Here is a 56,091-nt window from a genome sequence, read left to right on the forward strand (position 1 = left end):
ATTATAAGGATCATTGGCGTGGGTGCAAGGGCTTTTTTAAAAAAAACTTTTAAGCGGCTATTTTTCACCCAAAAGCAGTCAACTGTTTACATTTAGGCAAACTTAATGTAGAAATTTTAAGCTCATCTAAGGAAAGATAATGAACTCATGATACGGTTACGTATCTTAATATATCGTAGCCACCATAATTAGAATCGATCGCTAAGCACGATTTAGACATCGGCGACATATACGATTTGCCAGAGACAGGTTTGATCATGAAAAAATTGCTGACTGCAGTAAGTGTGAGCATTATCTTAAACAGCACAGCTTTTGCGTTGCCAGATAATCACTCCACCAATGGCCAACAGCCAGAACATCAAACACCGTATCATTACCTTGATCCCGATAGCGAAAAACTGTTACCAACCTACCTACGTTTGTTTCGTGACTACGATAAAAGAAACTTTGCTATTACCCGCTCCGTTAGAATTTTGCTAAAACACTACCCGCAACATGTCGAAGCAATTTTATTATCAGCTTTTCATCAGCAGCCCGAACGCTACCGACAAATTATCAGCGCGGCCATTAACGCTGAGCCAGCCTTAACGCAAGACGTTATCGGTGTAGCGATGAATATTGGTATTTCCGATACCGCGGAAATAGTAAAGACCGCGATTTTAGCAGAACCAAGTTATGCCGACGATATCGTTCAAGTTGCTAGTCATATGCAACCGCAAGAAGTCGAGCATATCGTGCGCGTCGCTATTGATGCGGAGCCGGACCTCGCCGACGAAATTGTACGTAGCGCCGCCGACAGTCAGCCCAACAAAATTAGTGAAATATTTCTTAGCGCGTTAAAAGCAATTCCTGCAACCGCAAGCTATATTGCCGAATCGGTCAGCAGTCTATGGCAAGAAGACGATAGTGACTTAGGAGCCCTAGAGACTATTCCGTTAAATAATCCAGCGCAAACCGCAGCCATCAAGCAGCGCGAACAAGCACGTTTACGTGAAATACTCGTGGGCGCGATTAACGCGGGGATACCTCAATCTGAACTCAGCAATATCGCTTATGCGGTTGGCATCAGCGAGACAGAACTTGAGGCCATGTATGCCAGTGCCGATGACTAAGCCCTAATCATTATCGCCACAGCAGACACAAAAAAGCCGGTCTAATGACCGGCTTTTTTAATCGATACTCAACGTATCTTATTCTTCAACTGCTTCTTCAACTTCCGCAGTTTCTACTTCACGACCGACTAACTCAACGTAAGCCATAGGTGCATTGTCACCAGTACGGAAGCCACATTTCAAGATACGAGTGTAACCACCCGGACGCTCTTGGTAACGTGGACCTAAATCGTTGAACAATTTACCTACTACTTCTTTATCACGAGTACGAGCGAAAGCTAGGCGACGATTCGCCACGCTGTCTTGCTTAGCTAACGTGATTAAAGGCTCAATAACGCGACGCAGTTCTTTCGCTTTAGGCAAAGTCGTTTTGATCACCTCGTGGCGAACTAACGAACTAGCCATGTTACGAAACATCGCTTGGCGATGGCTGCTGTTACGGTTGAGTTGACGACCACTCTTACGATGGCGCATACCTATACCCTTCTCAGTAAATCTCTATCCAAGGTGACTTAGTCTTTATCAACCAAGCTCGCTGGTGGCCAGTTCTCTAAGCGCATGCCTAAAGACAAGCCGCGAGAGGCCAACACGTCTTTAATTTCAGTCAACGATTTCTTACCTAAGTTAGGAGTTTTTAACAACTCAACTTCGGTGCGTTGTACTAAATCACCAATGTACTGAATAGCTTCTGCTTTCAAACAATTCGCTGAACGAACAGTCAGTTCTAAGTCGTCTACCGGGCGCAACAGAATCGGATCAAACTCCGGCTTCTCTTCGCGCTCTTCCGGTTCACTAATATCACGAAGCTCAACGAAGGCCTCTAACTGTTCAGCAAGAATCGTTGCTGAACGGCGGATCGCTTCTTCAGGATCCAAGGTGCCGTTGGTTTCCATATCAATGACCAGTTTGTCTAGGTCAGTACGTTGCTCAACACGAGCCGACTCAACATTATATGCAATGCGAGCGACAGGGCTGAACGACGCGTCGACCAATAAACGACCGATCGGACGCTCATCATCCTCGACAGATTGACGAGCTGTCGCAGGTACGTAACCACGACCGCGCTCAATTTTGATACGCATTGACAAGTCAGTATCGCCTGTCAAGGTACAAATCAAGTGCTCCGGGTTGACGATTTCAACATCACCATCGTGCGTGATGTCGCCTGCTTTAACTGGGCCTGCTCCGGATTTATTCAAAGTCAGAGTTGCTTCGTCTTTACCCTCAAGACGCACTGCTAAGCCTTTTAGGTTTAGCAAAATCTCGATGATGTCTTCTTGCACACCCTCTTTGGTGCTGTACTCGTGCAATACACCGTCGATTTCAACTTCAGTTACTGCACAACCGGGCATAGACGACAATAAAATACGACGTAAAGCATTACCCAGCGTATGACCAAAGCCACGCTCCAGAGGTTCTAGAGTCACTTTGGCATGGGTCGGACTGATCTGCTCAATGTCGACTAACCTTGGCTTTAGGAATTCGGTAACAGAACCCTGCATTGTGTCCTCTCTTTATGCTTAAGCTTTACTTAGAGTAAAGCTCTACGATCAACTGTTCGTTAATGTCAGCAGACAAGTCGCTACGCTCTGGAAGACGTTTAAACTGGCCTTCCATGCCTTTGCTGTCTACTTCCACCCATACTGGCTTTTCGCGTTGTTCTGCGAGTTCCAGTGCGGCTGCGATACGTGCCTGCTTCTTCGCTTTTTCACGCACAGACACTACATCTTCCGGACGAACCGTGAACGATGGAATGTTTACAACTTGGCCATTAACTACCACAGCTTTGTGGCTGACCAGCTGACGCGCTTCAGCACGAGTTGATGCAAAGCCCATACGATAAACGACGTTATCCAGACGTTGCTCGAGCAGTTGCAACAGGTTTTCACCAGTATTGCCTTTCAGTCGTGCAGCTTCTTTATAGTAATTACGGAATTGCTTTTCTAAGACGCCGTACATACGACGAACTTTTTGCTTTTCACGCAACTGCAGACCGTAGTCAGACAGGCGGCTACGACGCGCACCGTGCTGACCTGGCGCAGTTTCGATTTTACATTTTGAATCGATTGCGCGAACGCCGCTTTTCAGGAACAGGTCTGTACCTTCGCGGCGGCTAAGCTTGAGTTTTGGACCCAAATATCTTGCCATGATCTTTCTCCAACTATCGATTCACGCCTTAAACGCGACGTTTCTTCGGCGGACGACAACCGTTGTGAGGAATCGGTGTCACATCAGTAATGTTTGTAATGCGGTAACCGACAGCGTTCAGTGCACGAATCGATGATTCACGACCTGGACCGGGACCTTTGACAAACACTTCCAGATTTTTCAATCCGTATTCCTTCGCCATCTCGCCCGCACGTTCCGCAGCTACCTGAGCAGCGAATGGCGTTGACTTCCGTGAACCACGGAAACCTGAACCACCGGCTGTTGCCCATGCTAGTGCGTTACCCTGACGATCAGTGATGGTAACGATAGTGTTGTTGAAAGACGCATGAATATGAGCCATGCCGTCTGCGACTTGCTTTTTAACGCGTTTCCGAGAACGAGTTGGTGTTTTAGCCATGTCTCACTCCCCCTTACTTCTTAATGGGCTTACGCGGACCTTTACGGGTACGCGCATTGGTTTTAGTGCGCTGCCCACGTAAAGGCAAGCTACGGCGATGACGAAGACCACGGAAACAACCTAGGTCCATCAAGCGTTTGATATTCATTGATACTTCACGACGTAAATCGCCTTCGACAGCGAATTTGCCTACAGCTTCACGAAGTGAATCCAGTTTTTCTTCTGACAATGAACCGATGGTAGTATTTTCAGCAATACCCACAGCTTCTAAGATGTGCTTAGAACGGGTTAAGCCGATACCATAAATTGCAGTCAAAGCAATGACCGCATGTTTATTGTCAGGAACGTTAATGCCAGCGATACGGGCCACTAACACGTCTCCTATAGTTAAAGGGCACCAGTCGAAAAGCCCGTTAGGATACTCAACCGGTTACCAGATTGCAAATTTTCAAAGTCCGCAACCGTTAACGGGTTACGGACTTTGCCTTCGAATCAACCTTGCCGCTGCTTGTGCTTAGCGTCGCTGCAGATGACTCGCACAACACCGTTGCGCTTGATCACTTTACAGTTACGGCAGATTTTCTTCACGGAAGCACGAACTTTCATTGCTACTCTCCGTACGTTTCTAACCCTAGCGGCCGTAGCCTTTCAGATTAGCTTTCTTCAGAACAGAATCATATTGATGAGACATCAAATGAGTCTGCACCTGCGCCATAAAGTCCATAATGACTACAACAATAATTAGCAAAGATGTACCACCAAAATAGAAAGGTACGTTCCAGCCGATCATCATGAACTCAGGAATCAGACAGACAAAGGTAATGTATAAGGCACCAGCCAATGTCAATCGGGTCATAACTTTGTCAATATAACGCGAGGTCTGTTCACCTGGGCGGATGCCCGGAATGAACGCGCCAGACTTTTTCAAGTTATCAGCTGTATCACGCGGATTAAATACCAGCGCGGTATAGAAGAAGCAGAAAAAGATAATTGCAGCTGCATAGAGTAATGCATACAACGGCTGACCCGGTGACACAGTCATCGAAATCTGCTGCAGTATATCAGCAAACATACCGTCACCGGAACCCACTGATGATGCAATGGTGCTCGGGAACAGAATGATACTCGACGCAAAGATGGGTGGAATAACACCCGCCATATTAACTTTTAACGGTAAATGCGTGCTTTGCGCAGCGAACACCTTACGGCCTTGCTGACGCTTAGCATAGTTAACGACGATACGACGTTGACCACGCTCGACGAACACTACGAAATAAGTGACCGCCACCACGATTACACCGATTAATAACAGTAACAGGACATTCAAGTCGCCCTGACGAGCCTGTTCTGCTGTTTGCCCGATTGCCGACGGTAAGCCCGCGACAATACCCACAAAGATAAGGATAGAGATACCGTTACCAATCCCACGTTCGGTAATTTGCTCACCTAACCACATTAAGAACATGGTTCCGGTAACCAAACTCACCACAGCCGTGAAATAAAAGCCAAAGCCTGGGTCAATGACCAAGCCTGGCATAAAGTTCGGTAGGCCTGTGGCAATACCAATAGATTGGAAGGTTGCGAGTATTAACGTACCCCAACGCGTATATTGGCTTATCTTACGTCGACCAGCCTCACCTTCTTTCTTCAATTCAGCCAAGCTAGGTACAACGACACTAGCCAACTGCATAATAATTGAAGCAGAAATATAAGGCATGATACCTAACGCAAGAATCGATGCGCGCTCAAGCGCACCACCGCTGAACATGTTAAACATGGCAACGATGGTGTCTTTTTGCTGCTCGAATAATTGTGCCAATACAGCGGTATCTACACCAGGAACTGGCACAAAGGAGCCAGCGCGGAATACGATAATCGCACCCAACACGAATAGCAGGCGACGTTTCAATTCCGACAAGCCACCTTGTGCTCTTTTTGATTCCAATCCTGGTTTAGCCATTTGCACTATCCTTCGATTTTGCCGCCAGCGGCTTCAATTGCTTCGCGAGCGCCTTTAGTAACCTTGATGCCTTGAACGCTAACTTTACGTGATAATTCGCCAGATTTGACGACTTTCACGTTAAGTACGTTTTTACGTACCAGGCCGGCTGCTTTAAGCGCTGCCAAATCAACGACATCACCGTCTACTTTAGCGATTTCATTCAACGTAACTTCGGCTGTTACCAGCGACTTACGTGAACTGAAACCAAACTTAGGCAGACGACGTTGAATCGGCATTTGACCGCCTTCGAAACCTGGCTTAACGGTACCGCCAGAACGAGACTTCTGACCTTTATGACCGCGACCACCAGTTTTACCCAGACCAGAGCCAATACCGCGTCCGAGACGTTTTTTACTGCTTTTAGCACCAGGTGCAGGCGCGAGTGTGTTTAGATACATAGTCTTAACCCTCTACCTTTACCATGTAGTTCACTTGGTTAACCATTCCGCGGACGGCTGCAGTATCTTCCAACTCAACCGTGTGACCAATGCGGCGGAGACCCAAGCCACGCAGTGTCGCTTTATGCTTCGGTAAACGACCGATTGAGCTACGCGTCTGTGTTACTTTGATTGTCTTGTTCGCCATTGCTCACTACCCCAAAATGTCTTCAACGCGCAATCCACGCTTAGCCGCCACTTGTTCTGGCGACTTCATGTTGTTTAGCGCCTTAATGGTGGCACGAACAACGTTGATTGGGTTGGTTGAACCATATGCTTTAGACAGCACGTTGTGTACGCCTGCGACTTCCAGTACTGCACGCATCGCACCACCGGCGATGATACCTGTACCTTCTGAAGCGGGCTTCATGAATACCTGTGAACCTGAATGACGGCCTTTAACAGGATGCTGCAGGGTTTCGCCCTTCAGCTCAACGCTAACCATGTTACGGCGTGCTTTTTCCATTGCTTTTTGAATCGCAGCTGGAACTTCACGAGCTTTACCATAACCAAAGCCAACTTTACCTTTGCCATCGCCAACCACAGTAAGAGCCGTGAAGCTAAAGATACGACCACCTTTAACAACTTTGGCTACACGATTAACCGTGATCAACTTCTCAATCAGTTCACCGTTTTGAGCTTCTACATTTGCCATGTTCGTCTCCTAGAACTGAAGTCCTGCTTCACGGGCTGCGTCAGCCAATGCGGCAACACGACCGTGGTACTTAAAACCACTACGATCAAAAGAAACGTCTTTGACGCCTTTTTCCATCGCGCGTTCAGCAATTGCTTTACCGACTGCTTTAGCGGCTTCGATGTTGCCGGTTTTACTAACCTGCTCACGAATCACTTTTTCTGCAGTCGAAGCGGCTGCTAGTACTTCAGAACCATTCGGTGCGATGAGTTGTGCATAAATATGCCGTGGTGTACGGTGAACAACCAGGCGGTTTGCACCCAACGCTTGAATCTTTTTACGTGCGCGAGTAGCACGACGTAAGCGAGCTGCTTTCTTGTCCATCGTATTACCCTACTTTTTCTTCGCTTCTTTACGGCGCACTTGCTCATCGGCATAACGAACACCTTTACCTTTATAAGGTTCAGGCTTACGGTATGCGCGAATATTAGCGGCTACTTGGCCAACTAACTGCTTGCTTGCGCCCTTGACAACGACTTCAGTCTGGCTAGGAGTTTCGATCGTGATACCTTCTGGAATCTCGAACTCAACCGGATGCGAGAAGCCCAACGTTAAATTGAGTTTTTTACCTTGTGCTTGCGCACGGTAACCAACACCAATTAACTGCAGCTTACGCTCAAAACCTTGACTGACACCCAATACCATGTTGTTCAACAAAGCTCGCGCCGTACCCGCTTGAGCGGTTGCATTAGCAACGCCTTCGCGAGCAATGGTACGCAGTTCTTGATCTTCTTGAACTACTTCAACAGCTTCGTGGACAACCTGACTCAATGAGCCTTGGGCACCTTTAATTGTCACTTCCTGACCGTTTAACGTAACGTCAACACCAGCAGGAATCGTGATAGGTGCTTTAGCAACACGTGACATATCCGTCCTCCTGTTTACGCTACGAAACCGATAACTTCACCGCCAAGGCCGGCTTTACGCGCGGCGCGGTCAGTCATCAGACCTTTAGAAGTTGAGACAACTGCGATACCCAATCCGCCCATTACCGTTGGCAATTCGTTGCGTTTTTTGTAGATACGCAGACCAGGGCGACTCACGCGCTCAATCGACTCAATAACAGGCTTACCTTCAAAGTACTTCAGGACAACTTCTAACTCAGGTTTTACTGAATCTTCAGCGCTGAAGTCAGTGATGTAACCTTCTTCTTTAAGCACTTGGGCAATTGCCACTTTTTGCTTAGAAGCAGGCATTTTCACAGACACTTTGTTGGCACCCTGACCGTTGCGGATGCGTGTAAACATATCCGCAATAGGATCTTGCATGCTCATATTCTTTCTCCCGTGACTCTCGTGGCTTACCAGCTAGCTTTTTTCAAGCCAGGAATTTCACCGCGCATCGCCATCTCACGGACCTTGATTCGGCTCATGCCGAATTTACGAAGGAAACCATGAGGACGACCAGTAATACGACAACGATTACGTTGACGCGAAGTACTGGAATCACGTGGAAGCTTCTGCAATTGTAACACGGCTTCCCAACGCTCTTCGTCAGATGCGTTCGGGTCACTAATGACCGCTTTCAGTGCGTGACGTTTCTCAGCGTACTTAGCAGCAAGCTTTTGACGCTTGAGTTCACGCATTTTCATTGACTCTTTTGCCATAACTCTACACCTTACTTTTTGAACGGGAAGTTAAAGGCAGCCAGCAAAGCACGAGCTTCGTCATCAGTGCCAGCATTGGTGGTGATAGTAATATCAAGACCACGGACTCGGTCGACTTTATCAAAGTCAATTTCCGGGAAGATAATCTGCTCACGAACACCCATGCTGTAGTTACCACGACCATCGAACGATTTAGGGTTCAGGCCGCGGAAGTCACGAATACGTGGGATTGCAATCGAAATAAGACGTTGCAAGAAGTCCCACATACGCTCGCCGCGCAGAGTTACTTTACAGCCAATCGGGAAGCCTTCACGGATTTTGAAGCCAGCGACAGATTTACGAGCTACAGTTTTAATCGGCTTTTGACCAGAAATTGCTTCCAGGTCCGCCACTGCGTTGTCGAGAATCTTTTTGTCTGCCAGAGCTTCACCCACACCCATATTGAGGGTGATTTTCTCAATCCGAGGGACTTGCATGACGCTGTTGTAGCCGAACTCTTTAACAAGTTCAGGAACTACTGATTCTTTGTAAAAATCATGCAGTTTCGCCATCGTAAAACTCCAATGTTAATTAAATGATTGCGTTGTTCGATTTGAAGAAACGGACTTTTTTGCCGTCTTCAAAGCGGAAACCAACACGATCTGCTTTATTCGTCTCTGGATTCAGGATCGCCACGTTAGAAACGTGGATAGAAGCTTCTTGCTCAACGATGCCGCCAGATACACCCATTGCCGGATTTGGCTTCTGGTGTTTCTTGACAACGTTTACGCCTTCAACAACTACGCGATTCTGTTCAGGTAAAACTTTCAGCACTTTACCGCGCTTACCTTTGTCTTTACCTGCCAGGACAACGATTTCGTCATCACGTCTAATTTTTGCCGCCATAATTGACTCCTTATAGTACTTCTGGTGCCAATGAGATGATCTTCATGAATTGCTCAGAGCGCAATTCACGAGTCACTGGCCCAAAGATACGAGTGCCAATAGGCTGTTGGTTGTTGTTTAACAACACAGCCGCGTTGCGGTCAAAACGAATGACCGATCCGTCTTGACGACGGACGCCTTTCTTGGTGCGAACGACCACCGCGTTGACAACATCACCTTTTTTCACTTTACCGCGTGGAATTGCTTCCTTGACAGTAACTTTGATGATGTCGCCGATATTTGCGTAACGGCGGTGCGAACCACCTAGAACCTTAATACATTGTACGCTGCGCGCGCCGGAGTTATCGGCCACGTCCAGGGTAGTTTGCATTTGGATCATTTCAGTGCCCCGCTTGGTTAAAAAAACAGACCCTCTCGGGTCGTGCTGCCTTTATAGATTTTCCCCTTTTAAAAAGGGCGGCGAATTGTAACAGATAAAAAAAGCAGGTGGTAGGGCTAATTTGAAATAAATGAAGCTGTTGCGGCCACGCGGTAACTATTGCGGTGGTCTAACTTAATGTGGGCTTAAGCTCGCAACCTGTGTTGCCCACAAAAGTAAGCGTAATCGAACACTCAAAGATGGTATCGGAGTTTATCTTATTATCCAAGGAATTCATCGTAGTAGTTGGCAAACTGTTAAGGCTAATGATAGATTCAAGTTGAATTATCGAATATCGAGGTGGTTATGGCGCTGCACAACTTAGTTGCACAGCAGGCTGTCCCAAACAATACGCTCCAACATGTCGTCGCACAACGCTTAGCCTGCTGTTTATTAGCGGCGGTACGTGCGGTGGCGCCACTATGGACGTTATCACCACGCTATTCTCGTCGGCCTTATTGGACCGATCCTCCCGTTGTATCCTAATTGAGGGCAAATCTGCCCGGCACTTACGTTAATGTAAGTATCGCTAAGTTCGACAATACATCTCTGTTGCAATGTAAACGCGGCTCACTCCGTTAGCGTCTGGAGTGCCATGACAGAAGGACTGCCATGAGTTTATTGCTAATTTTACTGTTACCCCTGGTGGGAACAGCCTTGCCGTTATTAATGCGGCAAACATCGCGGGCGGCTATCACTTGGTCGGCACTGTTACCCACGTTGGCAGCATTATCGTTACTGCTATATAGCGCACCGCAAACGCTAGCTGGGCAAACTCCACAGTTTTTATTTCCGTGGTTAAGCAATTTAGGCTTGGACATCGCATTGCGCTTGGACGGCTTATCATTATTGTTTGCCGGATTAATTTTAGGTATCGGCGTGCTGATTATTGCTTACGCCCACTATTATTTATCAAGCAAAGATGATGTTCCGCGCTTCTATACCTCGCTGCTGTTATTCATGGCTGCCATGCTTGGCATCGCCATGGCCGATAATCTGTTGTTTATGTGGGTGTTCTGGGAACTCACCAGTTTATCGTCATTTTTGCTGATTGGTTATTGGTACCATAGTAGCGATGCACGACGTGGCGCCCGCATGGCCTTAGCCGTTACCGGCGGTGGCGGTCTGGCACTATTAGCTGGCATTTTATTATTAGGCCACATCGTCGGAAGCTACCAAGTTGACGACGTCATTTCGGCCGCGGCCGAAATTCGTGAGCACGCGCTGTATGTACCTATTTTATTGTTAGTGTTACTCGGTGCTTTTACCAAGTCGGCACAGTTCCCTTTTCAGTTTTGGTTACCGCACGCCATGGCCGCACCAACACCCGTGAGCGCTTACTTGCACTCCGCCACCATGGTTAAAGCGGGCATCTTCTTAATGGCGCGCTTACATCCGGTATTAGCTGGCAGCGAGTGGTGGTTCTACATAGTGACACTAACCGGGCTGGTTACACTACTGGTTGGCGCTTACTTTGCCATTTTGAAACACGACTTAAAGGGCTTGCTAGCGTTTTCAACCATTAGCCATTTAGGTTTGATCACTATGCTATTGGGGATAGGCTCGCAAGTCGCAGTGGTTACCGCGCTGTTCCACATTATTAACCATGCTACCTTTAAAGCCTCGTTGTTCATGATCGCCGGCATTATCGACCATGAATCCGGTACCCGCGATATGCGTAAGCTGAATGGCTTATTGAGCTACATGCCGATTACTGCCACGGTAGCCATGGTTGCCGCAGCATCGATGGCCGGTATTCCACCGTTTAACGGCTTCCTATCCAAAGAAATGTTCTTTGATGCCTCGGTGCAGCAACATCTATTTGGCGGACTGTCATGGGCACTACCCGCTTTGGCAACCTTAGGCGCCATGCTATCGGTGGCCTATTCAATTCGCTTTATTCACGATGTATTTTTTAACGGCGAACCGAAAGACTTGCCGAAAACACCACACGACCCGCCACGCATGATGTTGCTGCCGGTATTTATCTTGGTGTTGCTCTGTATTGCTATCGGACTGTTACCGATGACCTTAGTTCAGGGCGTGCTGATGCAAGCTGTAGCTGCAGTCACTTTACGCCTACCTGAACTAGATATTGCGCTTTGGCATGGCTTTAACATGCCATTATTAATGAGTGCGATAGCGTTAGTCGGAGGCGCGGTCATTTACCTATCTCGACATCACTTATTCAGCTTTAACCGCCAATTCGATGCGATTGACGCAAAGCAGCTGTTCGAACATGCCGTGCAACGTAGTACCGACCGCGCCAGTGCCTTTTTTGAACGCTTTGACACCGGTTCATTACAACGCTATCTCGCGTTAATTTTTGTTACCGTATTGCTAATGCTGATACCGGCTGTGGCTGAAATTAACTTTCTCGGCGGCAGCCGGCCACAATTGCCGATAGACATGGTCAGTATGGTCGGCGCTATTTTACTGGTGGTCGGCGCTATGGGCGTTGCCATCTTCCATCGGCAGCGACTAACCGCGCTGTTAATGCTGTCGGTAGTAGGCCTGATGGTATCACTAGCGTTCGCACACTTCTCGGCACCAGACTTGGCGATGACCCAGTTAATTGTTGAAGTAGTCAGCATTTTATTAATGATTTTGGCCTTGTTTTTTATGCCGCAACGCACTGCTCGGGCGTCCAGTGGGCACCGCGTGGCACGTGATGTCATTATTGCCAGTGGCATCGGTGGTTTGGTCGCGTCATTGAACTACGCCATCCTCACACGGCCGTTCGAATCAATTTCAGATTTCTTTTTAGCCAATGCCAAAACCGGTGGCGGCGGCACCAATGTTGTTAACGTCATACTGGTTGACTTTCGTGGCTTCGATACGCTCGGTGAAATCACCGTGTTAGCGATTGCCGCAGCAGGTATTCATAAACTGTTGAACAAATTGCGTCCATTTATGCCGTCCAGCGACGTCGACGGACGTCCTTGGCATCGTATTCGTCACCCACTGATGCTCACTACCGTGGCACGTATGCTGCTGCCAATGGCGCTGATTGTTGGTGTCTACATCTTCATGCGCGGCCACAACTTACCCGGCGGCGGTTTTATCGCCGGACTCATTACTGCCAGCGCGATGATCTTGCAATACATGGCTAGCGGGGTTGATTGGGTTAAGGCTCGCTTTGACCTCAACTACCAATCATTAATGTCGGTGGGTGTACTTATCGCGACCTTAACCGGCTTAGGCTCTTGGGTCTTTGATAAGCCCTTCCTGACCTCGTGGTTTACCTATTTGGAATGGCCATTAGTGGGTAAATTCGAATTTGCCACCGCCTTGCTGTTTGACCTTGGCGTTTATTTAACCGTCATTGGCGCCACCATGATGATTTTGGCTAACTTTGGCAAGATGACTACGCGTCACCGCCCAACGCAGGAGGGCAACTAATATGGAAGCGCTATACGCGATCACTGTTGGTATCTTGACCGCATGCAGTGTGTTTCTGATTTTACGAGGACGCTCTTTTCCTATCGTTATCGGTATTACTATGCTGTCCTATGCCGTCAACTTATTCTTATTCTCTACCGGCCGTCTAGTCATCGGTGAGAATCCGATTTTAGGTAGTGGCGACAGTTATACCGATCCGTTACCACAAGCATTGGTACTGACCGCTATTGTTATCGGTTTCGCTATGACCGCCTACTCAATTATCTTAGCGGTTCGCGCTCGCGGTGAAATAGGCACCGATGAAGTCAATGATTTAGACACTCACAACGACACGGAGGGTCGATAATCATGTGGCCGATGCATTTAGCCATTTTACCCATTTTAATTCCGCTGTTCGCCGGCTTGCTGCAGCTCTTGCAGTGGGGCGAAAATCCGCAACCAATACGCCGTACCATTGGTATTATCGCCTGTTTGCTACAATTAGTGGTCAGTATTGCCTTACTGCTGCAAGTGCAACAGCACAACATTATCGTTTATGCGCTTGGTAATTGGCAGGCACCCTTTGGCATTGTGCTCAGCGTCGATCGCTTAAGCAGTTTAATGGTATTGCTAACAGCGGTATTAGCCTTGCCAGTCTTGCTTTATGCGTGCTTTGGCATTGATAACCTGGGGTCTCACTTTCAGGCGCTATTTCAATTTCAATTGATGGGTATTTACGGCGCTTTTTTAACCGGCGACTTATTTAACCTATTTGTATTTTTCGAAGTGCTACTCATTTCAAGTTATGCGTTACTCATGCACGGTGGCGGTAAATTCCGTATCCGCGCCTGCTTACATTACGTACTCATTAACTTGGCCGGTTCGGCATTATTCCTCATCGCTTTAGGCATTCTTTATGGTAGCACCGGCACTCTAAATATCGCCGACATGGCACAAAAAGTAGCGCTGCTACAAGGCGACGACGCCGCGATCGCAAAAGCGGGTGCGCTGCTGCTGTTGGTCGTATTTGGTATAAAAGCGGCGATTTTGCCCCTACACTTTTGGCTACCGCAAGCCTATTCAACCACTTCTGGGGTAGTGGCAGCGCTGTTTGCCATCATGACTAAGGTCGGTATTTATGCAATAGCTCGCGTATATACATTGATTTTTGGCGCTAACGCCGGTGTCTTAGCGATGGTCGGTAACGACTGGATCTGGGTGCTCGGTTTGCTCACCTTAGTCGTTGGTGCTATCGGCGTCATGTCAAGCCGCGACCTACGCATGTTGGTTGCTTATCTGGTGGTCATTTCCGTCGGTACCATGATGGCAACGCTGAGCTTCGCAAACGAGCGAGCAATAAGCGCCGTATTCTTTTATCTGGTGCACTCAACACTAATAACCGGCGCGTTATTCCTGCTCGCCGATGTGATGTCGGCACAACGCGGTAAAACGGCATCGCGTATTGTCTCAGGACGACGCATGGCGCAGCACAGTCTGCTAGCAGTCATGTTCTTTGTCGCCGCTATTGCGGTCATCGGTATTCCACCGTTGAGTGGCTTTATTGGCAAGCTGTTTATCTTAGAAGCCGCACGTATGGGTAATGAAACCGCGCTGCTGTGGCCAATAATACTAGTCAGTAGCTTAGTCGTGATTATCACCATGGCCCGCGCTGGTAGTAAAATGTTTTGGCACACGCTATCAGGCAAGCCTGGCGATAGTAAATCGCCAACTGGGCAATTAGTCGCCATCTCATTACTATTATCCGGCTCGGTTTTAATGACGGTGTTTGCGCAACCCATCAGTGAGTTCACTACGCAATTAGCGACCGACTTAGTCGATGGTAGTTATTATATGCAAGCCGTTTTACCAACAACGGAGGTTGCGACTCATGGTTATTAGCAGACAGTTCGGTAAACTATTCCCAGCACCGGTGTTGTCACTGATCCTGCTGGTTATCTGGGCATTACTCTTTAACTCATTGGATGCTGGCGTATTAGTGCTGGGTGCGGTGTTTGCATTATTGGTACCGATACTTTTGCAACCCGCTAAAACCGACCATCCAACGATAAAAAAGCCGTTTAAGGCCTTTCTTTACGTGCTGCAGCTTTTTTATGACATCGTTATCGCCAACTTCAAGATTTCAGTTGTTATCATTGGCTACCGACACCGCATCAAGCCAGCGTTAATTGAGTTCCCATTAACGTTAAAAGACGAGTTACCGGTCACCATATTAGCGAGCACTATCAGCCTCACGCCAGGTACTATTTCTGCTGAAATCACTCGAGGTCGTAAGGCATTGTTGATTCATTCTCTCAATGTGAAAGACCCGGAAGCCATGATCAAAGAGATTCGTGAACGCTACGAAGTTAAGTTACAGGAGATCTTCGGATGTTAGTTTACGCAGTACAGTTCGCTTTTTTGCTATTTAGCTTGTCGTTATTGCTAAATATGTGGCGACTGGTCAAAGGGCCACATTTACCCGACCGCATATTAGCTCTGGATACTATCTATATTAACTCGTTAGCGCTGTTGTTGTTATTTGGCATTCAAGAAGGCACCTCCGCTTATTTTGAAGCCGCGTTGATGATTGCCATGCTGGGCTTTGTAGGAACCGTCGCCGCTGCCAAATTCTTAATGCGCGGCGATATTATTGAGTAATAGACGAGGCTTTTATGATTTCTAATTTATCCATGCAATTGCCACAATGGGCAGACTGGTTAGCGTCGTTTTTTATCTGCCTCGGTGCCTTATTTGCTTTCATCGGTTCTTTGGGTCTGGCAATACTGCCAGACTTTTTGACCCGTTTACACGCACCAACAAAAAATACCACGGTCGGCTTGGGCGGCGTGGTATTAGGTTCAATCATTTTCTTTAGTGTGGCGGAAGGAGCCTTTCGTATTCACTTTATTTTGATTGCGTTATTCTTGTTACTCACAGCCCCGATTAGCGCCCACTTGTTAGCTAAAGCGGCTTTACACTTAGATTTACCGCGCTACAAGAAAACCACTGATTATCGCACCCAGTCCTATAACGACGAGCTAGACAAAAAAAACGGCGCTTAACTCAGCGCCGTTTTAATAAGTTTACTTGAGTTATTCAAGCGTTAGAAATAATACCCGAAGTTAATATTAAAGCGGGTATTCACCTCACCTTGATCACTGGCCATCGTACCGCCGATAAACGGCTGATTTTTCGCCCGCACTAAATCAAAGTAGGTGTAGAGGCCTCCTGACGATACCGCCATACCTAATACGTTCATCCACGTGTCTTCGCGATAGCCGCGCTTGTCGACGACTTGGCTATGATCGTTGTAAAACGTCACGTTGGTAATTGGCCCCCACTCGACAGGCATACTATAAGCTAAGTTAGCGGTATAAATCTTAGCTTCACTAGCGATGGTATCGGCATAGGCATAAGCACCAACAACAATGCCACGGTTCTCCATATCGATATCATATTGGTAATCCGCGTATTGCAGCATCACTTCCCAAGGACCATTCGTGTATACCGCGTGACCGGCCCAAGCTTTACGGTTGCCAAGGTTCTCATCGGCGCTATAAAGATTGCCGTACTGGCCTGACAGCCCCAGCTCTAAATCATGCTCATCACCAAAGGTGATGGTGCGGGCGCCCCGCAGCGCCCAGCTATTACCCTCGCCGATAGGCTGCGTAACATCGTCATAGGGTCCCTCGCCTGGTAAACGAATACCGATTGGGTCATAAGAATAGCTGTGTGTACGGTCGCTACTAGAGCCGTCTGCGCCACCCTGCTCGTCTGATTTAAAGAAGGCAATGTCGAAGTCCCACTGGTCACCACGATAAATCATCTTAGCACCAGCATCATATTCATCTTCTAAGCCAACATAAAAAGTCGAGTTAAAAAAGTAGCTGTGAGAGTTATACGGCATAATACCGAACGGCACTTTAGTTATGCCTAACTGTCCTTGCCACTCTGGCGTAAAGTTATAACCGACCCAGGCATGGTGTAACACGTCCTGATATTGGAACCAGCGATATTGTGCCGACAGGATCACGTCACCAATTTCACCATCCAGATCGAGCCTGAAGATATCGAAATCAAGGTCTCCGCCGCGCTCTTGATTGCCTTCGTTATAATCTTCATAGCTATATTGAAAGCGCACCGCACCGCCAACTCGAATTGGCCAGTTCTGTGCTTTCTCAACGTCAGTCTCTAATTGCTCTAAACGTGCCTGTACACCGCTATCACTTTGATCTAACGAACGCTGACGGTTCGCTGCGACGCTAGTCGTGGTGTTATCCGAGCTTTGCGCTTGATTGTTTGCACTATCATTGGCGCTACTGGCGACCTGTTGTTGTTGCTGCAGTTGCTTCTGCTGCTCTAACTCAGCCAAACGTGCTTGCAGGACATTTAACTGCTGCTGTAATTGCGATAGCTGCGCTTTTAACGCCGCTTGCTCGCTCTGCTGGCCTTCCATTGGCTGGCTTTGTTGCGACCAGGTAGCGCCGGGAAACGACGCTACCGCCAAGCCTACGGCAAGTGCCAAACTGCTTGGTTTATACATGGGGAGAGTCCTCTTGTAGTTTCGGATGACTATGCTTGGTGCTGTAATCTTGCTTCAAGGCGATGTACAAACAAATACCGCCGATCAGTACCACCAAAGTGAACGGTAAGCCGGTTGAAATTGCAGCCGCTTGCAGTGCTTTCAAGCCACCCCCGACCATCAAGGTTGCTGCCACCACACCTTCTAAGACAGCCCAAAATACGCGTTGTGCTTTAGGTGGGTTCAAGTTACCGCCAGAAGTCAGCATATCGATCACTAAAGAACCAGAGTCTGACGAAGTGACAAAGAAGATAACCACCAAGAATACCGCTAAGAAACTGGTTATCGTCGACCACGGTAAACTCTCTAGCATAGCAAACAGACTCATGGCATAGTCATTGCCGACTATTTCAATAAGCCCTCCGTCACCGTTAATGGCTTGCCACAAACCGTTACCGCCAAAGCCGCTCATCCACAGGAAGGTCATCGCTGACGGTACCAGCAATACGCCTAATACGAACTCTTTAATGGTACGACCTTTCGAAATGCGAGCGATGAACACGCCGACAAACGGTGACCAACCAATCCACCATGCCCAATAGAATACGGTCCACGTAGACTGCCAATCGGTCGTTTGTGCGTATGCTTGCGACCAACTCGATAGCGAGATGATATTTTGTAGATAGTGACCAGTACTTTGTACAAAGCTCTTCATGATGAACAACGTCGGACCTAAAGCGATAACAAACATCAGTAATATCGCAGCGGCGAGTAAGTTAAGCTCACTTAGACGCTTGATGCCTTTATCTAAGCCACTGACGACAGATGCTGTCGCAGCTGCTGTGATCAGCGCAATTAAGATAATTTTCATCATCGGTGATTGCGGCAGGCCTACCACGTGATGCAAGCCAGCGTTGACTTGGTCGACACCTAAACCTAACGACGTAGCGACACCAAATAACGTGGCAACGACGGCGATAATATCGACCAAATTACCCCAGAATCCATGAATACGCTCTTTTAAAATGGGATAAAACAACGAGCGCATAGATAATGGTAACCCGCGGTTAAAGGTGAAGTAGGCTAGCGACAAACCAACTAACGCATAAATGCCCCATGCGTGTAACCCCCAGTGAAGGAAGGTAATGTCCATCGCTTGCGACGCGGCTTCTAAGGTTTGTGCCTCACCTCGTGGCGGTTTAGCAAAGTGAGTGACTGGTTCGGCGACCGCCCAGAACATCAAACCGATGCCCATACCCGCGCTGAACAACATGGCCAACCAGCTTAAAAATGAGTGCGCCGGCTTCGCATCTTTACCGCCGATGCGAACATAGCGAAATCGTGATAACGCTAAATAGACAGAAAACAATAAGAAAATTTGGACACATAGAATTAAAAACCAACCGAAGTAATGAGTGACGCCGTTTCTTGCCGCATCAAATACTGACTTTGCTTGGTCTAGGTTGGTTAAGGTGCCAATAATAAAAATAAAGATGAGCGCGACGGAAACAAAAAATACCGCCTTATGCACTTCCATATGCTTATCGATGAAAGACTTGATAGACACTGAACTCTCCCGTGATTTGTTGTAGTTATTACTGCAACCGCTCAGCTAACAGTTCGAATGAGTTGAATAGTTTTACGAATTTTATCCCGTCTGTTTACGGAGTGTTAACGAAATTAGATCAAAAAAAAGGCTCCCGGGGGAGCCTTTTACGTACACGTTTAAGTGCAGCGATTCGTGTTAGATAACGACCGCGCGCTCAACAACTTCAACCAATGCCCAAGACTTAGTCTTAGAAACTGGACGAGTTTCACGAATGATAACGGTATCGCCCGCTTTGCATTCGTTGTTCTCGTCGTGAGCGTGCAGCTTAGTGGTACGGGTAATGTATTTACCGTATACCGGGTGCTTAACACGGCGAGTTACCGCGACAGTAATGGACTTGTCCATTTTGTCACTAACAACACGACCCTGCAGAGTACGAACACGTTTTTCTTCAGCCATTACGCACCTGCCTTCTGGTTTAAGATGGTTTTCACACGTGCGATATCGCGACGTACTTGTTTCATCATATGAGTTTGATTCAACTGACCAGTCGCAGCTTGCATGCGCAGGTTAAACTGCTCACGACGCAAACCTAACAACTCTTCTTGCAGTTGCTCAACGCTTTTTTCTTTCAGTTCGCTCGCTTTCATCACATCACCGTCCGAGTAACAAACGTAGTTTTGAAAGGCAGTTTACGTGCCGCTAAGCGGAACGCTTCACGTGCCAGTTCTTCTGGTACGCCGTCAATTTCGTACAGAACGCGACCAGGTTGAATCTGTGCTACCCAGTATTCAACGTTACCTTTACCTTTACCCATACGAACTTCTAAGGGTTTTTCAGTAATTGGCTTGTCTGGGAATACGCGGATCCAGATTTTACCTTGACGCTTAACGTGACGAGTCATCGCACGACGAGCCGCTTCGATTTGACGCGCAGTCATACGACCACGGTCAACTGCTTTCAAGCCGAAAGTACCGAAGCTGACTTTGTTACCTGACTGCGCCAAGCCACGGTTGCGGCCTTTGTGAACCTTACGGAATTTTGTACGCTTTGGTTGTAACATCTAGCTTCTCCTTACTTACGACCTTTGCCGCGTTTTGCTGGAGCTGGCTTCTCTTCGGTAGTGGTTGGCAAGCCGCCAAGCACTTCACCGCGGAAGATCCAGACCTTAACGCCGATAATACCGTAAGTGGTGTTGGCTTCAGCAGTCGAGTAATCGATATCTGCACGCAAAGTGTGAAGTGGTACACGGCCTTCGCGGTACCATTCGGTACGAGCGATTTCAGCGCCGCCTAAACGACCACTCACTTCCACTTTAATACCTTTCGCGCCAAGGCGAATGGCATTTTGCACGGCACGTTTCATCGCGCGACGGAACATAACACGACGCTCTAACTGACCAGCGATGTTGTCGGCGACCAGCTGAGAATCAAGCTCCGGCTTACGTACTTCTGAAATGTTGATTTGCGCAGGTGCGCCAGTCAGCTTAGAAACTTGCTGACGTAACTTCTCAACATCTTCACCTTTTTTACCGATCACCACGCCTGGACGGGCGGTGTGAATGGTAACGCGTACGCTTTTTGCAGGACGCTCAATCACGATACGAGATACAGAAGCGTTGCGCAGTTCTTTTGTCAGGAACTTACGTACCTGAAAATCACTGTGCAGGTTATCTGCAAACTCGTTTGTATTCGCATACCAGGTTGCATTCCATGGTCTGGAGATACCTAGGCGAATACCATTAGGATGTACTTTCTGACCCATAATTTATCTCCTAGCTATCCGACACGACCACAGTAATGTGGCTGGTGCGCTTAAAGATACGATCGGCACGGCCTTTCGCACGAGGCTTGATGCGCTTCATAGTTGGACCTTCGTCAACGAAGACTTTGGCAACTTTCAGCTCATCGATATCCGCACCTTCGTTGTGCTCTGCATTAGCGATTGCAGATTCCAACACTTTCTTCACCAAAGTAGCAGCCGCTTTCGGGCTGTACGCCAGTACGTCCAGTGCTTTAGCAACCGGCAGACCACGGATCTGGTCAGCAACCAGACGGCCCTTCTGCGCTGAAACGCGGGCAAATTGGTGTTTAGCAATAGCTTCCATCACTTTCTACCTCTTACCGTTTCTTCGCTTTCTTATCAGCGGCGTGGCCACGATAAGTACGGGTTGGTGCAAATTCGCCCAGCTTATGACCGATCATTTCGTCAGAAACGAAAACCGGAACATGTTGACGACCGTTGTGAACAGCGATAGTCAAACCAATCATATCTGGAATGATCATTGAACGACGGGACCAAGTTTTAATTGGCTTCTTATCCCCGGCTTCCAACGCTTTCTCCACCTTCTTTAACAGGTGAAGGTCAATAAATGGACCTTTTTTAAGAGAACGTGGCATGGTAAATCCTCTTACTTGTTGCGACGACGTACGATGAATTTATCAGTACGTTTGTTCTTACGGGTTTTGTAGCCTTTGGTCGGTGTACCCCAAGGAGTAACCGGATGACGACCACCTGAAGTACGACCTTCACCACCACCGTGCGGGTGATCAACCGGGTTCATGGCAACACCACGAACGGTTGGACGAACACCACGCCAGCGTTTGGCACCGGCTTTACCCAATTGACGAAGCATGTGTTCTGCGTTGCCGACTTCACCGATAGTCGCACGACCATCAGATTGGACTTTACGCATTTCACCTGAACGCAAACGCAAAGTTACGTACGCGCCATCACGTGCCAACAACTGGCAATAAGCACCAGCAGAGCGTGCCATTTGCGCACCTTTGCCTGGCTTCAATTCAACAGCGTGAACCACCGAACCTACCGGGATGTTGCGAAGTGGTAACGTGTTACCTGGCTTGATAGGTGCGTCAGAACCTGACTGCACTTTATCACCAACTTTTAAGTTTTTAGGTGCCAAAATGTAACGACGTTCACCATCTGCATATAACACCAAAGCGATGTTTGCTGAACGGTTAGGATCGTATTCGATACGCTCAACTTTCGCCGCAATACCGTCTTTGTCACGTTTGAAATCGATCATACGGTAATGATGTTTATGACCACCACCGATGTGACGCACAGTAATACGACCATTGTTGTTACGACCACCAGATTTGCTGTTCTTTTCCAGCAACGGTGCGTAAGGCTTACCTTTATACAGGTCTTGACCAACCACTTTAACGACGTGGCGGCGACCCGGAGATGTAGGCTTACACTTAACTACAGCCATGTTCAATTCCTCCTGTTACTCAGCGCCGCCAACGAAGTCGATGTCAGCACCTTCTTTAAGAGAGACATACGCTTTTTTCCAGTCGCTACGTTTACCGAAGCGGAAACCAGTGCGCTTTGTCTTACCCTTAACCTTAACGGTACGGACTTTCTCAACTTCAACTTCAAACAGCTTTTCAACCGCAGCCTTGATTTGCTCTTTGGTTGCGTTTAAAGCGACTTTGAATACAACGGTGTTTTGCTCTTCCGCTGAAGTCGTCGATTTTTCTGAAACGTGAGGTGCCAAAATGATATTTAGCAAACGTTCTTCGCGCATCATGACAACACCTCCTCAAGCTGTTTCACGGCATCAGCAGTCATCATAACTTTTTCAAAAGCAATCAAACTAACTGGGTCGATACCTTGAACGTCACGAACATCAACCTTGTACAGGTTACGAGAAGCCAAGAACAAGTTCTCATCAACCTCTTTGGTGACGATCAGCACGTCGTTCAGCTCTAATTCTTTCAGTTTCGCTGCCAGTTGTTTGGTCTTAGGCGCATCAACACCAAAGCTTTCAACAACAATCAGACGGTCCTGACGAATCAGTTCAGACAGGATGCTTTTGATCGCACCGCGATACATTTTTTTGTTTACTTTTTGGCTGTGATTTTGCGGCTTAGCTGCAAAAGTCACACCACCGCTGCGCCAGATTGGGCTGCGGATAGTACCAGCACGCGCACGGCCAGTACCTTTTTGACGCCATGGTTTCTTACCGCCACCAGACACTTCAGAGCGAGTCTTCTGAGCACGGCTACCTTGACGAGCACCTGCGGCATACGCCACAACTACCTGGTGAACAAGTGCTTCGTTAAACTCACGTCCAAAGGTAGCTTCGGAAACTTCAAGAGCGCCTTTTGCGTCTTTTAATGTTAATTCCATCACTAATCTCCTCAGACGTTACGCTTTGACCGCCGGCTTGATGATCACATCACCGCCGGTAGCGCCTGGGACGGCACCTTTGACCAAAAGCAAGTTACGCTCAGCGTCAACACGAACCACATCCAGTGATTGCACAGTTACACGCTCATTACCCATCTGACCAGCCATCTTCTTACCTTTGAAGACGCGACCTGGAGATTGGTTCTGACCGATTGAACCTGGTGCACGGTGTGATAACGAGTTACCGTGAGTAGCGTCCTGAGTACGGAAGTTCCAGCGCTTAACGGCACCCGCAAAGCCTTTACCTTTTGAAGTACCAACGACGTCAACTTTCTTAGTTTCTGCAAATACATCAACAGTCAGTTCAGAACCAACAGTGATATCTTCGCCTTCACCTGTTTCCAGGCGGAATTCCCAAAGTCCACGACCCGCTTCGCTGCCCGCTTTAGCAAAGTGACCTGCTAAAGGTTTGCTGACGCGATTCGCTTTCTTTTCGCCAGTAGTTACCTGAAGCGCACGATAACCATCAGTGTCTTCAGTTTTAACCTGAGTCACCCGGTTAGCCAGCACTTCGATCACAGTAACAGGAACCGATACGCCGTCTTCTTGAAAGACGCGGGTCATTCCTACTTTACGACCGACTAGACCTATAGCCATTGTTAAAACCTCTCGTGTGTCTTCCTATTACTGCCACTTAGCCCAAGCTGATTTGTACATCAACGCCCGCTGCCAAGTCCAAACGCATCAATGCGTCAACGGTTTTGTCAGTTGGGTCCATGATGTCAATCAAGCGCTTGTGAGTGCGGATTTCATATTGATCACGTGCATCTTTATTCACGTGAGGTGAAATCAACACGGTGAAGCGTTCTTTCCGAGTTGGCAGTGGAATAGGGCCACGTACCTGAGCACCAGTGCGCTTTGCTGTCTCAACGATTTCCGCTGTAGACTGGTCGATCAAACGGTGATCGAACGCTTTCAGACGAATCCGAATTCTTTGATTAGCCATAAAAAATCAAAGCCTCAAATAAAAAGAGCATTTAAAAAAGAGCACAGAAAAATACCTACACCCTGGCGCATACCGCGGGGAGGTACCTTCTACTACTTACCGTTCAATCCCCTATCGGGATTGTTGTAGAAGCTTGAAAATCAACACATTACACACTCGTAACGAATTGGCATCCAAACTTTTTACGAACTGAAAACTTATTTAAATCGCTTTAGATAAGACAGTTCGTGGGCGCGAATTATACGCACCCACCAGCAAAAGTCAACGTTTTAGGCGTCGTTTGTGTGAGCGGCGGCATAGTCTTCAACCGCTTTCCAGACTCGCATCAAGTTGCCACCCAAAATCATTTTTATCTGTTCGTCATGGTAACCACGATCAAGCAGGCCTTGCACTAAATTAGGATAGCTTGAGACATCTTTTAAACCCACGGGTAACGAATCGCCAACACCATCATAATCTGAACCAATACCCACGTGTTCAATACCAATCGTTTTGACTACATGGTCAATATGGTCTAGCACTTGTTCTAAAGTCGCATAAGGATATGGGTTATTGGCATTAATCTCAGCAATGCGCTTTTTAGCCTCGGCCGAATCTTTGCCAAATTGTTTTTCGACCGCTTGTACACGCTTTTTGATCATATCGTTGTAGCGGTTAGCTTGCTGAGCCACAAACGACGAGCCGAAGTTAATCTGAATTACGCCACCGTTCTCGGCGAGTTTTTTCAGCATATCATCGCTCATATTGCGCTCGAAGCCGGGGGTATAACTACGTAATGAGGAGTGCGAAGCAATCACCGGTGCTTTGCTGACGGCTATTGCATCATAAAACGCTTCATCACTGATGTGTGACACATCGACCATCATGCCAATGTTATTCATGGCCACCACCAGTTCTTTACCAAAGTCGCTCAAACCGTTCCATTGACGACGAATATCGTAGGACGAATCAGCAATATGGTTAGATTGCGAATGCGCTAAGGTAATGTATCGTATACCACGATCATAAAATAGTTTGAGGTTGGCTAAATCACCAGCGATTGGCGTGCCGTTTTCCATCCCCATCGCAATCGACATTAAGCCTTGTTGCTGTTGTGCATAGATATCATCGGTGTTATACGCCAAAGCAAATTTATCCGGCGCGCGCCCGACTAACGCTTCCATACTATCGATCATGCGATGAGCTAATTCACCACCGCCGCCAGACTCTTCATAAGACGCGGGAATATAAATCGACATAAACGGTGCATTCAAACCGCCTTGTTGTGCACGAGGATAATCAAAATCGCCATCTGCGGTGGCTTGAGAAACATCTTCCCAGCCATTAATGAGGCGATAAGGTACATCGATATGGGTGTCAATCAATAATGCATCGTGGGCAAGCTGCTTGGCTTTTTCGCTAGGGTTATAATCAGCCGCTGCCACGTGAAAACTTGTTGCTGCGAGTAATGTCGCAACCAGTGTTTTGGTAAACATGCCCTTTCCTTATATAACTTATAACAAGCTTTTGGGAACAAGCAGACTACCACAAACCTCACTGGCTGCGCACTACGTTAGAAACCACCACAGTCAATAGTGTTGTTAATATTGCGGCGAACACAACGCCAACCACCGGTGCAGCCAGTAACAACGCCAATACACTACTGGACAGCAAACTCATCGGCACTTACTCCGAACGCGGTTTTGCTGGTTGTGCTGATGCGGCGCTATCAACTTTGTGATCAGCAGTCGCCGCTTCGGTCGCTGAGGCTTTGGCTAATTCAGCGCTGCTGGTGCTAAACAGCTCGTCAGCCCATGCAGCAATATTGGCTTTGACTTCTGACTTGATAGCGTTGGCAAAGTGTGTCGTTAAGTTAGCAGCTTCCGCGGCGATACTTGAACTGACCTGTTGTTGAATGTCATCTTGCGCACTGGCTTGATAACTAACGGTTAATACTAAAGCGGCGCATGCAGTTAAGGTTAAAGCTTTCATGATGTTCTCCTTTAAATGAATCGATAATGACAGAGCGTTTTTGTTGTACTGCTTTCGTTTCTGTCGCTATGACTAATTCAAAGGTTGTGCCAACATCAAAATAAAAATTCAAACCATTGATTTAAAAGAAATAATTAAAATAAAAAAGACATCAAATAAAACCTTCGGATGATGCCGTTAGTGCAATCCAGCACCTCCTTTCGCCAATTTGACTAAAAAATAGTGAAATACTAACTGAGGTTAAAGCGTCGCAGATAGATGTTCGGGTAAACGGTATTGCAACGCTCCCTCAATCAATGCCTCTGCGTCGTTCAAATGCGGTCCCTGTTGGCTCAAAAACTGCCGCCAGCGACGTCCACCAGGCTGCTGCTGGAACAACCCCAACATATGCCTTACCACATGCCAAGCACGGCCACCTTGCTCAATATGCCGCTGAATATAGGGGATCATCGCTCGCGCAACAGACTCGCGGTCAAGTTGCCGTGCATCGTCGCCAGCAATGAAAGCATCGACTTGTGCCAGCAGCCATGGATTTTGATAAAACTCGCGACCAATCATGACACCATCGACGTGTGCCAAATGTTGGCGCGCCTCAGCTAAGCTTTTAATACCACCATTAATGCTGATAGTGAGTTCAGGAAAGCGTTGTTTGGCTAAATACACGCGTTCATATTGTAGCGGCGGAATATCGCGGTTCTGCTTCGGGCTCAAGCCTTGTAACCACGCTTTGCGCGCATGCAGAATGACGTGCTGACACCCGGCACTGGCGATGCTGTCGATAAAATGGTGTAAATGTTCATCGTTATCTAGGTCGTCAATGCCCAGACGCGTTTTCACGGTCACCGGAATATCAACCGCGGCGCTCATTGCCTTCACGCACGCCGCCACGGTTTCCGGTTGCGCCAGCAAACAGGCGCCAAAACTTCCATTTTTGACTCGGTCGGAGGGACAGCCGACGTTAATATTGACCTCGTCATAGCCGCGCTCTTGCGCCTGCTCTGCCGACCATGCCATAGCCTCGGCATCGCTGCCGCCAAGCTGCAGGACCAATGGGTGCTCTTGCTCGTTGTAGGCAAGAAAATCGTGCTTACCAAAACGCAAAGCCCCAGTAGTGACCATTTCGGTATAAAGCACGGCGCGCTGACTCATCAAGCGATAGAAATAGCGGCAATGACGATCGGTCCAATCTAACATCGGTGCTACTGAGATTGAGTGATCACTGCCGCTACTATTGTGTTCCTTAGACAACGCTAAAAACCCCTAAATCCATAAATTTTCTTGACAATATTATACATGATTTATTAGCGCGATTTACAGCTGCGTCACTGATCAAAAGCCTGAATATTAAAAGTTTACTCACAACAAAAATTAACATAATGTATACATTCAAATATTACCTATAACCATAAAGGCGATCAGTTATGCTAAGAAAAATGCTCATTGTATCCGGACTACTATTAACTAGTGGCTCGTCATTCGCTAATAACTATGACTTACCTAGTAGCTGCGAGTACGGTCGGGTCAAACCATACGATGTTAGCGTGAGCGATTTAGCCAGTGCGATTAAGGCTGGATATAACGTTTACACGAACCCCTCTTTTACCAATTATGAAGGATGGGCTTCTCTTATTGATAACCTCAGCAATTTAATCGACAGTTTCGACTACTTACGTGTCGAAGTACCTAAGCATGTCATCAAGGGGCAGAACTTCCGGGCAAAAGGTAATTTGTTTGATACCTACGCAAATATCCGTTTTCATAATTCTGAAAAGGGTTATGTTGGAACCGATAAGTCAAATCTAGAAGCCAACGCATACCATGACATGCGCTTCGACTATACTCATGGCTACGGCTTAGTGTGGGTTGATAGACAAAACGGTATTTGTTCAGCCGAGGGTGTCTGGGTGCAAAATGCGCCTAAACTAACCTCATTAACCCCCGACTATCAACGTCAAGGAAATCGCGTGATTGGCGAGTTTGTTGCGCAAGGTACCATTGATCCATACTCCGTTAATGGTAGAGAAGGACGACAAGCCGAATATCTATGGGAAATCAAACGTACTGCCGTTGTACGCCTGCGTTCCAACGGCACGAAATGGTGTGACATCACCGATGGTGATTACGCATCATGGGAGATCGCAAAGTCAGGAACTAGCAATAGATTCGGTTTCGACTACTATGCTTGTCCATTCCATGTCCGGGTCAGTATTCGCGACGGCAAGTTCACCTCGCCAGTAATGGCGCGGGTCATCACCGATACCATTAATAATGGTGGTGGTTCTGGCGGCGGCACTGGCGGCGGTGGCGGAAGCTGTAACGGCCCAATTTGTGATATTGAGCCTTAGTCTCTGCTCTCAATCCAATATAGCCGTGCTAACGCACTTAATGAGTTAGCGCGGCTAAAATCATATTAGAGAATAATTGTTATGGTGTGAGCAACCATTTCACCATCGCTTGCGGTAACGACCTCAACTCAGGTATGTTAAACTCCAATAAAATATGTCAGTCCGGTGATAGTCGGTTGACTTTGATGACCAAGATGGAAAACGCTCAATGACGAATCAAGACAACAAGCGCTTGATGCAAAAAGCTGAACGCCTGTGTGAACAACGCGGCGCACGTTTGACACCTGCACGCCGGGAAGTATTTTCAATTCTGGCTGAGCAAGAAGGCGCGATTGGCGCGTATGATTTATTAGATAAGCTAAAAGTAGCGGTGCCAAATGCTAAGCCACCAACCATTTATCGAGCGCTAGACTTCTTACAAGAGCAAGGTTTCGTACACAAGATCACGAGTTCCAACAGCTATGTCTTGTGTAGTCATTTTGACCATCAACACCCAGTACAAATGTTGATTTGTGAAAGCTGCGGCAACGTGCAAGAAATTCAGTCAGAGGGAGTCTACGAAGCACTGCGTCGACAAGCCGAAGATCAGGGCTTTGTAGTCAAGTCACAAGTTATCGAAGCACACGGCCTGTGCCAGCAATGTCATTAATCTGAAAGGTTTAGCATTATGAATGTAGAGTTCATCAACCCCTTTTTAAACGCCCTGCAAAATGTCTTGAAAACCATGGCGCAAATGGAGTTGAAACCCGGTAAACCGCAATTAAAAAAAGACGAAGTAGCGCGCGGTGATGTATCAGGTTTGATTGGCATGGTGGGTCCGCAAGTGAAAGGCTCGTTCTCGATCAGCTTTGACGAATCACTGGCAGGCGAAATTATGTTTAAAATGCTGGGCGAAAGACCAGAAAAAATCAATGACGAGGTTTGCGATTTGGTTGGCGAAATCACCAACATGGTGACCGGTGGAGCCAAACGCGAGTTGGGTGAACGCGGCTTTGAGTTTGACATGGCGACGCCAATTGTCGTGTCAGGCCAAAACCACACAATTTCACACCGAGCCGACGGTCCCAAACTGATCATGCCTTTCAGCCATATGGCCGGTAAAGCCTGTATTGAAATATGCTTTGATAAGGTGCCGAGTTGAGTCATCGCTATTGGCAGCAACAGCGCATTCAATTGCCTCCTAAAGCGCAAGGCTTTCATCTCATCAGTGACGATATTGAGCGCCAGTTGACGCGTCTAGCCGAATTTGAAGTGGGTTTACTGCATCTGCAATTACTGCACACCTCGGCATCGCTGAGTCTTAACGAAAATGCGGATGCTGATGTTCGTCGTGACTTACATTGGTTCTTACAACAGCAAATTGGCCAATTTGCAGATGGCTTTTTGCATACCTGCGAGGGGCCTGATGATATGCCGGCGCACGTTTGTGCAAGTTTATTAGGCACCAGTTTGACCATTGCCATAGAAGACGGACGTTTAGCATTAGGGACTTGGCAAGGTATTTATTTGGGCGAACACCGTTTACAGGCAGGCAGTCGTCAAATAATTGCAACTCTGCATGGCGAGCCGCGCTGATTAAAGGCGTTTATTCGACGTATTCGTAATCGACGCGCTGGGCAATGTTGCACAAAAGTTCGTAGGCTATGGTGTCGGCAAACGCAGCGACCTCTTCCACATGCAACACTGCGCGGCTGTCAGAGTGTTCGCTAGTTTCATCGCGCGAGGTATCCAGCCCCCTATCCAGTCCCCATAGCACCGCGGTAGCACCAGCCTCAATATCGTCGTCGCCTAAATCAACCGTTAACATATCCATCGATACCCGTCCTACGATGGGATAGCGCTTACCGTTAATCAATACCGGCGTTCCAGTACGCGCGTGACGCGGATAACCATCACCATAACCAATCGCCACCACACCTAACCGCGTTGCCTGCCGAGAGACCCAATGCGCGCCGTAGCCAACCGCTTCTCCCGCCTTAATATCCCGTGTTGCTATAACACTGGCACAGAGAGTCATCACCGGTTTTAAGTCAAGCTCAGCAGCATTTTTCTCAGCTACCGGCGAAGCCCCATAGAGCATTAATCCAGGCCTCACCCAGTCAGCTTGCAACTCTGGGAATTGAATAAGAGTCGCCGAATTAGCAAAGCTAGCCAATGATGATGGCGGTGTTAACGCCCGGATGCTAGCGATAACGGCTTGCTGATGGGTGTTCTGAGCATGACCTCGCTCATCGGCACAAGCCATGTGACTCATCAGTATCGGTTCGCCAGCGACGTTATCACATGCCCTTAAACGCTGTTGAAAGGCTGCCAACTGTTGTGGCGCTATACCCAAACGATGCATACCCGAGTCGACTTTCAACCACACCTTAAGTGGCGCCGATAAGCCGCTAGCACGTTCCAGCATTTGTAATTGTTGCTCAGTATGAATAACCGGCTGTAATTGGCTGGCAGCTAGCAGCGGCAGCTCATGGGCATCGAAAAAACCTTCTAATAAAACAATCGGGCAGCTAATGCCAGCCTGACGCAAGCGCAGCGCTTCGTTAATTCGCGCCAAACCCAGCGCCGCCACACTATCATGTTCGGTCAACGCACGTGCGATCTCGACCAAACCATGACCATAAGCATTGGCTTTAACAATCCCCAAAATACGACTGTGCGGCGCTAACTGCTTGACTCGCGCCATGTTGTGGCGCAACCCACCTAAATCAATACGAGCCCAAGCCGAGCGCATTAGTAGTGCTCACCATCGTCGGCACGAACAAAGTTATCAAAGCGCGATAATTGGCCGTGGAATTTCAGTTCGATACTACCGATAGGACCGTTCCGCTGTTTACCAATAATGATTTCGGCGATGCCTTTGTTAGCACTGTCTTGGTGGTAGACTTCATCGCGATAGATAAACATGATGACGTCCGCATCTTGCTCAATCGAGCCCGACTCACGTAAATCGGAGTTAACCGGACGCTTATCGGCACGCTGCTCTAACGAGCGGTTAAGCTGCGACAAGGCGACCACGGGTACTTGCAATTCTTTCGCTAATGACTTCAATGAGCGCGATATTTCGGCGATTTCTAAGGTACGGTTTTCAGACATGCCGGGCACTGTCATCAACTGCAAGTAGTCGATCATGATCATCGATAAACCACCGTGCTCACGGGCAATACGACGCGCACGCGAACGCACTTCGGTGGGCGTCAGACCAGAAGCGTCATCAATGTACATGTTGTTCTTGTCGTTCAACATGCCCATCACCGATGCAATTCGTGCCCAGTCTTCCTCTTCCAGTTGACCGGTTCGAATACGCGTTTGGTCGACCCGACTTAACGACGCCAGCATCCGCATCATTAACTGTTCGGCAGGCATCTCTAAACTGAATACCAGCACCGGTTTATCGCTACCCAAAGCGACATTTTCGGCTAAGTTCATGGCAAATGTGGTTTTACCCATCGACGGTCGTGCGGCGACAATAATCAAATCCGAAGGCTGCAAGCCCGCAGTCTTTTTATCAAGATCTTTGAAGCCGGTCGAAACACCGGTCACACCATTATTGTTTTTGGTGTTACTGAGTACCTCAATACGCTCAATGGTGCGTTGTAAAATCTGCTCTATACCCTGCGGCCCATCGCTGCCAGAGACACGCTTTTCGGCGATCTTAAACACTTTACTTTCTGCAATATCAAGCAGTTCGGCGCTATTTCGGCCTTGCGTATCAAAGCCAGATTCGGCAATCTCATTCGCCACTGCGATCATCTCGCGCACCACCGCGCGCTCCCGCACGATGTCGGCGTACGCAAGAATATTGGCGGCACTGGGCGTGTTTTTCGCAATTTCGCCTAAATAAGCAAAGCCACCACTGCTATCTAAATCGCCTGACGCTTCCAACGCCTCTGATACCGTGACCAAATCGATCGGTTGGCTACGTTCAGCCAAATGACTCATAGCCCGGAAAATCTGACGATGCGCACGATGATAAAAATCGTCGCTGATGACACGACCGGCAACATTATCCCAAGCCTCGTTGTCCAGCATCAAGCCACCCAGTACCGATTGCTCAGCTTCAATAGAATGGGGTGGTGTTTTTATTGCGTCGAGTTTTGCGTCTCGCTTTTTTGCTTCTGCCATGCGCTCTCAGATGGGGGGTTAAGATAAATCGATAAGATGCACATACTATACAAAAGGACGCCATTGGAGGGAAGCGTTGCGGCGGCTAACGCGCATAAACAACTGCTACGTCGCCACCGCCCTGCTAATTACTTTTTCTGTAAACGTATATCACCGCTGACCGTGGTTAAGCTAGCACTGGCGCTACCGTTACCCACGCTAAAGTTTAACGTACTCGATGGTCCGTACTTGGCCTTAGTCGGTTTGTCGTCGCTTAACTCATTAATTAAATCGCCACCAGCACTGGCATTAAGCTCGAACTGGGCATCGACATCGCCACGAAAACTGAGCTTCACATCACCGCTCACCGACGAGACTTTTAGGTTACCATCGGCCGCCAAGCCAAAATCGACAGCCGCTTCGCCACTGACGGTGGTCACACTTAAGGTTTTCACTCGCTGTAGTGTTAAACCAATATCACCAGACACGCTTTGTGCGCGCACGCTGTCGGCATCCGACGAGGCCTCTAAATCACCACTAACGACTTGATAGTAGAGGTTACGAGCCTTTGAACCACGGTCGTAGATATCGCCGCTAACGCTTTCTAAGCGAATGTCATCGCTGCCCGCATTTAATTCCGCCGTTTCAATGTCACCGCTAACTGTCGTTAAGCGAATGCTTTTACTTAACTGGCGTGCATCGATATCACCACTAACCAAATCAATCGCGGTGCCACCACTAATGCCACTGACATCGACATCCATGGACACCCCTTTAACATGCAGATCCGCCTGTGCAGGCACATGAATGGTCAATTTCGAGCCACCATCGTCATCGCGATAACTCATATGACGCGGCGTTTTCACTTGCACATAAACACTGTTGCCACGCTGTTCAAAGACAAACGACTCAGTGTCTTCGTCCAGTTGCCCTTGCACATGAACCTGCGCTTTATCCCACGCTTTAATCGTAACTTCACCACGCGTATTATCGATATTAATACGTGCATTGCTGCTGACATCCAAATGCTGGTCGACTTTCTCGGCCGCAGTGACCGAGGTTGCGGCAAGCGATAGCAACCCAGCTACAGCATAAAATAATGGTCTCATCTCTACTCTCCTATTATCACAATTGCCGCCACGGCGTTTGTTGTTCATACGCGGTATCCATCAACGCGATCTCTTGCTGATGAACCCATTGTAATAAGCGTATCAGTTCGGGATTTGCTGGCTCATTAGCTAGCGCCTCCGTAATCGAACGACTTGCCTGTCTTAACGTTTGTAAATCGTTGCTAGCACCGCTATTCAGCGTTTGATAACCAGCCTGCATAAATTTCGTTTGCAGTAATTCGGTTTGTTGCTGATGTTGTTGATTCATCAGTTGCACCAACTGCCAGCTTGCCGACGCTTGTTGCTGCGCTGGTTGCGTCGCATTTTGCCAATCGGCTTTCTGCCAAATCACCACCGTCAGCATTAACATCGCCGCACTAGCCAATAACATTGGCCAGGATGCACGCCACGAAGATCCCGACCGCGGCTGCCGTCGTTGCTGACTCAGGGTACGCTCAATACCCGGCCATAAATCGCGTTTCGGCTCTAGCGGCTGTTGATGCTGTTGCAACAACTGTTCTACTGTTGGTCGGTTAGATTGTTTCATTACCCACCCACTCCTCTAATAGTTGTCTTGCTCGATGTAACTGAGCCTTGCTAGAGCCAACCGCGATGCCCAATGTGTTAGCGATATCCTCATGCCGTAATCCCTCCAGCTGATGTAATACAAAGACCCAGCGGGCGCGCTCCGGTAAGCGCATGATCAGGCGGTCGAGCAAGACTAAATCAGCGCTACTTTCAGCGACTTGCTGCGGGACCTCATCATCATCACTAAACCAACGCTGATACCATCGCTTATGCTTACGTAAGGCCGATATAGTCACTCGTGTCGCCAAGGTATGTAACCACGTACTAAAACGGCTTTCGCCGCGAAAGCTAGCCAGCTTGCGCCACACCTGTACAAACACCTCTTGGGTAATATCCTCGGCTTGATGGCGGTCGACAGATAATCGCAAAACCAAGCCATAAACGCGTCGTAAATGGCGTTGATACAGCGCTTCAAAGGCATCCATATCACCCACTTGTGCACGTTGCACTAACGCCGCATCGGCATCGCTTTGAGTTGCTGCTACTGTTGTAAATTCGGCTGCGTTAGTCACCGCGTCACCTAATTAATGGTTATTATTTTTTTGATGAATTACTACGGTTAGACGTATGACTTTATACGAGGGTTTAAAGCAGGTAAAAAAAAAAGCTGCCATCAAGGCAGCTTTTTTTGATTAGCTGATTACGCGTGGCGTAATTATGCCGCAGCAACAACGCTGATGGTTACTGTTGCATGTACATCAGCGTGAACTTGCAGTTCAATTTCGAATTCGCCAACTTCACGAATCGTGCCGTGTGGCATCAAGACTTCGCTCTTTTGCACGTCAACACCGGCCGCGGTGATCGCATCGGCGATATCGCGAGTACCGATTGAACCGAACAGTTTACCTTCATCACCAGCTTTTGACTCGATGGTGACCGCGTCTAACGCGTTCAGTTTTTCAGCACGGGCTTCAGCAGCGGCTAACGCATCAGCAACTTTTTGCTCATACTCAGCACGACGCTGTTCAAAGACTTTTACGTTTTCTGCTGTCGCAGGAACCGCTTTACCTTGTGGGAACAAGAAATTACGTGCGTAACCTGGACGCACAGATACTTGCTCACCCAAGCTGCCTAAGTTGGCAATTTTGTCTAACAGAATGATTTCCATTGTTCGCTACCTTTACTCAATTACGTTTGTCTGAAACTGACCAATTACTGATGTGAATCAGTGTATGGCAGCAGTGACAAATAACGTGCACGTTTGATGGCACGCGCTAGCTGACGCTGATACTTCGCTGAAGTGCCAGTGATACGGCTAGGAACGATTTTGCCGCTCTCAGTGATGTAGTTTTTCAGAGTAGCGATATCTTTGTAATCAATTTCTTTGACGCCTTCTGCCTTAAAACGGCAGAACTTACGGCGACGGAAAAAACGAGCCATGATGGTCTCCTTAAATCTTTGTCAAATACTGGGCGTGTAATACCAGCCGGGACAAACCGTTACTATCTTCGTGACGGTGTAAAAAGCCCTTTGCTAATACCTGACACCCCATCGTCAATTGTGCGCTTAACTGACTCACATCGTCGGCACTGTAAACCACTTGAATACGTACATAACTGCGACGTTTCAAACCGGCTTCAAGTTGCTCCGACTGATGCTCGATAACGCCATGAAAATGAGCGATACCGGCTGGGCTGCGACTAATACGGGGTGGTTTACATAAAACCCCGGCAATTTCAAAACAATTACTTGCCGTAGCCTGAGTCGACATTACGCCGCTTCGCTTTCGCCTTTACGCTCTTCTTTCTTGGTCAGAGGAGACGGCTCGGTGATAGCTTCTTTTTTACGCATGATCATATTACGTAAAACGGCATCGTTGTAACGGAACGCAGTTTCCAGCTCTTCAACCACTTCTGCCGACGCTTCGATGTTTAATAACACGTAGTGCGCTTTGTGCAGCTTATTGATTGGGTAAGCCAATTGACGACGACCCCAGTCTTCCAAACGATGGATTTGACCACCGCCCTGCTTGATGGTCTCGCTGTAACGCTCGATCATACCAGGGACTTGCTCGCTCTGGTCCGGGTGGACCATGAATACGATTTCATATTGACGCATTGCTGCTCCTTTTGGTTCATCAGCCTCTGCTCAGCTCAGCCGCACTGACAGAAGCAAGGAACTCTGTTTTATCGATAATTAAGCGGTCAGCGCTAGGCTGACCGAAACGATTTGGCTGATTTAAGCGGCGGGAGTGTAGCCGATCTGGCTCAACTGTTCAAGGTTTAAACGGTGTCTGGCGTGACTTTTTGCGCTTGCAAGCGTTGCTGATGAAAATTGATTACCTGATCTCGAATAGCGGCGACAAAACGTTGATGCAACTCACTGATGACGGCCCGATCGCCTTCTACCTCGATACGTTCTAGGCGCTGTTGCGGCGCCTCGGTAGCGCTAATGTCGGCGCTCAAATACAGTTTGTTATCGTGTTGCGCAATACTAACGCGTATCAGCCATTGCGCCCGCTCTTCGCTAACCACTCGCCATTCGTGCCGCTCATGAAAACGGTTGTTAATATCGTTAGCATGCTCACGTAACGCACGTTGTTCGCTACTCGCCTGGTCATAAAGTACCGCGACTTGCGGCTTATAATCGGCGACTTGCTGAGAGGTCTGTTGACCCGGCCACCATGCCAACACTAATAACGCCACCACTATCAACGTCAACCAAAGCGGTCGCCACCGTCCTGCTACTGTCATTTTAGCCCTCGTCAACCATTAGTTTACACGGCTAGCCTGACGCTGCCTGACCACTTCAAATAGACAAACGCCGGTGGCTACCGACACGTTCAAGCTGCTCACGCTGCCTTGCAACGGAATGGCGACCAATTGATCACAGGTTTCGCGCGTTAAACGTCGCATACCATCGCCCTCTGCGCCCATGACAATCGCGGTATGCTGTTGATAATCAACATCATAAAGGCCATCGTTGGCTTCACCAGCAGTACCGACCACCCACACTTGCAAACTCTGTAATTCGCGCAAAGCACGGGCCAAATTGGTCACTACCACAAACGGTACCGTCTCGGCTGCACCGCAAGCGACTTTACGCACAGTGGCGTTAAGCTGGGCCGACTTATCTTTGGGCACAATCACCGCCGTCACACCGGCGGCATCGGCACTGCGTAAACAGGCGCCTAAGTTGTGCGGGTCGGTGACGCCATCTAACACCAAAAACAACGCCGCGCCGTTCTGCTGTTCAATCAGCGCTGCCAAGTCATTCTCGTTCAGTGCCGGTGCGGTTAATACGGTCGCCACGACACCTTGATGATTACCGCCGTCCGCACGTTTGTCTAGCGCTTGGCGAGGCACAAACTGGGGTCTGACACCAAGTTTCTGTGCTTGATTCAGCAAGGCATTGAGCGCGTCATCGGAGCGTTCTTTTGCGGCATACAGCTCGACCAGACGCTCCGGGTGTTTTTGTACCACTGCACGAACTGCGTGCAAACCAAATACCGTTGTCTTTTTGCTCATTAGCGTTTTTTCTTGTTGGATTGAGTTCGAGATGACTTGGCCTTGCCTTTACCCGTTTTCGACTTACCCTTGTCCGCCGACCGGCCTTTTGCTTTGCCTAGCTTACCACGCGCCAGCTTTTCCCGCTGACTCATTTTCTTACCCGGACGCGCCGGAATATCAGTACTGTCGGCTTTGCGAACCTTGCCATCTGGACTTTCCGCAGCCAACAAATTTAAATCGATTTTACGATCATCTAGGTTCACCGCGCGTACGTTAACTCGCACTTTATCGCCTAAACGATAAACTGTGCGGCTGTTTTCACCGATCAGCAACTGGCGCTTTTCGTCGTAATGGTAATAGTCATTATCGAGATTACTGATATGCGCTAAACCATCAATGTGCAAATCGTCCAGACGAATAAATAAACCAAAGCTGGTGACCGATGCAATCACGCCGCTAAATTCATCACCAACATGGTCTTGCATGTACTCGCATTTCAGCCATTCATCGACTTGCCGGGTCGCGTCATCAGCTCGACGCTCGGTCATCGAGGTATGCACACCCAACTCATCTAGTTGCTCGTCACTATACATCCACGCGCCCTCAAGTGCCTGACTTGGCCCCTGTTGCTTTTTCAGTAGTGCTTTAATCGCGCGGTGTAAAATCAAGTCCGGATAACGCCGAATAGGTGAGGTAAAATGAGCATAAGATGCCAGCGCCAGGCCGAAGTGACCAACATTATCCGGGCTATAAACGGCCTGCTGCATGGAGCGCAGTAGCATGGTTTGAATCAGTTCGTGGTCAGGGCGCTCGCCGATTTCGCTTAACAGCGCCGCATAATCAGCGGGAGACGGTTCATCGCCGCCAGCTAGTTGCAACCCTAACTCGGCTAAGAATGCACGGAATCCGGTTAAACGTTCTTCGTTAGGCGGCTCGTGCACACGAAATAGCGCGCCAGCTTCCTCGTGTTGCTCAATAAAGCGTGCGGTCGCGACATTGGCCATGATCATGCATTCTTCAATAAGCATGTGAGCCTGATTGCGATGCACCGGCTCAATGCGTTCAATCTTGCGCTGTGCGTTAAAAATAAAACGTGTTTCTAAGGTCTCAAATTCAATCGCCGAACGTCGTTGCCGCGCCGCTTTTAATCGCTTAAATAATGCCTGTAAATGCTCAATATTGGTCAATACTGACTGATATTCCTGTCGCAGCTTGCTATCACCATCCAAGATGGCAGCGACCTTGGTATAAGTCAGGCGCGCGTGACTATTCATCACCGCCGGATAAAATGACGATTGCTCTAGCTTACCGCGACTAGTTATTCTCATCTCGGCGACCATACACAGGCGATCGACGTGCGGGTTCAATGAGCATAAACCATTAGACAGCTTCTCTGGCAACATCGGCACCACTTGCTGTGGAAAATAAACCGAGTTGCCACGTTCTAGCGCTTCCTTATCTAATGCCGTATTAGGTCGCACGTAATAACTAACGTCGGCAATCGCCACCCACAAGCGCCAACCGTCACCGTCGGGTTCGGCATAAACCGCGTCATCAAAGTCTCGCGAGTCATCACCATCAATGGTGATCAACGGTAATTGCCGCAAGTCAGTGCGATCCTTATAGGCCTCCGCGGGCACCTCATCAGCCAGTTGCTGCATCGCACTATCAACCGCTTGCGACCATTCGTGGGGAATGTCATGCTCGCGAATCGCGACCTCGATTTCCATGCCCGGCGCCATATGTTCGCCCAAGATTTCGGTGACTTCACCAATCGGACTGGTACGCCGGTTCGGCCGCTGAGTAATACGCACCACGACCATTTGTCCTTCTCGAACACCATGCTTAGCTTCGTCGGGTATCAAAATATCCTGCGCGATACGTTGGTCGTCGGGTACCACAATACCGAGTCCGTGATCGATAAAAAATCGGCCAACAATTTCTTCGTCGCGCGGTTTTGTCACCCGCACGATGCGCCCCTCTTTACGACCTTTACTATCGCTACCGTTAGGTTTGACTAACACTTCATCGCCATGCAGCACCGCATACATTTGATGATGTGGAATAAAAATATCATCACCACCCTGCTCAGGCCGGCAAAAACCGAAACCATCACGATGACCAATCACTCGCCCTTTAATTAACGCCATGCGCTCAGGTAAGCCATAAGCATTGGCTTTGGTATAAATGAGCTGCCCGTCTCTTTCCATGGCTCGTAAACGCCGCTTAAGACCCACATGTTGACGTTCATCTTGCAACTCAAAATGCGCAATAAGCTGTTCAAATGCAACGGGTTTCAACTGCGAGGTGATGACCGCTAACAGGTCATCTCGGGAAGGAATGGTCACTTCATATTGTGGTTGGTTATCGGGTTCCTGTACGCTCATAGTATCTCGTCGTTAATGTGATACCTGTCAGTATACGCCTTGCACAACGCGCTGCAACGTTGTTAACTAGGCTTAATCTCCGGTTGGCATGATATGAAATGATTTTACCTGCGCTAACTTCTGCATGCTAAGTGCTAATTTAGCAAACTGCCGCTGATGGTCGGTGCGAATAACCATGGCATACTCAAACAGCTCACCGTCAGCGACGATACGATAACTCATGTTGGCAACACTAAAGCCCTGTTCTTGCAACAACTGCCGCAGGGCCGCTTCGCTCATCACTTGGTCGCGCGCAAAACCGACGCAATAGTTGGCATATAGCTGCCCAGGCAAACGCGCCTCTATCCAGCGAAATAACGATAATGTGCCAAGAATAAACAGCGTCGAAATAGCGGCCACCCAGTACATACCCGCACCAATCAAAATGCCCAATGCCGCGGTGCTCCAGACAGACGCCGCAGTTGTCAGGCCACGTACCGAACCGCCCTCTTTAAAAATAACGCCGGCACCTAAAAAGCCAATCCCTGTCATGATACCTTGCGCCATGCGAGTTGGGTCGGTGCGAATGGTTTCTAACGGCACATTGGGTAACCACTGCCATTGATAGTAAGTTAACAACATCAAAGCGGTTGACGCTAGGCACACCAAGGCATGCGTGCGAAAGCCCGCAGGACGACCATGAAAGCCTCGTTCGGCACCAATCAAACCGCCGGCAATCAGCGCCGAAAACAAATGCAAAGCGATGGAAACTATCGAATCACTCGTCATCACAATCCCTGATGTTTATCGTTGCTCACGAACAGCAACGTACAGCTTAGTTTATGTAGCTAGCGACGGCGAAACAACACTAAGAGCGGCATCGACAGTAACGCCATCCAAGCCATCAGTTTAAAATCATTTAAATAGCCGATGGCTGCCGCCTGCCGGGTTAATTCTTGATTAAGCTGCGCCAGCGCCACACCGGCGCCATCATTCAAGGCAATACGGGTAACTTCTTGCTTAACCGGATCACGGAATAAATTCAGCGATTCACCCAATACCGCATGGTTAGTCTGCGCCGCTCGACTGGCCAACATCACCATCACAGAAATACCAATACTACTACCGATGTTACGAATCAAGCTAAACATGGCGGTCGCTTCGGTACGCAAGCGCGGCTCTAAGGTGGAAAATGAAACCGTGCTTAATGGCACAAATACAAAGCCTAACCCCAAGCCCTGAACAATACCGGTTCTAACCACATCACTGGGGCTGATATAGAGGTTAAAGCTGGCCATGTCGAACAGTGATATGGCCGTCAACAATAAACCAAAACCAATCAAATAACGCACATCGACACGATTGATCAAGCGCCCCACAATCAGCATTGAAAACATACTACCAATACCCCGAGGCGCCAGAATTTCGCCAGTGGTAATAACCGGAAAGCCCATCAGGTTCTGTAAAAATGGAGGCAACAACGCCAGCGTCGCCAGCAAAATCACGCCAACAATGAAAATAAAGATCAAGCCAACCACTAAATTTCGATCTTTAAATAACTGTGGTTCGATAAATGGATTTTTAGCGGTTAACATATGTGCAATAAACAGATATAAAAATAGTGCCGCTAATACGCACTCAATAACGATTTCAGTAGAGGCAAACCAGTCCTCACCCTGACCCCGATCGAGCATCAACTGCAAAGCACCAATCGCTAACGACAATAGCGCAAAACCAAATAAGTCAAAACGCCGTTTTTCTAGTGTCGTCTCTTTCACAAACACGGCAATACCCGCCAGCGCTAAAATACCCACCGGCACGTTAATCAAAAACACCCAACGCCAATTGTAGTATTCGGTTAAGTAACCGCCCAAGGTCGGCCCTAAAATTGGACCCACCATCACCCCCACGCCCCAAATTGCCATCGCCGAACCGTGCTTCTCTTTCGGATAGGTGTCTAATAAAACTGCCTGCGATAGCGGCACTAACCCGGCACCAAAAACCCCCTGAAGTAAACGAAAAAACACCAACTGTTCCAATGTCACAGCAACGCCGCAAAGTATCGAGGCAACCGTAAAGCCAATCACCGATACCATAAACAAACGCTTACGACCGATGATCGCGGATAAAAAGCCGGTCATCGGCGTCATCACCGCCGCAGCGACGATATAAGAGGTAAGTACCCAGGCAATTTGTTCAGATGTGGCCGACATGCTGCCTTGCATGTGCGGTAAGGCAACGTTTGCAATGGTGGTATCGACCGCCTGCATGATGGTCGCCAGCATGATGGAAATAGTGATCAGACCGCGATGGCTACTCTGACTATCGCGGCTAGCGGCAACTTCTCCGCCCGTAGTCGCTTGGCTCACGCTTAACCACCTTGCTGTACAGTTAACGCCGCCGTACGACCACCTTCATCCGCTGCCGATTTCTGCGAGACATCGGTTAAGCGTACCGGCTTATCGTTGACACTTTGTTGCAGCAACGCCACTAATGGCTGTAAAAAGTCAGGACCACGTTGATGCCAACCGGTATCAATACTGATCTCGACACTCATACCGGCACGTAATTCAGGCGCATCCGCACGAGCCTCAACGGCAATACGCACGGGCACCCGTTGTACCACTTTAACCCAGTTACCAGTGGCATTTTGCGCCGGAAGTATGGCGTACTCTGAGCCAGTTGCCGGAGCAATACTCTTAACATATCCCTGCCACACCTGATCAGGGTACGCGTCAACATGCAGCGCAACCGGCTGCCCCACTCGAACGAAGGTTAACTGGGTTTCTTTTAAGTTAGCTTCCACCCATGCCTGTTTATCCGCAACCAGCATCATCGCCGGATTACGCGGGTCAATATACTGTCCAGCGGTTGGCGTTTTACTGGCACTGCCGGCGAACTCAGCAACCACCCGCGTTTGCGCTAAATCGCGTTGTGCTTGCGCTAGGCTCGCCTGCGCTTGTTGATATAGTGGATGCTGGCTAACTTGGATGTTTGGGTCGCCAGCCAAACTGGCTTTGATACGACGCAGACCCTGCTCTACCGCATGTACGTCCTCTTTTGCCACCGCTAATTGGTGCTGATATTTATCCAGCACCGACGCCGACACCGATTGACTGTTGGCTAACTCTTGCTGGCGTTGGTATTCGCGGGCGGCGTAGTCACGATTAGCATGCGCGAGCACCAATTTTTGCTGTTGCTCGGCATAGCTCGCTTTTAGGGTTTCAATGTCGGTGCTAACTTTAGCTAATGCCGACCGCGCTTGCGCCACTTTTAGTTCATAAGGTGTCGCCTCGATTTGAAACAGCACCTCACCACGCTGCACGTGTTGGTTCTCATTGACATATACCGTGGCAACGTTACCCGAAACCTCAGGAATAATAGAGACTTTATCGTTATGTACGTAGGCATTTTCGGTTTCCACATAACGCCCACCCGTGACATAAATAAATCCCGAGACTAACACCACTAATAGCGGTACTAACACTAACAACAGTAACCGCAACGACAACTTACCTTGTTGAGTTTTTGCACCACTACCGTTAGCTATTTGCTTGTTCATCATCTGTTGCTCTTCCACACCGTTTCCGTCACTTAATATTTTGCTTTTCAGATCGTCTAAGCTGACTTAGCTCATGCCGTCAGATTACGCTTCATGGTTCTTAGCGCTTGCAACAATAACTGTCGCGAAGACTCGTCAATGTCGCGCAGTGTTCGCTGTTGAGTTTCTTTACCTAACGCTTGTAACTGGTCTAACACCGGCTTTGCTTGTTCGGTTAAATAAAGCCGCCACACGCGCCGGTCATTAACGTCCGCGCGGCGCTCCACCCAGCCCCCGGATTGCAGGCGATCAATATGGCGCGCCAAAGTGATCGGCTTTAGCTCTAGCAAATCGGCTAACTCTGACTGTTTAACTCCCTGACAGCGGGTTAAACGAGCCAAAATAGACCATTGCGCGCGGGTCAAAGACAGCGCCTTGGCGCGTTCATCAAAGTCCCGTTTAGCCAGTCGCGATACGTCAGCCATTAGCAACATCAACTCGCGTTCAGGCGAAAAGTCGCTCATTCAGCTCTCCTCCATAAATTAACCTGACTTATTATAAGCTAGCTTATTTTAACGACGCAAAAGTGCGATTCATAATGATTCCATCGGCATAGTAAAGAAATCGCAACAGCTGAATTGTTAAGCAAGCTATTTAGTACTGCTTAACAGTCTTGTTACGGCAAGCTGCTATGCCTGCGGCCTCCAGCGCTATACCATATTTCGCTATTTTATCTTGTTAATCAGCCTAGACTTTGCAGGAGGACGTTTATGATAGGTGATTCAAGTCGTCGCTATGGCGCGGTCACAAAGTTATTTCATTGGGGTATGGCGGTACTGTTATTGTGGCAGTTCATGAAATTCTTTGACCGCATCAACGATGGCGAACACTGGGTTGGGCAAACGTTAGTACCATGGCACATTAGTATCGGCGTGCTGCTTGCGAGTTTCGCCATACTGCGTATTGTCTGGACAGTTAGCCAACGGCAGCGACGTCCCCAGCCAACACAATATCCGGCATTAGTTAAAAGTGGTCACTTACTACTTTACTTTTTGTTGGTTGCTACCCCTCTCAGCGGCATGCTGTTAATGGTGGGCAACGGTTATGGTTTATCCGCGTTTGGCTTCACCCTGCTCGAACGCGGTGCCGAGATTCACTGGGCTGCCGCTATCGGCCAATGGCATTCACCTTTAGCTTGGTTATTTGCGGTCATCATCGGTGGCCATGTCATCATGGCGATATGGCATCAGTTACGCTTACGCGACGGCACATTGAAGCGTATGTGGTAAAACGCTTTTGATTTAAGTCGCGATACATATTATGGCGGCTATTGACAGCGATGACATGATTAACTTGACGAGTACCGTCGGTCGTCCAGCCAAGTTGGGAAGTGTAAAAAATTTGGCTGGTCTGACCGCTATGTTACCATGACGGTTGTTAACACAGGATCAGGGGTGTTTGTTTGTTTGATTTCGACTTGTTTGTGCGTACCTTTTTAGGTCTTTATTTCTTGCTTATCGGTATTCAATACACGAGCACCGGCTTAGGCATTTATCAACGTACCGGTGAAAGCGCCATCAGTTATGGCGATAAAGGCAGCGCCACTTGGTGGGTTCGACAGGTTTTTAATGGCTTTCGAGCGGCTATTCTAGTCGTTTGTATCGGTCGTATTTTTTGGCCTATCGACGCTTATCTAGGCGTCTTTGATGCACTCTATCAACCCGCCGTTTTAGGCGCAGGTATCACATTATTACTGGTCTCCTTTGCACGCATCAGTTATGTGCATGCATTCATGCGTCAACATTGGCGTTCAGGTATTGGCAGTCATAGCAAAACAGCGCCAGAACTACTGACTCATGGCCCTTTTTCTCGTTCACGCAATCCGATGTTCATTGCCATTATGATCGGCCAGCTTGGCTTATTTTTAGCGCTGCCCAGCGTCTTTACACTACTTTGTTTAATGGTTGGGGCAGCCATGATTGTATTCCAAGCTAGCCATGAAGAGCATGATCTCAATGGCCGCTTTGGCGATAGCTATCGTCAGTATCAGCAACAAGTTAAGCGTTGGTTATAGCAACACACGTTTAGCAGATATTAAAAAGCCGCAGCTTAATTAAGCACTGCGGCTTTTTTGTTATAGCTCACACATCAGAATTCGTATTTATAGCTAACACTGAAAATACGACCCACTTCTTTGCTACGCACTAATACACCAGACTGCTCGACTTCCTGATCTTCATCTAACAGATTTTTCACCTTGAAGCTGATCTGCGAGTTAAAGTTAGGATAATAGTTATAAATCAAATCCAGTGAGTGGAATGGCTGTTCGTAGGCATCACCACGGCCACCAACACCCGCAGCCAAAATACGCTCACCAAACACGTTATAAACTAATGACGAGGAGTGTTCACCATTCGCTGAATCGTAGTTCAATTGGAAGTTGGCCACGTATTTTGAATGGCCAGTCATACGCTTAGTTGGATTGGTTAAGTTACCCGCAAAAGCCGGATCAATGACAGCTTCGGAGTCACTATAAGTTAAGTTACCCGAGGTAAAAAAGCCGCTCGCTAAATAACTCAAGTCATGCAACCACTCAAACTCTACGCCATAAACCTCGGCGCTCTCACCGTTAACGTAAGTCAGTGTATACTCTTCATCACCAACGCTGAGGACCGACTCAATCGGGCGCTCAATGTCCTTATAAAAAGCGGCTACCGAGTAGTTATCGCCGTTATCTGCGTAATATTCAAAACGCGCGTCGTAGTTTTTAATCGGGCTGCTTTGCAAACCCGCACGACCGACCGTACGAATGTCGGTAATGGGGTCAAAATAGGCCACCGGTACAGTTTCGCGCAAATCAGGACGTACCACCGTCTCCCCATATCCCAAACGGAACTGATAATTATCGCTTGCAATATAAGTCATCGATAACGATAAAAAGGTATCATCCTCGGCAATTGAGCTATTGGCAACGATCTCCGGATCAAAGAAGTTATTCAGATCAGTTTCGTCGAATATGAGGCTAGATGACGCTAACGATACCTGTTTAAAGTCTTCGTAACGCACACCACCACTTAAACGCCAAACTTGATTGAAGAACGCATCAAATTCACCATAATAAGCATCCACCTTCTGAGCCGCTAAATAGTCATCGGCATCCGGAGGCGTGGGCTCGTTGAAACCCAATTGAAAGTTGTTAGCGTCAATAAAATCATCGTTGATATATCGAGTAACACCTAAGATTTGATCAAAATCGTCTTCCACAAATTGGGTAATACCAGAACGGTTGTTCAAGACAAAACGACTGGTACCGTAATAACGGGCTTTATCGCTAAAGTCATAACCGGCACGTAGCTCTAATTCGGTTGACCCCAATGTCAGTGGTAACGAAAAGTTACCGCCATAAGACTTGACTCGATCTTCCATACCCACATAAGAGAAAACAGCACGGTTATCATCGCCGGTCACGCGGGTGCCAATATAATTCTGGTCACCGTCATAAACATCATCAAAACGATAAGAAATTTCAGTAGGAATATCGGTGGTGGCTTTGGACTCTGTGTATTGCCAGTCAAAACCCAGCATCCAGTAATCCATAAAAGTATGCTGACCACGGAACTGGTCGACATTCAGAGTCCGTTCTTCGTAACTGAATTCGTGTTCACGGTTTGCTAATCCGGTACCGGCAATAGTTTTTAAGTTACTACCGTTAGGGCTTTGCATAATACCGAACTCGGATTCGTCTTCTGAGTCACGCAGATAAATTTTGTTATAACTGACGCTGTGCGTATCCAGCTCATAACCTATTGTCAGAAAGCCATTTTTACGCTCATTTTCGATGGTTTCTGTGGTTTCTGAGAGGGTGTTATAGCATGAATTAGACACGTCAGAAGCGGTTGCTAACGAGGTCGAACAACCCGCACTGGCATTCTCACTCAATACCGCAGAGCGTCGTTCGGCAACCTGCCAATCACGATCATAAGAAACAGCAGCCAAAAAGCCGATGGAACCGCCGAACCAATTTTCACTGAAGCGATTACCCAAGCTAGCTTTAAAATCATAGTTAGGTGATAGCGACTCTTTTTGTAAACCAATATCGCGTGGTAACTGTTTTGCTAACGCTAAATTGACCTGTTGCGCTTGGTCGCCATTAATACCGTCCGTTAACGCGATATTTCGTACACTAAAGTCGCCTTTGTAACGGCCTATTGCGTACCAAATATCGTCTGGGATACCGCTATCATCATGGTCGTAGGTGTAACCATCGCGGGCATCCTGATTTAAACCAACACCGGCCTCAAGACTGAATAAAAAGTCGTCAGGAATCGATTTAGTACGAATATCGATGTTACCGCCGCCAAAAGCCGCTGGCATCGATGGCGAAAACACTTTTTGTACCGCCATACTTTCGATGATGGTCGACGGTATAATATCCAGCGGTACCACGTTTCGGGTTAAATCAGGGCTGGGAATATTAGCACCATTAATACGTGCACTTGAATAGCGCTCACCCAGGCCTCGCACATAAACAAACTTACCGTCGACCAGCGTCAAACCGGTGACTCGACGTAACGCCGCAGCAGCGTCGCTATCGCCGGTGCGTGACAACTGCTCGGCGCCCAGAATATCAGCAACAAACGCTTGATCTTTGCGCTCTTGCACGACTGCCGCCGCAGATCCCTGTAATCGTGTGCCGGTGGTAACCACCTCTTCGATAGTTTCACGCTCGACACTTTCTTGTTCGACACTTTGCTGCTGGTTGCTTGCCGTTTCAGCCTGCTGCGCCAGCACCGTTGCCGATGTCGACATCAGGCCCAAGCTAACGGCTAACGCAACCGGTTTGAGTTTTAATCGATAACTCATGGTTAACTCCTGAATGATAATCAGCACTTAGGCGCAACCCATTACGGGTTACGCCTAGCAAAGGTGGGAATGACTTAGTCTTGGTCAGCGAATGCTACTGCCGTTTGTACCCATTGATACCATTCCGAGCTGGTGTCGCTGTTTGACAAAGCACCAATGAAATCGACGCTATCGAAGAAATCATCGTTTAAGCTGCTTAAGTCATTAGCCGTAATAGTAATGTCAGCCGAACTCATGTCGGTCGAGATACCGTCATCATTCAATACCGTGGCGTTGCCACCGATACGAATGTTAGCGCCGCCATTATCGAACCATTGTGCGTAGCTCTCGCCATCGGCAAAGGTATTGCCATCGTTATCGACGAACTCGTTAACACACGCCATCACCGAGTTATAAAACTCTAATTCACCGTTATCGACACCCAATTCACCATCGTTGGTAAACAAGATACAGCCATCGTTAGCGCGACCGGCGGTTTTTACTTCCAAGAAGTTATACAATTTGCCTTGGAAGTTATCGTCGAATTTAGTCGCGATAGACGGGTCACCGTCACGCGTCGATTCGCCATCGGTAGTAATAATGGTAACGTTAGCGATGCGCGGTGCAGAAGCCGGTGCGCCAGCATATTCAGCGCCAGAGTTCTTCTCACCATCAGCTTCAAAGCCACCGTTCCCCATGAACACATCCTGACCGTCAACATTCACGGTGCCGTGTTTGATGAATAAGAACTGCGCTTTACCCTGCCAACCGGCGTCGATATCCATTGAGTCGTCTTGGTTATCAGTAAAGACAATGTGCTTAACATTGGCAGCGCCACCAAAGAATTCGATGCCGTCGTCGTAACCTTGGTGAATGTGCAGATATTCGTAGCTTGAGCCGCTACCCACCGCATTTAATGTCAACGAGTTCAAGTCGTCGCCGTCACCACCGTCGCGCGGGCCTGAACCGGCATACCAAATTTGCGCATAACGCATTGAGCCACTATCGTCGGCATTGTCATTACCACCGTAATAGCTAACGATCCCCTCTGACTCAACGTTACAAGTACCCGCATCACGCTGGGCATCGGTACATTGGTTAGTAATGCCGTTACCATTGATGATAATGCCGCCCCAGTCTGAAAAACGCGGGCCATTGCCGGCTACGTCAAAGCGCGCAAATTCGTTCGCCGAGGTGAACTTGATGGGCTTGTCGAAAGTCCCTTCAGCAACCAATTTCGCGCCGCGCGCCACTTGGATAATCGCTTCACCCGAGGTGAATGCTAAGGTAGCACCAGGCTCAACGGTCATGACCGGGCCATCTTGGTTGATTTCGCAGCCGGTGGTGGTGTTACAATCGCGACCAATTTGCAGCGCGCCGTCAAAAATATGAACGCCGCCGTCTGGTAATTCAGCAAAGGTCAGGTCTTGTTCAATCTCGACATTCTTGCTGGCAAAGGTCGCGTTGTAAGAGCAGTCTTGACCGTCGTATGAACCCTGTAAGTCGTCGTAGCTCGCACAAGGGTTATCGCTACCGCCATTGTCACCACCGTTGTTACCGCCGTTACCACCATTGCCGCCTGAGCCGCCGTCGTTAACGGTAGGTGTGACATTAATATCGCCGCCACAACCGGCCAGTGCTAGTGCTGCGGTTACTGCAGAGATTTTAAAAAACGTGCTGAGTTTCATTGAATGCTCCCGACAAGGATGTTGTTGAGTTGTTATCTAAGTCGGAAGCAGCCTAAGACGATTCTGTGACAAGATTGTGACATCTTCAAAACGCCATAAAAGATTCACAGTTCTGTCATGTACGCTTGCAGTTGGACACAAAAAAAGGAGCGATAATCGCTCCTTTTTTATTGCTTAAGTACTGATTCAGTACTTGGCATCATTTCACTGGCTTACAGTGCAACGATGTTCTCAGCCTGAGGACCTTTAGGACCTTGGGTGATTGAGAAAGAAACTTGTTGGCCTTCGGTCAGCGTTTTGAAGCCGTTACCGCTGATAGCGCTGAAGTGAGCAAATACGTCTGCGCCACCTTGCTGCTCGATAAAACCAAAACCTTTTGCTTCGTTAAACCACTTAACGGTACCAGTTACTGTATTAGACATAATAATATCCTGAAAATAAATCTATAAATGTCCGTCATCGCTATCGCGCTGAACGGGATGGTGCGGGTAAAAATGGAAATTTAAAACTACAGGACGAAGATTGACTTTAATACGAGTAATGCAACGTAGAGGAGGTTTAACTATCTATTTCTTATCCAACGCCGCCTACAATACGCCCCTTGCAAATATAGTCAAGCGTTATTTTCGCCCGTGCGCAATGATTTTCACAACACGGGCGACGAACACAAGATGGGTACGATTAACGTAAAATCAGTATCGGGCTTTTACTGGCTGCCAGCATAGCGGTGGTGGTACTACCGACAAAAAACTGTCGTAACTTACTGTGACCGTAGGCGCCCATCACCATCAAGTCGATGCCATGCTGATGCTGGTACTGATGTAACATGGGTTCGACTTCGCCCTCAATCACCGTGGTACTGACCTCGTGCCCAGCCTTTACCAGCAACTGTGCGGCGTCATCCAACTTAGCTTCGATATCAGCAGCGGCAGCACCAACGTACACGATATGTACCGCTAATCCCTGACACAGTGGACTCGCCGCTAGCAGCTCGCAAGCCTTTTGCGCTACGCGACTACCGTCAAAGGCCAGCATCACCGAGCATGGGGCTTTAAAGCTATCAGGAGTCAGTAAAATGGGCTTTTTCACGCGCCGTAAGACGGTTTCCAATTGACTGCCAATATGACCGTCAACGCCATGTTGTTCGCCGTGCATGCCTATCACAACTAGGCGCGTGTCGACTTCTTGTTCGGCGAGCGAATCAGCTAACTGACCGTGCCGTTGACGTAACAACACGTCACTCTCGCTGACTTGCGCAAGCGCTTGTTGTTTGGCCTGTTGCAGGAGTTGTTGGCCTTGCTCCAATAACAACCGGCTTTTTTGTTCATCCAATGCGGCTAACTCGGCCAACAGTCGTTCTCGGCTACCCAAGCCAATGTTACCGGTCATATCTTGCTGTATTGCAGCATGACCATGTTCGATCAGGTGCAACAAGGTCAACGGCGAGCGCAACCGCTCCGCCGCCCAACTCGCGGCGCTCACTACTGCCGACATTGCGGATGATGCGTCGATACAAGCAATTACTTGACTCATTGTTTTTTCCTCGCAATTATCATCAGTTAGTGACTATTTAAGATGTCATCGGCGTTGTCTTTATCATGCACACCAAAGCGGTCAACGATGGTCGCGCTGGCCTGATTCAAACCGACGACTTGCACGTCTGCACCTTCCCGACGAAACTTCAACACCACGCGATCAAGCGCGTCGACAGCGGTAATATCCCAAAAATGCGCTTGCGACAAATCGATAATCACCTTATCGACGGCCTCCTTCACGTCAAAAGCGGCCATAAACTTCTCTGACGAGCTAAAAAACACCTGACCCATAACTTGATAATGACGCTCGCGTCCTTGATTGTCGATACGCGATTGAATGTGCAAGTAATGACCCACTTTATTAGCAAAGAATAGCGATGCCAACAACACACCGACAGCGACGCCGATAGCTAGGTTATGGGTAGCGACTACCACCACTACGGTAGTCACCATAACAATGTTGGTCGACAGCGGATGCTTCTTCAAATCACGAATCGATTGCCAACTAAAGGTACCAATAGACACCATGATCATCACTGCCACCAATGCCGCCATGGGTATCATGCGCAACCAATCATCAAGCACCAAGATCATCACCAGTAAAAATACGCCCGCGGTCAGCGTCGATAACCGCCCGCGACCACCTGATTTAACATTAATAATCGACTGACCGATCATGGCGCAGCCCGCCATACCACCGAATAAGCCAGCACCGATATTCGCGATTCCTTGTCCGCGACACTCGCGATTACGGTCACTACTGGTATCGGTCAGGTCATCAACAATGGTCGCAGTCATCATGGATTCCAATAGACCCACCACTGCCAAACCAATTGAATATGGTAAAATGATCCACAATGTTTCTAAATTAAACGGCACCTGTGGTAATAAAAACACGGGTAAAGTATCGGGCAACTCGCCCATATCACCGACGGTACGGATATCAATTTCTAAACTTACCGCAACCACCGTCAGCAGCGTAATGCAGATTAGCGGCGACGGGATTAATTTGCCGATAACCGGCAAATATGGAAAACCATAAATAATAGCTAAGCCAGCAGCGGTCATCGCATAGACATGCCAGGTAACACCGGTTAATTCCGGTAGCTGTGCGGTAAAGATTAGAATCGCTAGAGCATTAACGAAACCAGTCACCACCGAGCGCGACACAAAGCGCATCAACTGTCCCAACTTTAAGTAACCGGCAATAATCTGCAACACACCGGTTAACAAGGTCGCCGCTAATAGATACTGTAAACCATGCTCTTTGACCAACGACACCATCACCAGCGCCATGGCGCCGGTAGCGGCACTGATCATGCCTGGCCGTCCGCCGGTAAAAGCAATAATGACAGCGATACAGAACGATGCATACAACCCAACTTTAGGGTCTACTCCGGCCAGAATAGAGAACGCGATAGCCTCTGGGATCAGGGCCAAGGCCACGACAATTCCAGACAACAAATCACCACGTAGATTAAAAAACCAATGACGTTTTAAATAAGTCAGCATAACTAGGTTTCCATTAAAACAGTACCGCTGACGTCGTTACGGATAAACAAAACGACAACCAGTGCGGCCATCAACACCGCGTCATGCGCTAGGTATTGATGATACTTTCAATTAAACAAGCAGTATTCGCGATAGATGTATCGCGCAACAAGGTACGCGCGTAAGAGCGCGTGAAATCAGCAGAGGGGATGTGCGGCTAGGGCGGCGTAAGCAAATTGTTATTCACAATCTGTTGTTCCTACTGGTTAGGTGAATTTGATTTGCCATTAGCAGGCTCGCTAATGAGCGCGGGATTTTATAGTAAAGCCAAGGCAAAGTAAAATCACCACATTTATCCTTGCTGCTGACCCGCCCTCCTCAGTATTTACCCCAAGCATGGCCTCACTCAGTCGCTGATGATACTGATAACCCCAGCCGTACGATTAACTGGAAAACTGCGCTAAATACTCGTCGTAACTGCCGGCAAAATCACGTAAACCATTGTCAGTCAGCTCAATGATACGAGTCGCCAATGACGAAACAAACTCACGGTCATGACTGACAAATAGCAAGGTGCCTTCGAACAGCTCTAACGACATATTGAGCGATTCGATCGACTCCATATCCAAGTGGTTGGTCGGCTCATCCATGACCAAAATATTAGGTCGTTGCAGCATCAGTTTGCCGAAAATCATGCGACCTTTTTCGCCACCCGATAAAATCGATACCGGTTTTTGAATATCGTCTTGTGAGAACAGTAGCCGCCCCAGTACGCCACGAATTGCCTGTTCATCGTCAGCGGGTTGCTTCCATTGGTACATCCACTCATAAACCGTCATCGGTTGCTTAAACCAATGAGCGTGATCCTGGGCGTAGTAACCAATATTGGCATTCTCCGACCACTTAACCGTGCCCGATTGCGGCTTATAATCGCCCATTAAACATTTCAAAAAGGTCGTTTTACCGATACCGTTAGCACCGATAATGGCCACTTTTTCACCCACTTCAATGGTACTGCTTAAGCCCTTTAACACATCATGATCGGCAAACGATTTATGTAACTGCTCGACCTCTAACGCTAAGCGATATAGCTTCTTATCTTGCGTGAAGCGAATATAAGGGTTAACACGACTGGACGCTTTAACCTCATCCAGTTGAATTTTCTCCATTTGCTTTTGCCGTGAGGTGGCCTGCTTGGCTTTCGAAGCATTGGCCGAAAAGCGACTGACGAAGCTTTGCAATTCAGCAATCTTCTCTTTCTTTTTCGCGTTTTCGTTCAGTAGTTGCTCGCGAGCCTGTGTCGCGGCAAACATAAAGTCATCATAGTTGCCGGGATAAACGCGTAGTTCACCGTAATCGATATCGGCAATGTGGGTACAAACGGTGTTAAGAAAATGGCGATCATGCGAAATAATGATCATGGTACTTTGCCGCTCAGCCAGTACGTCTTCTAACCAGCGGATAGTATTGATATCGAGGTTGTTGGTCGGTTCGTCGAGCAACATAATATCGGGGTCAGAGAACAGTACCTGCGCTAATAACACGCGGATCTTCACGCCCGGAGCTAACGCCGACATCAAGCCAAAATGCTGTTCGACCGGGATCCCCAATCCCAGCAATAGCTCGCCTGCTCGCGCCTCGGCGGTATAACCGTCCATCTCGGCAAATTCGGTTTCTAAATCAGCGACCCGCATGCCGTCTTCTTCACTCATCTCGGCACTGCCATATATGCGATCACGTTCGGCCTTTACCGCCCACAATTCTTCGTGTCCCATAATGACGGCGTCGACTACGCTGTATTCTTCATAGGCAAACTGGTCTTGGCGTAGCTTACCAATACGCATGTTAGGTTCGGTCGAAATGTTGCCGGTCGATGGCTCTTGTTCACCACTTAAGATGCGCATAAATGTCGATTTACCGCAGCCATTAGCGCCAATCAGGCCATAGCGATTACCATTCCCGAATTTTACCGAGATATTTTCGAATAAGGGCTTGGCAGCAAATTGCATGGTGACGTTGGCAGCAGAAATCACGTGAGTTACATCCGAATCAGAGGGTGAAATTTGAGCGCGCAATGTACGCGCTTTTAGCTGATTTTACAAACTCAATTGAATCGATTCGGCTGCTCAACCAATGATCGGCACATTAAAAGCCCAGTGCATAAGTTGCGGCTAAACAGAGGCCGATGACGCCTATATTAGCAGCGGCTCTTAGTAGCCACGGCAAACGCGGATAGCGCACGTTATTTAACTGTAGGCTAATGAGCGCTACGCTCATCAAGAAAAACCAAGGGGTAAAGAAAAACACCGGGCGCCATTTGACGATACTAACGGCAACATCATGTAATGCACCACTGACGACGAAAGTCAGCAGTATCGCCAGCGTTAACGGCAACCAAGCGCGTAGTGGTCGCATCACGTATTGCGACAAATAATACCCCCAAATTGGGTTCCAATAATGCCAAAACTGTTGAAACGAGGCTGCACCCAGCGATCGCGTCAACATATTTCGCATCGAGCCCTTAGCGCCTAAGGCCACACCGTTACGTTTTTTCCAGCGATCGCGTCAGCATATTTCGCATCGAGCCTTTAGCGCCTAAGGCCACACCGTTACGTTTTTTTACATAATCCGTCAGGGATATTGTGCTTTTCATACATTTTTTTCCAGCAGCGAGCTGACTGACAATAACATCGTTAACGCTAACAGCGTTATGCCGCCACACGGTCCGA

Annotated in this window: 70 protein-coding genes; 13 read left to right on the plus strand and 57 right to left on the minus strand. The window is 48.3% G+C overall.

Going from position 1 to position 56,091, the window contains the following annotated elements; translation table 11 throughout:
* Nucleotides 1-257: 257 nt before the first annotated feature.
* Nucleotides 258-1,112, plus strand: coding sequence for a hypothetical protein (locus A10D4_RS13640; protein WP_008488633.1), 855 nt, complete (start codon nt 258-260; stop codon nt 1,110-1,112).
* A 78-nt stretch (nt 1,113-1,190) separates the two neighbouring features.
* Here A10D4_RS13640 and rplQ read toward each other — a convergent pair whose 3' ends face one another.
* The 17 genes from rplQ to rplN form a co-directional block, all read right to left on the minus strand.
* The gene (gene rplQ, locus A10D4_RS07075) at nt 1,191-1,586 is read right to left on the minus strand and encodes a 50S ribosomal protein L17 (protein WP_008488634.1); all 396 of its coding nucleotides are present in this window, start codon (nt 1,584-1,586) and stop codon (nt 1,191-1,193) included.
* 38 nt (nt 1,587-1,624) lie between these two features.
* Nucleotides 1,625-2,614 carry a DNA-directed RNA polymerase subunit alpha gene (locus A10D4_RS07080; protein WP_008488636.1) on the minus strand — a complete coding sequence of 330 codons (990 nt, stop codon included), beginning with the start codon at nt 2,612-2,614 and terminating at the stop codon, nt 1,625-1,627.
* A gap of 25 nt (nt 2,615-2,639) precedes the next feature.
* A complete protein-coding gene (gene rpsD, locus A10D4_RS07085) occupies nt 2,640-3,260 on the minus strand; it encodes a 30S ribosomal protein S4 (protein ID WP_008488637.1) in 621 nt (206 codons plus the stop codon).
* Between the two features lie 28 nt (nt 3,261-3,288).
* Nucleotides 3,289-3,678, minus strand: coding sequence for a 30S ribosomal protein S11 (gene rpsK, locus A10D4_RS07090; protein WP_008488638.1), 390 nt, complete (start codon nt 3,676-3,678; stop codon nt 3,289-3,291).
* Nucleotides 3,679-3,691: 13 nt separating this feature from the next.
* Nucleotides 3,692-4,048, minus strand: a complete 357-nt coding sequence (gene rpsM, locus A10D4_RS07095) for a 30S ribosomal protein S13 (protein ID WP_008488639.1) — start codon at nt 4,046-4,048, stop codon at nt 3,692-3,694.
* 122 nt (nt 4,049-4,170) lie between these two features.
* Nucleotides 4,171-4,284, minus strand: coding sequence for a 50S ribosomal protein L36 (rpmJ, locus tag A10D4_RS13860; RefSeq protein WP_008488641.1), 114 nt, complete (start codon nt 4,282-4,284; stop codon nt 4,171-4,173).
* 25 nt (nt 4,285-4,309) lie between these two features.
* Entirely contained in the window at nt 4,310-5,638 is a 1,329-nt protein-coding gene (secY, locus tag A10D4_RS07100; protein ID WP_008488642.1) for a preprotein translocase subunit SecY, read from the minus strand.
* Nucleotides 5,639-5,643: 5 nt separating this feature from the next.
* The gene (gene rplO, locus A10D4_RS07105) at nt 5,644-6,078 is read right to left on the minus strand and encodes a 50S ribosomal protein L15 (protein WP_008488643.1); all 435 of its coding nucleotides are present in this window, start codon (nt 6,076-6,078) and stop codon (nt 5,644-5,646) included.
* A gap of 4 nt (nt 6,079-6,082) precedes the next feature.
* Entirely contained in the window at nt 6,083-6,265 is a 183-nt protein-coding gene (gene rpmD, locus A10D4_RS07110) for a 50S ribosomal protein L30 (protein ID WP_008488644.1), read from the minus strand.
* 6 nt (nt 6,266-6,271) lie between these two features.
* Nucleotides 6,272-6,772, minus strand: a complete 501-nt coding sequence (rpsE, locus tag A10D4_RS07115; RefSeq protein WP_008488645.1) for a 30S ribosomal protein S5 — start codon at nt 6,770-6,772, stop codon at nt 6,272-6,274.
* Nucleotides 6,773-6,781: 9 nt separating this feature from the next.
* Nucleotides 6,782-7,135 carry a 50S ribosomal protein L18 gene (rplR, locus tag A10D4_RS07120; RefSeq protein WP_008488646.1) on the minus strand — a complete coding sequence of 118 codons (354 nt, stop codon included), beginning with the start codon at nt 7,133-7,135 and terminating at the stop codon, nt 6,782-6,784.
* Between the two features lie 9 nt (nt 7,136-7,144).
* Nucleotides 7,145-7,678, minus strand: a complete 534-nt coding sequence (rplF, locus tag A10D4_RS07125) for a 50S ribosomal protein L6 (protein ID WP_008488647.1) — start codon at nt 7,676-7,678, stop codon at nt 7,145-7,147.
* A gap of 14 nt (nt 7,679-7,692) precedes the next feature.
* A complete protein-coding gene (gene rpsH, locus A10D4_RS07130; RefSeq protein WP_008488648.1) occupies nt 7,693-8,085 on the minus strand; it encodes a 30S ribosomal protein S8 in 393 nt (130 codons plus the stop codon).
* 26 nt (nt 8,086-8,111) lie between these two features.
* Entirely contained in the window at nt 8,112-8,417 is a 306-nt protein-coding gene (gene rpsN / locus A10D4_RS07135; RefSeq protein WP_008488649.1) for a 30S ribosomal protein S14, read from the minus strand.
* 11 nt (nt 8,418-8,428) lie between these two features.
* On the minus strand, nt 8,429-8,968 hold the full coding sequence (gene rplE, locus A10D4_RS07140) for a 50S ribosomal protein L5 (protein WP_008488650.1): 540 nt from the start codon (nt 8,966-8,968) through the stop codon (nt 8,429-8,431).
* 19 nt (nt 8,969-8,987) lie between these two features.
* On the minus strand, nt 8,988-9,302 hold the full coding sequence (gene rplX / locus A10D4_RS07145; protein WP_008488651.1) for a 50S ribosomal protein L24: 315 nt from the start codon (nt 9,300-9,302) through the stop codon (nt 8,988-8,990).
* Between the two features lie 10 nt (nt 9,303-9,312).
* The gene (gene rplN / locus A10D4_RS07150) at nt 9,313-9,681 is read right to left on the minus strand and encodes a 50S ribosomal protein L14 (RefSeq protein WP_008488652.1); all 369 of its coding nucleotides are present in this window, start codon (nt 9,679-9,681) and stop codon (nt 9,313-9,315) included.
* A gap of 651 nt (nt 9,682-10,332) precedes the next feature.
* Here rplN and A10D4_RS07160 point away from each other — a divergent pair.
* From A10D4_RS07160 to A10D4_RS07185, 6 genes are read left to right on the plus strand one after another with little or no spacing between them, the layout of a single operon-like run.
* Complete coding sequence (locus A10D4_RS07160) at nt 10,333-13,122, plus strand: monovalent cation/H+ antiporter subunit A (RefSeq protein WP_008488653.1); 2,790 nt, start codon at nt 10,333-10,335, stop codon at nt 13,120-13,122.
* 1 nt (nt 13,123) lies between these two features.
* Nucleotides 13,124-13,468 carry a Na+/H+ antiporter subunit C gene (locus A10D4_RS07165; protein ID WP_008488654.1) on the plus strand — a complete coding sequence of 115 codons (345 nt, stop codon included), beginning with the start codon at nt 13,124-13,126 and terminating at the stop codon, nt 13,466-13,468.
* 2 nt (nt 13,469-13,470) lie between these two features.
* Entirely contained in the window at nt 13,471-15,000 is a 1,530-nt protein-coding gene (locus tag A10D4_RS07170) for a monovalent cation/H+ antiporter subunit D (RefSeq protein ID WP_008488655.1), read from the plus strand.
* The gene (locus A10D4_RS07175) at nt 14,990-15,496 is read left to right on the plus strand and encodes a Na+/H+ antiporter subunit E (RefSeq protein ID WP_008488658.1); all 507 of its coding nucleotides are present in this window, start codon (nt 14,990-14,992) and stop codon (nt 15,494-15,496) included. Before A10D4_RS07170 ends, A10D4_RS07175 begins: the two co-directional genes overlap by 11 nt.
* A complete protein-coding gene (locus tag A10D4_RS07180; RefSeq protein ID WP_008488659.1) occupies nt 15,490-15,759 on the plus strand; it encodes a K+/H+ antiporter subunit F in 270 nt (89 codons plus the stop codon). The genes A10D4_RS07175 and A10D4_RS07180 overlap by 7 nt, the downstream gene beginning before the upstream one ends.
* Before the next feature lie 14 nt (nt 15,760-15,773).
* Nucleotides 15,774-16,163 carry a Na+/H+ antiporter subunit G gene (locus tag A10D4_RS07185; protein ID WP_008488660.1) on the plus strand — a complete coding sequence of 130 codons (390 nt, stop codon included), beginning with the start codon at nt 15,774-15,776 and terminating at the stop codon, nt 16,161-16,163.
* 41 nt (nt 16,164-16,204) lie between these two features.
* Here the strand turns inward: A10D4_RS07185 and A10D4_RS07190 are convergent, their stop codons facing one another.
* The 17 genes from A10D4_RS07190 to dusA all read right to left on the minus strand — a co-directional run bounded on the left by A10D4_RS07190 (nt 16,205) and on the right by dusA (nt 27,552).
* The gene (locus A10D4_RS07190; RefSeq protein ID WP_008488661.1) at nt 16,205-17,644 is read right to left on the minus strand and encodes a porin family protein; all 1,440 of its coding nucleotides are present in this window, start codon (nt 17,642-17,644) and stop codon (nt 16,205-16,207) included.
* Nucleotides 17,637-19,190, minus strand: coding sequence for a BCCT family transporter (locus A10D4_RS07195; protein ID WP_008488662.1), 1,554 nt, complete (start codon nt 19,188-19,190; stop codon nt 17,637-17,639). The genes A10D4_RS07190 and A10D4_RS07195 overlap by 8 nt, the downstream gene beginning before the upstream one ends.
* Nucleotides 19,191-19,367: 177 nt before the next feature.
* The gene (rpsQ, locus tag A10D4_RS07200) at nt 19,368-19,631 is read right to left on the minus strand and encodes a 30S ribosomal protein S17 (protein ID WP_008488663.1); all 264 of its coding nucleotides are present in this window, start codon (nt 19,629-19,631) and stop codon (nt 19,368-19,370) included.
* A complete protein-coding gene (gene rpmC, locus A10D4_RS07205; RefSeq protein WP_008488664.1) occupies nt 19,631-19,822 on the minus strand; it encodes a 50S ribosomal protein L29 in 192 nt (63 codons plus the stop codon). The genes rpsQ and rpmC overlap by 1 nt, the downstream gene beginning before the upstream one ends.
* The gene (rplP, locus tag A10D4_RS07210; protein WP_008488666.1) at nt 19,822-20,235 is read right to left on the minus strand and encodes a 50S ribosomal protein L16; all 414 of its coding nucleotides are present in this window, start codon (nt 20,233-20,235) and stop codon (nt 19,822-19,824) included. Before rplP ends, rpmC begins: the two co-directional genes overlap by 1 nt.
* 11 nt (nt 20,236-20,246) lie before the next feature.
* Complete coding sequence (gene rpsC, locus A10D4_RS07215) at nt 20,247-20,936, minus strand: 30S ribosomal protein S3 (protein WP_008488667.1); 690 nt, start codon at nt 20,934-20,936, stop codon at nt 20,247-20,249.
* A 10-nt stretch (nt 20,937-20,946) separates the two neighbouring features.
* Nucleotides 20,947-21,279 carry a 50S ribosomal protein L22 gene (gene rplV, locus A10D4_RS07220; RefSeq protein ID WP_008488669.1) on the minus strand — a complete coding sequence of 111 codons (333 nt, stop codon included), beginning with the start codon at nt 21,277-21,279 and terminating at the stop codon, nt 20,947-20,949.
* A gap of 13 nt (nt 21,280-21,292) precedes the next feature.
* Nucleotides 21,293-21,571 (minus strand): 30S ribosomal protein S19, encoded by a 279-nt coding sequence (gene rpsS / locus A10D4_RS07225; protein ID WP_008488670.1) that lies wholly within the window; start codon nt 21,569-21,571, stop codon nt 21,293-21,295.
* A gap of 11 nt (nt 21,572-21,582) precedes the next feature.
* Nucleotides 21,583-22,407 carry a 50S ribosomal protein L2 gene (gene rplB / locus A10D4_RS07230; protein WP_008488671.1) on the minus strand — a complete coding sequence of 275 codons (825 nt, stop codon included), beginning with the start codon at nt 22,405-22,407 and terminating at the stop codon, nt 21,583-21,585.
* A gap of 15 nt (nt 22,408-22,422) precedes the next feature.
* Nucleotides 22,423-22,725 (minus strand): 50S ribosomal protein L23, encoded by a 303-nt coding sequence (gene rplW / locus A10D4_RS07235; protein ID WP_008488672.1) that lies wholly within the window; start codon nt 22,723-22,725, stop codon nt 22,423-22,425.
* Nucleotides 22,722-23,327, minus strand: coding sequence for a 50S ribosomal protein L4 (gene rplD / locus A10D4_RS07240; RefSeq protein WP_008488673.1), 606 nt, complete (start codon nt 23,325-23,327; stop codon nt 22,722-22,724). The genes rplW and rplD overlap by 4 nt, the downstream gene beginning before the upstream one ends.
* Before the next feature lie 18 nt (nt 23,328-23,345).
* Nucleotides 23,346-23,984 (minus strand): 50S ribosomal protein L3, encoded by a 639-nt coding sequence (rplC, locus tag A10D4_RS07245; RefSeq protein ID WP_008488674.1) that lies wholly within the window; start codon nt 23,982-23,984, stop codon nt 23,346-23,348.
* 37 nt (nt 23,985-24,021) lie between these two features.
* Nucleotides 24,022-24,333 carry a 30S ribosomal protein S10 gene (gene rpsJ / locus A10D4_RS07250; RefSeq protein ID WP_008488677.1) on the minus strand — a complete coding sequence of 104 codons (312 nt, stop codon included), beginning with the start codon at nt 24,331-24,333 and terminating at the stop codon, nt 24,022-24,024.
* Between the two features lie 269 nt (nt 24,334-24,602).
* Complete coding sequence (locus tag A10D4_RS07255; RefSeq protein ID WP_008488679.1) at nt 24,603-25,808, minus strand: dipeptidase; 1,206 nt, start codon at nt 25,806-25,808, stop codon at nt 24,603-24,605.
* 58 nt (nt 25,809-25,866) lie between these two features.
* Nucleotides 25,867-25,992, minus strand: a complete 126-nt coding sequence (locus A10D4_RS14470; RefSeq protein ID WP_272942931.1) for a hypothetical protein — start codon at nt 25,990-25,992, stop codon at nt 25,867-25,869.
* A 6-nt stretch (nt 25,993-25,998) separates the two neighbouring features.
* Nucleotides 25,999-26,304, minus strand: coding sequence for a hypothetical protein (locus tag A10D4_RS07260; protein ID WP_008488680.1), 306 nt, complete (start codon nt 26,302-26,304; stop codon nt 25,999-26,001).
* A gap of 240 nt (nt 26,305-26,544) precedes the next feature.
* Nucleotides 26,545-27,552, minus strand: coding sequence for a tRNA dihydrouridine(20/20a) synthase DusA (gene dusA / locus A10D4_RS07265; protein WP_040502744.1), 1,008 nt, complete (start codon nt 27,550-27,552; stop codon nt 26,545-26,547).
* Between the two features lie 293 nt (nt 27,553-27,845).
* Between dusA and A10D4_RS07270 the strand changes: the two genes are divergently transcribed.
* From A10D4_RS07270 to A10D4_RS07285, 4 genes are all read left to right on the plus strand, one after another.
* A complete protein-coding gene (locus A10D4_RS07270) occupies nt 27,846-28,649 on the plus strand; it encodes a hypothetical protein (RefSeq protein WP_156812098.1) in 804 nt (267 codons plus the stop codon).
* A gap of 208 nt (nt 28,650-28,857) precedes the next feature.
* A complete protein-coding gene (gene zur, locus A10D4_RS07275) occupies nt 28,858-29,298 on the plus strand; it encodes a zinc uptake transcriptional repressor Zur (protein ID WP_008488683.1) in 441 nt (146 codons plus the stop codon).
* An 18-nt stretch (nt 29,299-29,316) separates the two neighbouring features.
* Nucleotides 29,317-29,790 carry a chemotaxis protein CheX gene (locus tag A10D4_RS07280; RefSeq protein WP_008488684.1) on the plus strand — a complete coding sequence of 158 codons (474 nt, stop codon included), beginning with the start codon at nt 29,317-29,319 and terminating at the stop codon, nt 29,788-29,790.
* Nucleotides 29,787-30,224 (plus strand): secondary thiamine-phosphate synthase enzyme YjbQ, encoded by a 438-nt coding sequence (locus A10D4_RS07285; protein WP_008488685.1) that lies wholly within the window; start codon nt 29,787-29,789, stop codon nt 30,222-30,224. Before A10D4_RS07280 ends, A10D4_RS07285 begins: the two co-directional genes overlap by 4 nt.
* Before the next feature lie 10 nt (nt 30,225-30,234).
* Here A10D4_RS07285 and alr read toward each other — a convergent pair whose 3' ends face one another.
* The 16 genes from alr to A10D4_RS07365 form a co-directional block, all read right to left on the minus strand.
* Entirely contained in the window at nt 30,235-31,383 is a 1,149-nt protein-coding gene (alr, locus tag A10D4_RS07290) for an alanine racemase (protein ID WP_008488687.1), read from the minus strand.
* On the minus strand, nt 31,383-32,774 hold the full coding sequence (gene dnaB, locus A10D4_RS07295) for a replicative DNA helicase (protein ID WP_008488688.1): 1,392 nt from the start codon (nt 32,772-32,774) through the stop codon (nt 31,383-31,385). Before dnaB ends, alr begins: the two co-directional genes overlap by 1 nt.
* A 128-nt stretch (nt 32,775-32,902) precedes the next feature.
* Nucleotides 32,903-33,862 (minus strand): DUF4097 family beta strand repeat-containing protein, encoded by a 960-nt coding sequence (locus tag A10D4_RS07300; protein ID WP_008488689.1) that lies wholly within the window; start codon nt 33,860-33,862, stop codon nt 32,903-32,905.
* A gap of 16 nt (nt 33,863-33,878) precedes the next feature.
* Nucleotides 33,879-34,409, minus strand: coding sequence for an anti-sigma factor (locus A10D4_RS07305; protein ID WP_008488690.1), 531 nt, complete (start codon nt 34,407-34,409; stop codon nt 33,879-33,881).
* Nucleotides 34,396-34,962: an RNA polymerase sigma factor gene (locus A10D4_RS07310; RefSeq protein WP_008488691.1), complete on the minus strand. Its 567-nt coding sequence runs from the start codon at nt 34,960-34,962 to the stop codon at nt 34,396-34,398. The genes A10D4_RS07305 and A10D4_RS07310 overlap by 14 nt, the downstream gene beginning before the upstream one ends.
* Nucleotides 34,963-35,105: 143 nt before the next feature.
* Entirely contained in the window at nt 35,106-35,558 is a 453-nt protein-coding gene (gene rplI / locus A10D4_RS07315; protein WP_008488692.1) for a 50S ribosomal protein L9, read from the minus strand.
* Nucleotides 35,559-35,602: 44 nt separating this feature from the next.
* Nucleotides 35,603-35,830, minus strand: a complete 228-nt coding sequence (gene rpsR, locus A10D4_RS07320; protein ID WP_006956988.1) for a 30S ribosomal protein S18 — start codon at nt 35,828-35,830, stop codon at nt 35,603-35,605.
* 10 nt (nt 35,831-35,840) lie between these two features.
* Nucleotides 35,841-36,161 carry a primosomal replication protein N gene (priB, locus tag A10D4_RS07325; RefSeq protein ID WP_008488695.1) on the minus strand — a complete coding sequence of 107 codons (321 nt, stop codon included), beginning with the start codon at nt 36,159-36,161 and terminating at the stop codon, nt 35,841-35,843.
* Nucleotides 36,161-36,508 (minus strand): 30S ribosomal protein S6, encoded by a 348-nt coding sequence (gene rpsF, locus A10D4_RS07330; protein WP_008488696.1) that lies wholly within the window; start codon nt 36,506-36,508, stop codon nt 36,161-36,163. The genes priB and rpsF overlap by 1 nt, the downstream gene beginning before the upstream one ends.
* A gap of 164 nt (nt 36,509-36,672) precedes the next feature.
* Nucleotides 36,673-37,143, minus strand: coding sequence for a hypothetical protein (locus tag A10D4_RS07335; protein WP_008488697.1), 471 nt, complete (start codon nt 37,141-37,143; stop codon nt 36,673-36,675).
* An 18-nt stretch (nt 37,144-37,161) separates the two neighbouring features.
* On the minus strand, nt 37,162-37,917 hold the full coding sequence (rlmB, locus tag A10D4_RS07340) for a 23S rRNA (guanosine(2251)-2'-O)-methyltransferase RlmB (protein ID WP_008488698.1): 756 nt from the start codon (nt 37,915-37,917) through the stop codon (nt 37,162-37,164).
* Nucleotides 37,917-40,286, minus strand: a complete 2,370-nt coding sequence (rnr, locus tag A10D4_RS07345) for a ribonuclease R (protein WP_008488699.1) — start codon at nt 40,284-40,286, stop codon at nt 37,917-37,919. The genes rlmB and rnr overlap by 1 nt, the downstream gene beginning before the upstream one ends.
* A 72-nt stretch (nt 40,287-40,358) precedes the next feature.
* Nucleotides 40,359-41,054, minus strand: coding sequence for an MgtC/SapB family protein (locus tag A10D4_RS07350; RefSeq protein WP_008488701.1), 696 nt, complete (start codon nt 41,052-41,054; stop codon nt 40,359-40,361).
* 59 nt (nt 41,055-41,113) lie between these two features.
* Complete coding sequence (locus tag A10D4_RS07355; RefSeq protein ID WP_008488702.1) at nt 41,114-42,634, minus strand: DHA2 family efflux MFS transporter permease subunit; 1,521 nt, start codon at nt 42,632-42,634, stop codon at nt 41,114-41,116.
* 2 nt (nt 42,635-42,636) lie between these two features.
* A complete protein-coding gene (locus A10D4_RS07360) occupies nt 42,637-43,845 on the minus strand; it encodes an HlyD family secretion protein (protein ID WP_008488703.1) in 1,209 nt (402 codons plus the stop codon).
* Nucleotides 43,846-43,898: 53 nt separating this feature from the next.
* A complete protein-coding gene (locus A10D4_RS07365; protein ID WP_008488704.1) occupies nt 43,899-44,330 on the minus strand; it encodes a MarR family winged helix-turn-helix transcriptional regulator in 432 nt (143 codons plus the stop codon).
* A gap of 246 nt (nt 44,331-44,576) precedes the next feature.
* Here A10D4_RS07365 and A10D4_RS07370 point away from each other — a divergent pair, with 246 nt between their 5' ends.
* Entirely contained in the window at nt 44,577-45,095 is a 519-nt protein-coding gene (locus A10D4_RS07370) for a cytochrome b (protein ID WP_008488705.1), read from the plus strand.
* A gap of 173 nt (nt 45,096-45,268) precedes the next feature.
* A complete protein-coding gene (locus A10D4_RS07375) occupies nt 45,269-45,880 on the plus strand; it encodes a methyltransferase family protein (RefSeq protein WP_008488707.1) in 612 nt (203 codons plus the stop codon).
* A gap of 74 nt (nt 45,881-45,954) precedes the next feature.
* Here A10D4_RS07375 and A10D4_RS07380 read toward each other — a convergent pair whose 3' ends face one another.
* The 7 genes from A10D4_RS07380 to A10D4_RS07410 form a co-directional block, all read right to left on the minus strand.
* Nucleotides 45,955-48,669: a TonB-dependent receptor plug domain-containing protein gene (locus A10D4_RS07380; RefSeq protein WP_008488709.1), complete on the minus strand. Its 2,715-nt coding sequence runs from the start codon at nt 48,667-48,669 to the stop codon at nt 45,955-45,957.
* 74 nt (nt 48,670-48,743) lie between these two features.
* A complete protein-coding gene (locus A10D4_RS07385; protein WP_008488710.1) occupies nt 48,744-50,336 on the minus strand; it encodes a hypothetical protein in 1,593 nt (530 codons plus the stop codon).
* A gap of 212 nt (nt 50,337-50,548) precedes the next feature.
* The gene (locus A10D4_RS07390) at nt 50,549-50,758 is read right to left on the minus strand and encodes a cold-shock protein (protein ID WP_008488711.1); all 210 of its coding nucleotides are present in this window, start codon (nt 50,756-50,758) and stop codon (nt 50,549-50,551) included.
* A gap of 259 nt (nt 50,759-51,017) precedes the next feature.
* Nucleotides 51,018-51,869, minus strand: coding sequence for a universal stress protein (locus A10D4_RS07395; protein WP_008488712.1), 852 nt, complete (start codon nt 51,867-51,869; stop codon nt 51,018-51,020).
* A gap of 26 nt (nt 51,870-51,895) precedes the next feature.
* Complete coding sequence (locus tag A10D4_RS07400; RefSeq protein ID WP_008488713.1) at nt 51,896-53,383, minus strand: SulP family inorganic anion transporter; 1,488 nt, start codon at nt 53,381-53,383, stop codon at nt 51,896-51,898.
* A gap of 422 nt (nt 53,384-53,805) precedes the next feature.
* Nucleotides 53,806-55,395 carry an ABC-F family ATPase gene (locus A10D4_RS07405; protein ID WP_008488714.1) on the minus strand — a complete coding sequence of 530 codons (1,590 nt, stop codon included), beginning with the start codon at nt 55,393-55,395 and terminating at the stop codon, nt 53,806-53,808.
* Between the two features lie 112 nt (nt 55,396-55,507).
* Complete coding sequence (locus A10D4_RS07410) at nt 55,508-55,867, minus strand: MBOAT family O-acyltransferase (protein ID WP_008488715.1); 360 nt, start codon at nt 55,865-55,867, stop codon at nt 55,508-55,510.
* Between the last annotated feature and the right edge of the window lie 224 nt (nt 55,868-56,091).

It is taken from the genome of Idiomarina xiamenensis 10-D-4, from assembly GCF_000299895.1.
In the GTDB taxonomy this organism is placed as follows: domain Bacteria; phylum Pseudomonadota; class Gammaproteobacteria; order Enterobacterales; family Alteromonadaceae; genus Idiomarina; species Idiomarina xiamenensis.

Bases quoted from the DNA above. Each gene is read 5' to 3' on its own strand.
- A10D4_RS13640 (WP_008488633.1), top strand. From the start codon at position 258: ATGAAAAAATTGCTGACTGCAGTAAGTGTGAGCATTATCTTAAACAGC.
- rplQ (WP_008488634.1), bottom strand. From the start codon at position 1,586: ATGCGCCATCGTAAGAGTGGTCGTCAACTCAACCGTAACAGCAGCCAT.
- A10D4_RS07080 (WP_008488636.1), bottom strand. From the start codon at position 2,614: ATGCAGGGTTCTGTTACCGAATTCCTAAAGCCAAGGTTAGTCGACATT.
- rpsD (WP_008488637.1), bottom strand. From the start codon at position 3,260: ATGGCAAGATATTTGGGTCCAAAACTCAAGCTTAGCCGCCGCGAAGGT.
- rpsK (WP_008488638.1), bottom strand. From the start codon at position 3,678: ATGGCTAAAACACCAACTCGTTCTCGGAAACGCGTTAAAAAGCAAGTC.
- rpmJ (WP_008488641.1), bottom strand. From the start codon at position 4,284: ATGAAAGTTCGTGCTTCCGTGAAGAAAATCTGCCGTAACTGTAAAGTG.
- secY (WP_008488642.1), bottom strand. From the start codon at position 5,638: ATGGCTAAACCAGGATTGGAATCAAAAAGAGCACAAGGTGGCTTGTCG.
- rplO (WP_008488643.1), bottom strand. From the start codon at position 6,078: ATGTATCTAAACACACTCGCGCCTGCACCTGGTGCTAAAAGCAGTAAA.
- rpmD (WP_008488644.1), bottom strand. From the start codon at position 6,265: ATGGCGAACAAGACAATCAAAGTAACACAGACGCGTAGCTCAATCGGT.
- rpsE (WP_008488645.1), bottom strand. From the start codon at position 6,772: ATGGCAAATGTAGAAGCTCAAAACGGTGAACTGATTGAGAAGTTGATC.
- rplR (WP_008488646.1), bottom strand. From the start codon at position 7,135: ATGGACAAGAAAGCAGCTCGCTTACGTCGTGCTACTCGCGCACGTAAA.
- rplF (WP_008488647.1), bottom strand. From the start codon at position 7,678: ATGTCACGTGTTGCTAAAGCACCTATCACGATTCCTGCTGGTGTTGAC.
- rpsH (WP_008488648.1), bottom strand. From the start codon at position 8,085: ATGAGCATGCAAGATCCTATTGCGGATATGTTTACACGCATCCGCAAC.
- rpsN (WP_008488649.1), bottom strand. From the start codon at position 8,417: ATGGCAAAAGAGTCAATGAAAATGCGTGAACTCAAGCGTCAAAAGCTT.
- rplE (WP_008488650.1), bottom strand. From the start codon at position 8,968: ATGGCGAAACTGCATGATTTTTACAAAGAATCAGTAGTTCCTGAACTT.
- rplX (WP_008488651.1), bottom strand. From the start codon at position 9,302: ATGGCGGCAAAAATTAGACGTGATGACGAAATCGTTGTCCTGGCAGGT.
- rplN (WP_008488652.1), bottom strand. From the start codon at position 9,681: ATGATCCAAATGCAAACTACCCTGGACGTGGCCGATAACTCCGGCGCG.
- A10D4_RS07160 (WP_008488653.1), top strand. From the start codon at position 10,333: ATGAGTTTATTGCTAATTTTACTGTTACCCCTGGTGGGAACAGCCTTG.
- A10D4_RS07165 (WP_008488654.1), top strand. From the start codon at position 13,124: ATGGAAGCGCTATACGCGATCACTGTTGGTATCTTGACCGCATGCAGT.
- A10D4_RS07170 (WP_008488655.1), top strand. From the start codon at position 13,471: ATGTGGCCGATGCATTTAGCCATTTTACCCATTTTAATTCCGCTGTTC.
- A10D4_RS07175 (WP_008488658.1), top strand. From the start codon at position 14,990: ATGGTTATTAGCAGACAGTTCGGTAAACTATTCCCAGCACCGGTGTTG.
- A10D4_RS07180 (WP_008488659.1), top strand. From the start codon at position 15,490: ATGTTAGTTTACGCAGTACAGTTCGCTTTTTTGCTATTTAGCTTGTCG.
- A10D4_RS07185 (WP_008488660.1), top strand. From the start codon at position 15,774: ATGATTTCTAATTTATCCATGCAATTGCCACAATGGGCAGACTGGTTA.
- A10D4_RS07190 (WP_008488661.1), bottom strand. From the start codon at position 17,644: ATGTATAAACCAAGCAGTTTGGCACTTGCCGTAGGCTTGGCGGTAGCG.
- rpsQ (WP_008488663.1), bottom strand. From the start codon at position 19,631: ATGGCTGAAGAAAAACGTGTTCGTACTCTGCAGGGTCGTGTTGTTAGT.
- rpmC (WP_008488664.1), bottom strand. From the start codon at position 19,822: ATGAAAGCGAGCGAACTGAAAGAAAAAAGCGTTGAGCAACTGCAAGAA.
- rplP (WP_008488666.1), bottom strand. From the start codon at position 20,235: ATGTTACAACCAAAGCGTACAAAATTCCGTAAGGTTCACAAAGGCCGC.
- rpsC (WP_008488667.1), bottom strand. From the start codon at position 20,936: ATGGGTCAGAAAGTACATCCTAATGGTATTCGCCTAGGTATCTCCAGA.
- rplV (WP_008488669.1), bottom strand. From the start codon at position 21,279: ATGGAAGCTATTGCTAAACACCAATTTGCCCGCGTTTCAGCGCAGAAG.
- rpsS (WP_008488670.1), bottom strand. From the start codon at position 21,571: ATGCCACGTTCTCTTAAAAAAGGTCCATTTATTGACCTTCACCTGTTA.
- rplB (WP_008488671.1), bottom strand. From the start codon at position 22,407: ATGGCTGTAGTTAAGTGTAAGCCTACATCTCCGGGTCGCCGCCACGTC.
- rplW (WP_008488672.1), bottom strand. From the start codon at position 22,725: ATGATGCGCGAAGAACGTTTGCTAAATATCATTTTGGCACCTCACGTT.
- rplD (WP_008488673.1), bottom strand. From the start codon at position 23,327: ATGGAATTAACATTAAAAGACGCAAAAGGCGCTCTTGAAGTTTCCGAA.
- rplC (WP_008488674.1), bottom strand. From the start codon at position 23,984: ATGGCTATAGGTCTAGTCGGTCGTAAAGTAGGAATGACCCGCGTCTTT.
- rpsJ (WP_008488677.1), bottom strand. From the start codon at position 24,333: ATGGCTAATCAAAGAATTCGGATTCGTCTGAAAGCGTTCGATCACCGT.
- A10D4_RS07255 (WP_008488679.1), bottom strand. From the start codon at position 25,808: ATGTTTACCAAAACACTGGTTGCGACATTACTCGCAGCAACAAGTTTT.
- A10D4_RS14470 (WP_272942931.1), bottom strand. From the start codon at position 25,992: ATGAGTTTGCTGTCCAGTAGTGTATTGGCGTTGTTACTGGCTGCACCG.
- A10D4_RS07260 (WP_008488680.1), bottom strand. From the start codon at position 26,304: ATGAAAGCTTTAACCTTAACTGCATGCGCCGCTTTAGTATTAACCGTT.
- zur (WP_008488683.1), top strand. From the start codon at position 28,858: ATGACGAATCAAGACAACAAGCGCTTGATGCAAAAAGCTGAACGCCTG.
- A10D4_RS07280 (WP_008488684.1), top strand. From the start codon at position 29,317: ATGAATGTAGAGTTCATCAACCCCTTTTTAAACGCCCTGCAAAATGTC.
- alr (WP_008488687.1), bottom strand. From the start codon at position 31,383: ATGCGCTCGGCTTGGGCTCGTATTGATTTAGGTGGGTTGCGCCACAAC.
- dnaB (WP_008488688.1), bottom strand. From the start codon at position 32,774: ATGGCAGAAGCAAAAAAGCGAGACGCAAAACTCGACGCAATAAAAACA.
- A10D4_RS07300 (WP_008488689.1), bottom strand. From the start codon at position 33,862: ATGAGACCATTATTTTATGCTGTAGCTGGGTTGCTATCGCTTGCCGCA.
- A10D4_RS07305 (WP_008488690.1), bottom strand. From the start codon at position 34,409: ATGAAACAATCTAACCGACCAACAGTAGAACAGTTGTTGCAACAGCAT.
- rplI (WP_008488692.1), bottom strand. From the start codon at position 35,558: ATGGAAATCATTCTGTTAGACAAAATTGCCAACTTAGGCAGCTTGGGT.
- rpsR (WP_006956988.1), bottom strand. From the start codon at position 35,830: ATGGCTCGTTTTTTCCGTCGCCGTAAGTTCTGCCGTTTTAAGGCAGAA.
- priB (WP_008488695.1), bottom strand. From the start codon at position 36,161: ATGTCGACTCAGGCTACGGCAAGTAATTGTTTTGAAATTGCCGGGGTT.
- rpsF (WP_008488696.1), bottom strand. From the start codon at position 36,508: ATGCGTCAATATGAAATCGTATTCATGGTCCACCCGGACCAGAGCGAG.
- A10D4_RS07335 (WP_008488697.1), bottom strand. From the start codon at position 37,143: ATGACAGTAGCAGGACGGTGGCGACCGCTTTGGTTGACGTTGATAGTG.
- rlmB (WP_008488698.1), bottom strand. From the start codon at position 37,917: ATGAGCAAAAAGACAACGGTATTTGGTTTGCACGCAGTTCGTGCAGTG.
- rnr (WP_008488699.1), bottom strand. From the start codon at position 40,286: ATGAGCGTACAGGAACCCGATAACCAACCACAATATGAAGTGACCATT.
- A10D4_RS07350 (WP_008488701.1), bottom strand. From the start codon at position 41,054: ATGACGAGTGATTCGATAGTTTCCATCGCTTTGCATTTGTTTTCGGCG.
- A10D4_RS07365 (WP_008488704.1), bottom strand. From the start codon at position 44,330: ATGAGCGACTTTTCGCCTGAACGCGAGTTGATGTTGCTAATGGCTGAC.
- A10D4_RS07370 (WP_008488705.1), top strand. From the start codon at position 44,577: ATGATAGGTGATTCAAGTCGTCGCTATGGCGCGGTCACAAAGTTATTT.
- A10D4_RS07380 (WP_008488709.1), bottom strand. From the start codon at position 48,669: ATGAGTTATCGATTAAAACTCAAACCGGTTGCGTTAGCCGTTAGCTTG.
- A10D4_RS07385 (WP_008488710.1), bottom strand. From the start codon at position 50,336: ATGAAACTCAGCACGTTTTTTAAAATCTCTGCAGTAACCGCAGCACTA.
- A10D4_RS07390 (WP_008488711.1), bottom strand. From the start codon at position 50,758: ATGTCTAATACAGTAACTGGTACCGTTAAGTGGTTTAACGAAGCAAAA.
- A10D4_RS07395 (WP_008488712.1), bottom strand. From the start codon at position 51,869: ATGAGTCAAGTAATTGCTTGTATCGACGCATCATCCGCAATGTCGGCA.
- A10D4_RS07400 (WP_008488713.1), bottom strand. From the start codon at position 53,383: ATGCTGACTTATTTAAAACGTCATTGGTTTTTTAATCTACGTGGTGAT.
- A10D4_RS07410 (WP_008488715.1), bottom strand. From the start codon at position 55,867: ATGTTGACGCGATCGCTGGGTGCAGCCTCGTTTCAACAGTTTTGGCAT.